Source organism: Janthinobacterium silvisoli (genome assembly GCF_014200725.1).
In the GTDB taxonomy this organism is placed as follows: Bacteria; Pseudomonadota; Gammaproteobacteria; order Burkholderiales; family Burkholderiaceae_D; genus Janthinobacterium.
The window spans coordinates 228,115-284,727 of sequence record NZ_JACHCL010000002.1; the positions used below are offsets into that span (position 1 = coordinate 228,115).

The window sequence follows — 56,613 nt, forward strand, 5'->3', positions numbered from 1 at the left end:
GCCGCTGACCTGGTAGGCGCCGATCGGCAAACGCGTCACTTCGCGCAGGTCGCGGATGATGTCCAGGTAGGCGCCGGCTGGCTTGACCATCAGCGCATCGGCGCCTTCGGCTTCATCGATCAGCGATTCACGGATCGCTTCGCGGCGGTTCATCGGATCCATCTGGTAGGTTTTACGGTCGCCCTTCAGGGTGCTGCCGGCCGCATCGCGGAACGGGCCATACAAGCCCGATGCAAACTTGGTCGAATAGGCCATCACGGGCGTGTCGTGGAAACCGGCCGCATCGAGTGCGCTGCGGATGGCGGCCACCTGGCCATCCATGGCGGCCGATGGCGCGATGATGTCGGCGCCCGCCTGCGCGGCGATCACGGCTTGCTTGCCCAGGTTGAGCACCGTGCTGTCATTGTCGACCGTGTCGCCATGCAGGATGCCGCAATGGCCGTGATCCGTATATTCGCAGAAGCAGGTGTCGGACATGACCACCATTTCGGGCACGGCGTCCTTGATGATGCGCGACATGCGCGCCACCAGGCCGTCCGGGTTCAGCGTGTCGCTGCCGTGGCTATCCTTGTGGTGCGAAATGCCGAAGGTCATGACGGAGCGCAGGCCTGCGCGCGCATAGCGCTCGACTTCCTGCGCCAGCTTCGCTTCAGGGATACGGCGCACGCCGGGCATGGAGGCGATCTCGATAAAGTCGCTGCTGCCTTCATCGACGAAGATCGGCAGGACCAGGTCGCGCGCGTTGATTTCGGTTTCGCGGAACAGCTCGCGCAATTGGGGCGTTGCGCGCAGGCGGCGCATGCGCGAGGTAGGGAAAGTTGCTGACATGGGATGACCGGCTTCAGGTTAAGAACGCCGACAAGTATACGCCCATCGCGGCGCTTTTGCCTGGCGCGGCGTTGAAAATGGCATCGAAGTCAAGAAACGCCGGCAATGTGCAGTTGTGAGGGCCGGCCGCGCCATGCGAGGCCAGCCTGACGCGACCCATCTAACGCAGCAGGCGCAAACGGATGCACAGGCCAGGCGCAGCATCCTCGATCACCAGGCTGCCGCCATGCAGAGCCGCGATGGCGGCCACGATGGACAGGCCCAGGCCATTGCCGGGCAGGTGGCGGCTCTTGTCGAGACGATAAAATCGCTGTGTCAGTTTCGGCAATTCTTCGGCCGGCACGCCGGGCCCGTTGTCGCGCACGGCCAGCCAGCTGCCGTTTTCATCCGTACCGGCCGACACTTCCACCGTCGCACCGGAGCCCGCATATTTGATGGCGTTATCGACCAGGCTGGCCAGCGCGCTGCCCAGCAGATTGCGGTCGCCGCGCGCCGGCACGTCCTGGCCATACATCTGCACCAGCAGCACGCCGCGCTCGTCGGCCGTGGCTTCGTACATTTCCACGATGTCAGCGCCGATCTGGTGTAAATCGATGTCGCTGAAATTCTCGGGCCGCATGCCCGATTCCGCGGCGGCAATCTGCAGCAGCTTGTCGAACACCTGCGTCAATTCATCGATATCGTCGATAGCCGCCTGCGCCGCCAGCGCGTGGCCTTCACGCGTCTGCACCTCGGCAGCGACGCGCAAGGCGCCATCGAGCTTGTTGCGTATGCGCCCCAGCGGCGTGCGCAAGTCGTGCGCAATCGCGTTTGAAACGTGGCGCACGCCTTCCATCAGGTGTTCGATGCGATCCAGCATGCGGTTGATGTCACGGCTCAGCAAACCGAATTCATCGTCGCTGGACACGGGAATGCGCCGGCTCAAATCACCAGCCTCGATTTCGGCCGCCGTAAGGCGGATGCGCCCGATGCGCGCTTCGAGCTGGCGCCGGAACAGCAGCGCACCAGCCACCGCCAGCAACACGGCTGCGCCACCGCCAAAGGCCAGCGAACGCACCACCAGGCTGCGGATCGATTCGCCCTCTTCCATGTCGCGCCCCACGAACAGGCGCGCGCCACCATCGAGGTCGCGGATCAGCAAGCGCGCAGGCACGCGGCGGCCTTCGCGCGTCACCTCGCGGTGCAGCAGCCGGCCCACCGGGCTGGTCGGGTCTGGCCAGGCGGACAGGTTGCCGGAGATGCGCTTGCCATCGGCGCCCACCAGCAGGAAAATTTCGGTGTCGCTATCGGTGCGGTCGGTCAGCAAATGGGCGATTTCAGCGGAAACGGCGGCGCCGCCATCGCCCACATCGTACAGCGAAGCCAGGCGCCCGGACAGCATCACCAGCTTGTGATCCACGCTGCGGTCCAGCACGCCGATGGTGCCGACATAAAACACGCCGCAGACGACCGCGATCGACAGCGCCGTCAGCAAGCCATAGCCCAGCGCCAATCGGGCGGCGATCGAGCGGTGTATATTATGCACTGCCATGACGCCTCCGCGCAGCCTCATTACACTCCATCGAGCACGCCCAGCGTATAGCCCACGCCGCGCACCGTGTGGATCAGCGCAGGCGCGAATTCCTTGTCGATCTTGGTGCGCAGGCGGCTGACCTGCACGTCGATGACGTTGGTCTGCGGGTCAAAATGGTAGTCCCACACGGCTTCGAGCAGCATGGCGCGCGTGACGGATTGTCCCTGGTGGCGCATCAGGTATTCCAATAAACGGAACTCACGCGGCTGCAGCGCGATCTGGCGGTTGGCGCGCGTGACGCGCATGGTGCGCATGTCGAGCACCAGGTCGGCCACTTGCAATTGGGTAGCGTCCGGCACCGGCGCGGCGCGGCGCAGCAGCGCCTCGATGCGCGCCAGCAGTTCAGCGATGGCGAACGGTTTCGACAGATAATCGTCGCCGCCGCTGCGCAGGCCGCGCACGCGCTCGTCGACGCTCGACAGCGCCGACAGCACCAGCACCGGCGTATTGCGGCCCAGGCCGCGCAGGCGCGCGACGATCGCCAGGCCATCGAGCTCGCCAGGCAGCAGGCGGTCCAGTATCAGGGCGTCCCACTCTTCGCCGCAGGCCAGGCGCATGCCGTCGATGCCGTTGTCGCAGGCGGTGACGTCGTGGCCCGCCTCGCGCAAGCCGGCGCAAATATAACGGGATGTATCGGCTTCGTCTTCGATGACCAGGCAGCGCACGGGGTATTCCTTGTAAAAATGGAGTAAATCGGTGAATACGCGCAGCATACGCCAGGCGGCGGCCGCTTACCAGTCCTGCCGTGCGGTGGTAGCGAAATGGCGCTGCAGGAAATCGATAAACGCCGTCACCCTCGCCGACAGGTTCAGCTTTTCCGGATACACGGCAAAGATGTCGGCCGGCGCCAGGCTCCACTCGGGCAGCACGCGCACCAGCCGGCCCGAACGCAGATACGGCGCCACGTCCCACTGCGAGCGCTGCACGATGCCCTGCCCGTCCAGCGCCCAGTCGAGCGCAATCTCGCCATGGTTGGTACTGAGCTTGCCGCGCACCTTGACGCTTTCCTGGGTCCGGCCCTGGTACAAGGTCCAGTGGCCGTAGGCAGCGTCATTTTCACGCAGCACGATGCACTGGTGGCGGGCCAGGTCACGCGGCACGGCAAGCGGAATTTTACCGCGCAAATACTGGGGCGCCGCGCACAGCCAGCGTTCATTGGCCGCGATACGGCGCGCATATAGCCGCGCATCGGGCAGCGCGCCGATGCGGATGCCCACATCGAAGGCCGTGTCAGCCAGGTTGGCGGGCCGGTCGCTGACCTGCAGCTGCACTTCCACCTCGGGATAGTCGCGGACAAACGCAGTAATCGCCGGACCGATATGACGCCGCCCGAAGCCGATGCTGGCATTTACCCGCAACAGGCCGCGCGGTACGGCGCGGCTGGCCGCCACCGTGCTTTCCAGCTCCTCGAGCTCGGCCAGGATGCGCGAGCCTTGGGCAAAATACAGCTCGCCCTCCTGTGTCACGCTCATGCGGCGGGTGCTGCGGTTCAGCAGGCGCACGCCCAGCCGCGCTTCCAGGCTGGCCAGGGTCTTGCTGATCACAGGCGGCGTGACGCCCATTTCGCGCGCTACCGCCGCCATGCTGCCATGCTTGACCAGCATGGCAAAGAAAGCCAGATCTGAAACGGCACTCATTCTTTACCCCAAAGAAAGAATAGGTTTATCTTGGACGCATTATATAGCATTGAAACTATCCTAGAATGCAGCTATACCTACACCGCAGGAGACTCCATGTTCGAGCATTTCACTTCCCACACCCTAGATGTCGATGGCTCGCCCGTACACTATGTGCGCGGCGGTTCCGGCCCCGCCCTGCTGCTCTTGCACGGCCACCCGCAAACCCACGTCATCTGGCACAAGGTGGCAGACCAGCTGGCGCGCCACTTCACGGTGATCGCCGCCGACCTGCGCGGTTATGGCGACAGCGCCAAGCCGGCCGGCTTGCCTGACCACAGCAATTATTCGAAACGCGAAATGGGCAATGAACAAGTGCGGCTGATGCAACTGCTGGGCTTTGAGCATTTCTTGGTAATGGCGCATGACCGTGGCGGCCGGGTCGCCTACCGCATGGCGCTGGACCACCCTGAACGCATCACCCGCCTGGTGGTGCTCGACATCGCCCCTACCCTGGCCATGTATGAAAAAACCGACCGACAGTTCGCCACCAGCTACTTTCACTGGTTTTTCCTGATCCGCCCGGCGCCGTTTCCCGAGCTGCTGGTGAGCGGCAACCCGGACGCCTACCTGCAATACACCATCGGCGAGCGCTCGGCCGGACTGGCGCCGTTCACGCCGGAAGCCTACGCCGAATACCTGCGCTGCCTGCGCGACCCGGCCACCATCCACGGCATATGCGAAGACTACCGGGCCAGCGCCAGCATCGACCTGGAACATGAACGGGCCGACCTGGCCGCCGGCAAGCGCATCACTTGCCCCATGCTGGCCCTGTGGGGCGCCGATGGCGTGGTTGGGCGCTGCTTCGACCCACTGGCCGAATGGCAGTTGCTGGCGGAACAGGTACAGGGGCAGGCCCTGCCCTGTGGCCATTACATCCCCGAAGAGAACCCGGCCGGACTGCTGGCCGCCACCCTGCCCTTCCTGCTGGGCCAAACACAGACGCCTATTAACTGAAAGCCAGCCATGACTTCCCAGCCAGCCACGCTTTACCAGAAACTGGTCGACGCGCACACCGTCGAACACCTCGACGCGGACCACGTGCTGTTGTACGCCGACCTGCATATCATGAACGAATACACCAGCCCGCAAGCTTTCAGCAGCCTGCATGACAAGCAGCGCGCCGTGCTGCGCCCCGCCCAGCAGCTGGCCGTCGTTTCGCACATCATTCCCACGGCACCGCTGGCGGTCGGCCAGCGCGTGATCGGCGACCCTGCGTCCAGCCTGCTGGCGCTCAATCTGCGCCGCAACTGCGAACGCCATGGCATCCGCCTGTTCGACACCAATGACATCGACCAGGGCATAGAACACATCATCGCGCCGGAACAGGGCCTGGTACGTCCCGGCATGGTGATCCTGTGCGGCGACAGCCATACCACCACCTATGGCGCGCTGGGCGCGCTGGGCTTTGGCGTGGGCACTTCCGAAGTCGAACATATCCTGGCCACGCAAACGCTGGTCTACCGGGTGGCGCAGAGCATGCGCATCCGCATCGATGGCCAGCTGGCGCGCGGCACTTCCGTCAAGGACCTGACCTTGTACCTGATCAGCCGCCTGGGCGCCCAGGGCGCGCGCGGTTATGCGGTGGAATTCTGCGGCTCGGCCATAACTGCGCTGTCCGTCGAGGCGCGCATGACCTTGTGTAATATGGCGGTGGAAGCAGGCGCCCGCGCCGCGCTGATCGCACCCGATGCAGCAACCCGCGCCTACCTGCGCAGCCACGCCGCCCCCTTCCAGCACGGTGACTTTCCCGCGCTGTGGGACGAACTGCATAGCGATCTTGACGCCATGTTCGACCTGGAACATGTGTTCGACGCCAGCGAAGTCGCGCCCTATGTCACCTGGGGCACCAGCCCGGACCAGGGCATGCCCGTCAATGCGCGCATACCCGGCCCGGACTCGCAATCGGCCAATACGGACCCGCATGCGCCAGCGATGGCGCGCAAGGCGCTCGCTTACATGGGACTGCAAGCCGGTGAACCCATCATGGGACTGCCGGTCGACCGCGTCTTCATCGGTTCGTGCACGAATAGCCGCATCGAAGATCTGCGCGCTGCTGCCGCCATCGTCGGCACGCACAAGGTCGCCCCCAAGGTGCGCGCCATGGTGGTGCCGGGTTCAGGCGCCGTGCGCCGCCAGGCCGAGGCGGAAGGCCTGGCCGACATCTTCATCGCCGCCGGTTTCGAGTGGCGCCAGCCGGGCTGCTCGATGTGCCTGGCCATGAACGACGATGTGCTATCGCCGCTGGAGCGCTGCGCTTCGACCACCAACCGCAATTTCGAAGGACGGCAAGGCCGCGCCAGCCGCACCCATCTGATGAGTCCTGCGATGGCCGCCGCGGCCGCGATCACGGGCGTCATCAGCGACGTCCGCACACTGGAGCACGCACAATGAGCAAGCCTACTGAAAAACTGACCTCGATCGCCGGCCTGGCGGCGCCGCTACTGATCGATAACCTGGACACCGACCAGATCATGCCCAAGCAATTCCTGCGCACCATCAGCAAGGAAGGACTCGATAAAGGCTTGCTGTACGACTTGCGCTTCGATGGCGACGGCCAGCCGCGCACCGACTGCATCCTGAACCAGCCGGGCTACGAAGCTACGCGCATCCTGATCGCCGGTTCGAATTTCGGTTGTGGTTCCAGCCGCGAACACGCCGTGTGGGGCTTGCAGCAGTTCGGCATCGCCGCCGTGATCGCCCCCAGCTATGGTGAAATCTTCTATGGCAATGCGCTCAATAACCGTTTGCTGCCCATCATGCTGGAGCAAGCGGCCATCGATGCGCTGGTCGCCGCGTTGGCGCAGGCAGAACAAGCTACGCTGGAGATCGACTTGCTGGCGCTGACGATACGCGCGCCGGATGGTTCGCTCACGCCATTCGCGCTGGCGCCGCGCAGCAGGCGCATGCTGGTCGACGGCCTGGACATGGTCGCGCTGACCTTGCAATCACTGCCGCAGATTGAAGTCTTCGAACAGCGCCATGTGGCGGCGCAGCCGTGGATGCGGGTCTTGTAGCTAATTACATTTGCCGCGCAGCTTGGCGATCGCCACGAAGGGTAACGCATACATGCCAACCACGCCGACGGGCCCGATGTTGGTTGGCTGACGCTTCAGGCCATCCGGGTGCAGGCAATCGGGCACTTTCGCTTCACTGAAGGCGGCGGCGAATTTTTCATATTTATCGGCGCGTATCGTCACTTGCTGCATCGCGGGCTGGCCCTCGGCCGCATTGGCCTCTTCCGCCAGCACGGCATGGACGGCGTCGCGTATCATAGGCTGCGTCAGTTGCGGTGCAACTGGCGCGGCCGTGGTTGCAGCCGCAGGCAAAACGGGGACTGGCACGGAAGCGGGCGTCTGTGCACGGGCAAAGCCAGCGGCCAGCAAGGCCAGGCTGCAAACCAGCTTTTTCATCGTTTGACTATCCAGGACCAGGGGAATAATCACTATACCAGCATTCCCGCGCTACGCAAGATGGCGGGCGATCAGCGGATTGGGTACAGGCTCAGGTACAATACGGCCTCGACAATGATAGGCCGCGCCCGAGCACATGGTGTGGATACCCCGAGCCGGCGGCCTTCAGCGTCATCGCTAACCAATTGACGAACCGCAGGCAGTGTGCCGCCGCCGGCGCACTGGCCAAAGACACGCTTATAGCCATGAAATCGACTACCTCTCTCGCACTGGCGCTGGCATTGGCCATCGCTCACGGCGGCGCTTACGCCATCGAAGCTACCGACGCCAAAGATACCAAAGATAGCAAGGACAGCAAACCGATCAAACAAACCGTGCTGTTCGACGAAATCCCCATCGGCAGCTGGGCCACCTCGGCCGAACTGGGCGCCATCACCACCACCGGCAATACCGTGGGTACTTCGGTGACTGGCAAGATCGATGCACGCCAGGAGCTCGACAACTGGAGTAACCAGTATATTTTCAGTGGCTACTTCAAGGAAGACGAAACCACCGATACTGAAGGCCAGAAGATCCGCGAACGCTCGGCCGAACGCTTCTCGGCCTCTGCCAAGGCAGCCTACAAGCTGACGACGGAAAATGAAAAGCTGTTCGTGCTGGCCTCGCACGTCAACGACCGCTTCGGCGCCTATACCAGATACTCTACCCTGGCAGTCGGTCACGGCTCGCGCTGGTACCAGTCGGACGACAAGAGCGTAGACGTGGAAATCGGTCCAGGCTACTTCAACGGCACCTCGGAAACCGGCGAATCGGAACATGGGCTGACGATACGTGGCGCAGCCGCCATGAAATGGAAAATCAGCCAGTCCGCTTTGTTCTCGCAAACGGTCAGCGTCGAACGGGGTACCTCGAACACCCACTCGATTGCCGAAACAGCGCTCAGTACCAAGATCAACGGCACCATGCAGATGAAGGCCGCCTTCAGCGCCCGCAGCGACACGCACGTCCCTGAAGACAAGAAAAACACCGATACACAGACTTCGCTGACGCTGGTGTATTCGTTCTGAGGCAGCAGACACCCATGCTGGTGCGCGCAGGTGGCCTGAGGAATAAGCCGAGGAGTGGGCTGAAAAGCAGCCTGCTGCTGTGCGCCGCGCTGATGCTGAGCGGCTGCGCGGCAGTCACCGTCAGCTCGATCTCGCCCGCCGATTATCTGCAGCAGCGGCGCGGCGACATCCTCACCACCGGCAAACTGAGCGCCTCGGCCAACGAAGTGCTGCGCATTATCGGCAGCGACATCGCCGCCTGCGAGGCCAATGCCGGCTCCTGCCGCGCCGACCTGGCCCGCTCCGAATTGCTCAGCGACGAGCAGCGCCTGGCGACCCTGTCCGAACTATGGCTGGAAAGCGCACTGGCCGAAGAAAAACGCGATGCAAAGAACAATGCCGATGTGCTGGCCGCCTGGCTGGAATCGGCCCGCTATGCCTACGCCTACCTGTTTTACACGGCGCGCTCGCCCGGTGAGCGGGCGTTCGAAGAGCGCCAGACGCAGATCCGCGATTACTATAACTATGCCGTGCAAAAAGCCGTCGGCAACCTGTTCCACCACCGCAGCGAATATCGCCCCGATGGCAAGGTGATCCGGGTGGCGGGCTGGGATATCGACAGCGAATTGTCGGCCCTGCGCCTGCCGCACGACGGCACCCTGCCGGAAGAACTGCTGCCGGCCACCTCATTGAAATTTTCCGGCCTGCGCAATGTCTACCGCCGCGACGGCTTCGGCGCCGACCTGGTGGCCGTCATGCCCAAGCCCGCACCCGCGTCCAGCGCGGAAGTGCCCTACCAGGAAACGCGCTTCCCGGTCGTCACAGCGCTGATCCGCTTCGAAGGCAAGAGCCTCACCGAAGTGCTGGCAACACAGCAGCTGATGATCGTGCTGGCCGACCCCTACCGCAACGCAAGTATCAGCATGGCTGGCCGCGAACTGCCCGTGGCCGCCAACTTCACGGCCGGCTATGGCTTGTGGCTGGCCCGCTCCGGCTTTGGCGTGCAGGCGCTGCGCACCCTGTTTGGCCGCGCCGAAGGCATCGCGCGCCCGCAGGTACACCTGATGCAGCCTTACGATCCGGCCAAGCGCACTATCGTCATGCTGCATGGCCTGGCCAGCAGCCCGGAAGCGTGGATCAATGTGGCCAATGAACTGATGGGTGACGAACAGCTGCGCCGCCGCTACCAAATCTGGCAAGTGTATTACCCCAGCAATGCGCCGCTGGCAGCCAACAACCTGGCCATCCGCCAGGCGCTCGATGCCACGCTGGCCCACTTCGACCCATCGGCCAGGGCGGCTGCCTCGAACGAGATGGTCTTGATCGGCCACAGCATGGGCGGCGTGCTGTCGCGCCTGATGGTCTCGAACGCCAGCACCACCCTGCTTGACGCGATCACCGAAGAATACAATTTGAAGGGCAAGAAGGCGGAAAAAGTGCGTGCCGGCCTGGCGCCCTACCTGGAATTTGGCGCCATGCCACAAGTGAACCGCGCCATCTTCATCGCCGCACCGCACCGCGGCACCTCGTTCGCCAACCACAAGGTGGCGCGCTGGATCGCCAATCTGGTCACCCTGCCGATCACCATGCTGGACCAGTTTTCGGACGCCGTCGGCAGCCTGGCGCAGCTTGACACGGGCAGCAGCGAACCGCTGCGTATCCCCAACAGCATCGATAACCTCAGCGACAAGGACCCATTTGTGCGCCTGGTGGCCGACCTGCCGATCAGCCGACAGGTGCGCTACTACTCCATCATGGGCAACGACACGCCGGACTTACCGCTACTTGAATCGAGCGACGGCGTCGTGCCCTACGCCAGCGCCCACCTGGACGGCGCGCAATCCGAGAAAGTCATCCCCTCCTGGCACAGCGTGCAGGAAAGCCCGCAGGCGATCCTGGAAATACGGCGGATTTTGAGGCTGGCTGACTGAGGGGCCTAGCTGTATCTTGCAGACGATACCTGCACGGCGGCCTGGGTAACGACGCCAAGCTTCTTTAAAAAAGTGCGGGCCTGAGTCGCGGGCCTGAGAAAACGGCCAGGGCTGCGTTGCTTGGGCTTGCCGTACATGCTGCGCCCTACGCGCCTTGCCCTGACCATTTTTCAGGCTCGCTGGGCCCGGGTAGCCTTTATCAAGGACTTGGGCCTATTCGAATTTTGTTGGCTGACATACGTTATAGACGACTAATTCAAGCCGGCTCGCGCCACTGCTCCTTGATCGCCAATATCGCCGGCAATTGCGCGATAAACAGTTCGACCAGTTCCGGGTCGAAGTGCGTGCCGCTGTCGCGGCGCATGGTGGCGATGGTCTCTTCCACGCTCCATGCCGGCTTGTAGGGCCGCTCGCTGGTGAGGGCGTCGAACACGTCGGCGATCGCCACGATCCGCCCTTCATGGGGGATTTCCTCGCCCTTCAAGCCATGCGGATAACCGCTGCCATCCCATTTTTCATGGTGCGTCAGGGCGATGGTGCGGGCCATCTTCAGCAGGCCGTCCGCGTGCTCGCCGATGATGGCGGCGCCGATCTCGGCATGGCTGCGCATGATCTTCCATTCCTCGGCATCGAGCTTGCCCGGCTTTTGCAGGATGGCGTCCGGGATACCGATCTTGCCTACGTCGTGCATGGGCGCCGCAGTCAGCAGATCCTCGGCCTGCGCCGCGCTGTAGCCGGCTGCCAGCGCCAGCTGGCGTGCGTAATAGCTCATGCGGATGACGTGCATGCCCGTCTCGTTATCCTTGTACTCGGCCGCCTGGCCCAGGGTCTGGATCACTTGCAGGCGCGAGCGACGCAATTCCTGGGCGTCGACCAGCGACAGATGCGTGCGCACACGAGCCCGCACGATGGGCGGGCTGACCGGCTTGGTGATGTAGTCGACGGCGCCCGCCTCGAAACCATCTGCCTCGTCTTTCACGTCGCACAGGGCGGTGACGAAAATGACGGGGATGGCGGCCGTCAGCGGTATCGCCTTGAGGCGGCGGCACACGTCATAGCCCGTCATGTCAGGCATCATGATGTCGAGCAGGATCAGTTCAACGGCATTGTTTTGCGCCAGTTCCAGCGCCTTGGCGCCATCCTTGGCATATAGCAGGCGGTAGTCATCCTGCAGAATCTGCCGCAGCACCTGCAGGTTGGTCGCTTCATCGTCGACCAGCAGCAGGGTCGGTTTTTGTTCGGGTAATTTCATCGTCATTATCTTGTTGTTACCATGTTCAATCAGCCAGGGTGTTTTGCACCTGCGCCTGCAGCCACGCCTGCATGTCCTGCAGCACGGCGACGGCACGCGCGAATTCGAAATCATCGACGGCAGTGCTCAGCGCCTGCAACTGGCGCTGCTGGCCATGTGGCGCCAGCAAGGTTGCGATCTGCGTCATCAGGACGTCGTCCAGCTGCCCGCCTTCCAGGCTGGCGATGGCCAGGCGCAGCAAGCCATCGGCGGCTACACGGTCCAGTACTGGCGCATCTGCTTGCGGCGCTTCAAGCATGGACTCGTCGTTTTCTCCGCCTGCCAATTCAGCTTCCAGCGCAAGGAAGGCAGCGGTCAGTTGCTCCAGCAAGCCGCTCACATCGTCCTCGCGCGAGATGGCTTGTTCCAGCCGCGCCAGGATGCTGCCCAGCTGCGGCAGGCACAGGTTGGCGGCGGCGCCTTTTACGCGGTGCAGCAAGTGGCCAGCCACGCTGGTGTCGCCGCGCGCCAGTTCAGCGGCCAGCAGGCTCGCACAGTCGCCATTGGCTTGCACGAAACGCAAGATGGCGCGCCGCAAGGCTTCATGGCTGCCCCACAGGGCGACGCCGCGCGGCCAGTCGATCTGCTCAGACCCTGCCACAGCGCCTGGCGCCGCGCCGGCTGGCATGTGCGGCGCCGGCACGGTGATATCGAGCAGGCGCGCGATTTCCGCCGTCAGCTTGTGCATTTCCAGCGGTTTTGAGGCGAAGCCATTCATGCCGGCCATCTGCGCCGCGCGCCGGTCCTGTTCCAGTACGCTAGCCGTCAGGGCGATAATCGGTGTCGTCTTCAAGCCCTGTTCGCGTTCATGCACGCGTATCAAACGGGTCGCTTCCAGGCCATCCATGCGCGGCATCTGCACATCCATCAGGACGATGTCGAAACTGCCAGTACGGTATTCGCGCACGGCGCTTTCGCCATCGCTGGCAGCGATCACCTGGTGCCCTGCAGCGCCCAGGCTGATCAGCAGCAGTTCGACGTTCTGCGGCACGTCGTCGGCGGCAAGGATGCGCAGCGGCGGCAAGGCCACCACCGGCTGCTCGCTGCGGCGCAAGACAGACTTCCCGGCCACCAGCGGCAGCAGCACGTGGAATACGCTGCCCTCGCCCAAGGTACTTTCGACCGTGATGGAGCCCTTCATGAGCTCGACCAGCTGGCGCGAAATCGTCGTGCCCAGGCCGGTGCCACCGAAGCGCCGGCTCATTGAGGAATCGGCTTGCGTGAACGGGGCGAAGATTTTTTCCAGGCGGTCGGCCGGTATGCCGATGCCTGTGTCGTGCACGGCGATATGCACCAGATCGCCCTGCATGTCGACCGCCACGCGCACATGGCCCGCCTCGGTGAACTTGACGGCGTTGCCGATCAGATTCGTCAGCACTTGCTGGATGCGCCGCGCGTCGCCCAGGAAGAACTGGCCGATGCCGGGATCGTAGTCCACATGCAGCGCCAGGTTGCGCGACTGCGCCGTGATGCGCAGCGATGCGGCCACGTGGTCGACCAGGTCGGGCAGCGAAAAATCCACCAGTTCCAGTTCGGTCGCGCCTTTTTCCAGCTTGGCCGTGTCCAGAATATCGTTCAGCAGTTCCAGCAGCGAGCGGGCCGACTGGCGCACCGTGGTCAGGTGGCGCCGCTGCAGGGTGTCCAGGGCCGTGCCCAACAACACTTCCGTAAAGCCGATGATGGCATTCATCGGCGTGCGGATTTCATGGCTCATATTGGCCAGGAAGCTGGTCTTCGATTCAGCCGCCAGTTCGGCCCGGTCTTTCGCGGCGCGCAGGTTTTCCTGCATGGCGCGCCGGTCGCTGACGTCGGTGGCGAACTTCACCACCTTGAAAGGCTTGCCATCCGTATTGAAGATGGGATTGTACGACGCCTGTATCCACAACTGCTTGCCGCCCTTGCCGATGCGCTTGTATTCGGCGGCGTCGAACTCGCCATTGGCCAGCCGCTGCCAGAACGCCGGGTAGGCAGGCGTGGCGACATAGGCGGCTTCACAGAACAGGCTGTGGTGCTGCCCCAGCACTTCCTCAAGCTCGTAGCCGACCAGTTCCAGGAAATTTTCGTTGGCCGCCAGCACGCGTCCGTGCAAGTCGAATTCGATGACGGCCAGCGCGCGCGAGATGGCCGTGACCTTGCCCTCGTATTCGGCGTTGCGCAATTCACTTTCCGTAATGTCGAGAATCACGCCATCGATCCAGCGCACCATGCCGTCCTTGTCGAGCACCGGGCCGCTGCTTTCGCGCACCCAGCGCTCGCGTCCATCGCGATGCATGATGCGGTAGACGTTTTCAAAGTCGCGCTTTTCACTGGCCGCCTGCAGGCAATTTTCGTTGACACGCTGGCGGTCATCGGGATGCACCAGGTCGAACAGGGTGACCCGGCCGGCGGCAAAGTCTTCCGGCATCCAGCCCGTCAAGCCATACACGGCATCGCTGATGAAGAGCATCTGCCAGTCGGGGGCGAAACTGGAATGGAAGGAGACGCCGGGGATATTGCGGATCAGCGTGCGGTACTGGCGTTCGCTGTCTTGCAGCGCCTGCGCCATGTCGCGCGAGGAGCGCATGTCCGTCACGAAGGCCACGAACAGGGGTCTGCCCGGCATATCGATCTTGCCGATGGCAACCCGTATGGGCAGCATGGTGCCATCACGGTGGCGCCCATCGAGTTCGCGCCCGCTATCGAGGATATGCGATACGCCCGTCGCCAGATAATCGCGCAAAAAACCCTGGTAACGCACAGCGTCGGTATCCTGCAGCAGCACACTGGCGTCGCGTCCGACGATTTCAGCTTCGCGCCAGCCAAACAGGGCTTCGGCGGCCGGATTGAAGGAACGCACCTTGCCGTGGCCATCGATGGTGATCAAGCCATCGGCCGCCGTATCGACAATCGCGCGCAAACGCGATTCGCTGGCACTGGCATGGCGCAATAGCTGGCGGTAGCGCAGCAAGCCATTGGCGGCTGCGACAAAAACAGTCAGGGTGACCGTGATCAGCGCCACGGCCAGCGCCACGAACGAAGCATGGACGGTAAAAGTGTTGTCGCCCATCTCAGGCGTCCCGGCGAAACGCGCCGCCAGCATGCCAGTGTAATGCATGCCCGAAATGGCCAGGCCCATCACCAGGCTGCTCAACAACAAAGTCGTCATCGGATGCAAGCGCTGGCGCCAGGCGTTCAGGCCAAAGCGCACCCACAGCGCCAGCATGGCCATCGCCACCGCCACCAGGATCGACAAGGCAAACAGCCATGGCTGGTAATGCAGGGTCAGCGAAGACTGCATGGCCGCCATGCCGCTGTAATGCATGGAGCCGATGCCCAGGCCCACCAGCACGCCCCCCACCACCAGTTGCCGCCAATTGATCTCTGGCCGCGCCAGCAAATGCAGCGCCACCCAGGACGCCGCCATGCCAGGCAACATCGACAGCAACGTCAGGGTAGGCTCGAAGCTGACGCGGGTGCAGATATCAAAGGCCAGCATGCCGATGAAATGCATGGACCAGATGCCGCCGCCCAGCGCAATGGCGCCCGTGACGATGGCGGTCTGGCGCTGGAAGCCGCGCTCGCTGCTGCGCGCCATGCCGGCAATCTGCAATGCCATGAACGAGGCAAAGATGGCGATCGCGATGGAAAACAGCACCAGTTTGGTGTCGAAGGTACCGTACTGATAAGGCATCGAAGGCGGGGCTTCGCTAAACATGGAACTGAACATAATGTCGTAACGCGTGAGCGTGATGATGAACGTGCCACCAGGCACAGGTGCACTGCACACTTGATTAGCTAAGCGGCAAAGCAGCGAAAATAACAACGGAAAGAATCGACCGGATGATGACTTGGTCATCACGCCCTCGCCCGGCGCGCGGGGTAGGCTTCTTCAGATGGAAAAAGCGGAATGCATACCAACCCTGGCGCGTGCTACTGGCGGCCAGCGTGACAATGATTTTTCAAGCAGCCGTGAGTATAGTTGCTTTACAAAAATATTCATAGGACTTCAGCAAGACCATTGTCCGAAAAATAAGCCTGTACGATCAGGATGCAACAAGCTGTATCTGCGGCACTTGAAGCAGTACCGGGACCAGCCGCATGGCTTTCACGAGCATAAGGCTAACTCCACGCGGGATATTGATGCACGGCAACGCTTCGGCCATATCTCAGGCAGCAGGCCCCAGCATGCGGCGATACCAGGCCAGTTGCTCGCGCGTCAGGTAATTGGCGCCGTCGCCATGCAGGATGATGATTTCAATTTCAGGCGGTATCGAGGCGATCAGTTGCTGGCCAGTCACGGGAATCTTGGGGTAGGCGATACCATCCAGGAAAACCAGGTCTTCGGCCACCGTCACGCACAGGCGCTCCCGATTGGGAGATGGCACCAGAAACAAATCTATCTGCTCGCTTTGACCACCGACCACCACATGCAGCTGGGCACGCAGCAGCTCGGGAAGGACCAGCTCGATATTGTTTTCAAGGCGGGATTGCTGGAAGGCGTGTTTGAGTGGTGTCAAAGGTGGGATAACAGACATGGGCAGCGTTTCGAATGAAACGCCGCAGTGTAGCAGAGGCGCCGCCACGGCACGCCCTGCTATACGGTGCCGGCATGGCTGCCGGCACCGTCACACGATCAATGCTGGCCGATCTTGGTGATTTTCAAGGAATTGGTGCCGCCTACCTTGCCCATCGGCTCGCCCCAGGTCAGCACGATGGTATCGCCCTTTTCGACCACCTTGTGTTCCAATAACAACTCTTCGGCCTGTTTCAAGACCTTGTCGCGGTCGGTGCCGGAACCCAGCTCTACTGTGCTGACGTTGCGGTACAGGGCCAGCTTGCGGCGGGTAGCGATGCTCGGCGTCAGCGCAACGATCGGAATGTCGATGTTGTAGCGGCTCATCCACAGGGCCGTGGAACCCGATTCCGTCAGGGTGGCAATCGCTTTCACGCGCAGATGGTGGGCGGTGAACAGCGCGCCGTAGGCGATCGACTGGTCGATGCGGGTAAAGGTCGAGTTCAGGAAGTCCGCGTCGAGCTTGCAGATATCCCATTTTTCAGCGTCCAGGCAAATCGCCGCCATCGCTTCCACTGTTTCCACCGGATACTTGCCCGAGGCCGTTTCAGCGGAAGTCATGACCGCATCGGTACCATCGAGCACGGCGTTGGCCACGTCGGACACTTCGGCGCGCGTTGGCACGGCGTTGACGATCATCGATTCCATCATTTGCGTGGCGGTAATAGCCAGCTTGTTGGACGCGCGCGCCATCTTGATCATGCGTTTTTGCAAGGCTGGCACGGCCGCATTGCCCACTTCCACGGCCAGGTCGCCGCGAGCGACCATGATGCCGTCGGAGGCATCGAGAATTTCTTGCAGCGCAGGAATCGCTTCGGCGCGCTCGATCTTGGCGATCATCATCGGTTTATGGTCCCACGCTTCGCCGGCGATATTGGCCAGCTGGCGCGCCATGATCATGTCGGTAGCGTTCTTCGGGAACGATACCGCCACGTAATCGGCCTGGAAACTCATTGCCGTTTTCACGTCTTCCATATCCTTGGCCGTCAGCGCCGGCGCCGTCAAGCCGCCGCCCTGGCGGTTGATACCCTTGTTGTTCGACAACTCGCCGCCGATTCTCACCGTCGTGTGGATTTCGCTGCCGACCACTTTATCGACCACCAGCACGATCAGTCCATCGTTCAGCAGCAAGACGTCGGCGGCATGCAAGTCGCGCGGCAATTCCTTGTAATCGAGGCCGCAACGCTCCTGGTTACCCAGCTCGCCGTTTTCGCCCCATTTCGAGTCGAGGATGAACTTGTCGCCGTTTTCCAGGAAAATCTTGCCTTCTTCAAACTTGCCGACGCGAATCTTCGGCCCTTGCAGGTCGGCCATGATGGCCACTTCGCGGCCGCACAGGGCGGCGGCTTCGCGCACCATGCGCGCGCGGTCGATATGGTCTTGTGCCTTGCCGTGCGAAAAGTTCAGGCGTACGACGTCGACGCCGGCCTTGAACATGCGCACCAGGGTGTCGATATCGTTGGAAGCGGGGCCGATGGTGGAAACGATCTTGGTTGCGCGTTGTTGTACTTGCGTGCTCATGGTGTGCTGCTTTCTATTAATAAGTCGTGCTACAAGGGCCGGCCTTGTGGGCCAGCCGTTCTGTTGCGCTGGATCAGCGCTGCTTACATTCAAGCCGGAATTACTTGGCCGCCATCAAGGCAACCGTGGTATCGAGCATGCGGTTCGAGAAGCCCCACTCGTTGTCGTACCACGACGATACTTTCACGAGGCGGCCCGACACCTTGGTCAAAGTCGAATCGAAATTCGACGACGCCGGGTTGTGGTTGAAATCGATGGAAACCAGCGGTTCCGTCTGGTACGTCAGGATGCCGGCCAGCGGGCCTTCGGAGGCTGCTTTCAGCAATGCATTGACTTCCTCGACCGTGGTATCGCGCTTGGCGATAAAGGACAAGTCCACCAGCGATACGTTGATGACCGGCACGCGCACGGCAAAGCCGTCTAGTTTGCCATTGAGTTCCGGCAAGACCAGGCCCACGGCCGCGGCCGCGCCTGTCTTGGTCGGGATCATCGAATGCGTGGCCGAACGGGCGCGGCGCAAGTCTTCATGCATCACGTCCGACAAAACCTGGTCATTGGTATAGGCGTGCACGGTGGTCATCAACCCCGATTCGATGCCGATGGCGTCGTTGAGCGGTTTGACCAGTGGCGCCAGGCAATTGGTGGTGCAGGACGCGTTGGAAATCACGGTGTCCGTGGCTTTCAACACATGCTGGTTCACGCCAAACACGATGGTGGCATCCACATCCTTGCCACCCGGTGCGGAAATAATCACTTTTTTCGCCCCGCCCTTCAAATGGGCCGAAGCTTTTTCCTTGGTCGTGAAGAAACCCGTGCATTCCAGCACCACGTCCACTTTCAGCTCGCCCCATGGAATTTCAGCCGGGTTGCGCTGTGCAAACACGCGGATAACATCGCCATTGACGATCATATTGTCGCCTTCGACCGTGACGGTGCCAGGAAACTTGCCATGCACCGTATCATGGCGCGTCAAGTGTGCATTCGACTTGGCGTCACCCAGGTCATTGATGGCAACGATCTCGATATCCTGCTGCTTGCCGCCTTCATAAAACGCGCGCAAGATATTGCGGCCGATACGGCCATAGCCATTGATGGCAACTTTGATGGTCATGCTGTCTCCTTTTCCGGGGTCAGATCCGTCGGGTCTGACCCCATTCTTAGTTAAACGTAAAAGTATCAACCACTATTGCGCAATCCCGCCGCAATCCCGTTAATCGACAGATGGATGCCCGTGCGTGCCGCCGCATCCTGCTTGCCTTCGCGGAAACGCTGCAGCAATTCCACCTGCACGTGGTTCAGCGGGTCGATGTAGGGGAAACGGTTGCGGATGGAGCGCTGCATCAGCGGGTTAGCTTGCTGCAATTCTTCCTGGCCTGTGATCAGCTTCAAGGCATCCAGGGTGGCCGTGTATTCGGCACGGATACGCGTGAAGATGGCTACGCGCAAGGCTTCATCCTTGACCAGTTCGGCATACTTGCCGGCAATCGCGATATCGCTCTTGGCCAAAACCATGTCCATATTCGACAGCAGGGACGTGAAGAATGGCCAATCCTTGTACATGCCGCGCAGCACTTCCGCTCCATCGGCCGGGTAAGCAGCCAGGTAAGATTGCACGGCGGAACCGAAACCGAACCAGCCCGGCAGCATCAAGCGGCATTGGGCCCAGCTCAAGACCCAGGGAATCGCGCGCAAATCTTCAATCGAAGTCGATTTCTTGCGCGATGCCGGACGGCTGCCGATGTTCAGGGCAGCGATCTCGGCAATCACGGTCGATTCCCAGAAATATTGCTCGAAACCTTCCGTGCCGTACACCAGCGCGCGGTAGGTTTGCAGGGCCGTGCCCGACAATTCTTCCATCGCGGCCAGATGGCCTGCACTGGCCGAGGCGCTCGGCTGCAACTGTGCCTGCGGCAGCAAGGTCGACTGGATGGTGGCAGCGACCAGCACTTCCAGGTTGCGGCGCCCCACTTCCGGGTTGGCATACTTGGCGGTGATGACTTCGCCCTGCTCCGTCAAGCGGATCTGGCCTTGTACGGCGCCCGCTGGCTGGGCCAGGATGGCTTCATAGCTGGGGCCGCCGCCACGGCCGACCGAACCGCCACGGCCATGGAACAGGCGCAGCTTGATCTGGTGCTCCTTGAATACCGACACCAGTTCGATCTCGGCCTTGTACAGCTCCCAGCCGGAAGTGAGGAAACCGCCATCCTTGTTGCTGTCCGAATAACCAAGCATGACTTCTTGCTGGTCCGCGCGCGAAGCGAGCAAGCCACGGTAAAACGGCAAGCCAAAGGCGCGCGCCATGATGGCGGGGCCAGCACGCAAGTCATCGATGGTTTCAAACAGGGGAATGATGTTGACATCGACTTCCAGGCTATCCTGGCGCAGCAGGCCCACTTCTTTCAGCAGCAGCGCCACTTCCAGCAAGTCCGACACGCTGGCCGCCTTGGAAATAATGCAGTTCGGCACGGATTCACGGCCATACAGGCTGTGCGCTTCGCGAATCGCGCGGAAGATATCGAGTTCCGAGGTAGTTTCTTCGGAATATTGCGCATACGGCGACACCAGCAGGCGCGGCGAAGCCAATTCCTTCAGCAGCAAGCTGATGCGCTGCTCTTCATCGAGGTCCGTATAGACCAGTCCAGGCTGCACGCCCGCAAACAGCTCGCCCACCACTCTTTCGTGCACATCGGAATTCTGGCGCAAGTCCAGCGGCGCCAGCGAAAAGCCGAATACCTTCACGGCGCGGCGCAACTGGCGCAAGCGGCCACGCGCCAGCGAACGCAAGCCGCTGCCCACCAGCGACTGATGCACCACGTCCAGATCGGCCAGCAAGTCGGCAGCCGAAGCGTAAGGCGTGACGCCATCTTGCGGTTTGCCCTTGTTGCACAAGACAAAGCGTGCTGCATCCAGGCGCGCATGGATGCCGTGTAAGGCGCGGCGATACGGTTCGTCCGCATGGTGCGGCGAGCTATCGGCCGAGCTTTCGGCCAGCGCGCGCAACGCATCGCTGCCGCCATTGAGTTTTTGCGCCAGCGACAGTTGCGAAGCCAGCTTGCGCAATTCACCGAGGTAAAAGTCGAGCACCTTGTCAGCCTGGCGCGCCAGCGTGCTGCGCAGGATATCGGCCGTGACGAAAGGATTGCCGTCGCGGTCGCCGCCTATCCAGCTGCCCACTTTCATGAAATTGGGCAATTCTGCATCTTCCCAGCGAGCATCGCGCTGGGCCAGCATGGTTTCCAGCGAGGAATACAGCTGCGGCAATTCGCTGAGGATGGTGTGATCGTAGAAAGACAGGCCGTTTTCCACTTCGTCGAGCACGGACAGCTTGGTGGTGCGCAACAAGCGCGTTTGCCACAGGGTCACGATGCCGCGCCCCAGCGCTTCTTCGTTTTGCTGCGCCTCGTCGGGCGTCATTTGCACACGGTCGCGCTCGTTCAACAGGCGCGCAATCGCCATCTGGCAATTCTGGATACTCTTGCGCTGTACTTCCGTCGGATGGGCCGTGAACACCGGGCTGACGAAGGCATCGCTGAAAAACGCTTCCAGCGCATCGGCCTGGCCGGCATCAAACACATTGCCCACTGCATGGCTGAGGCTACCCTGGCGCGGCGGCGAACCAGCGATCAGATGGGCACGCGTACGGCGGATGTGGTGCTGGTCTTCGGCAATATTGGCCAGCAGCGAGAAAAAGCTGAAGGCGCGTATCAGCTGCGTGGTTTCTTCCTGCGACAGCGCTTGCAGCGCGTCCGACAGTTGCGCGCGGGCAGCTTCGTCGTGGTCGCGGCGGAAGCGGATGGCCAATTGGCGCACATGCTCGATACGGTCGAAGGCGGGGTCGCCCAGGTGGCTGCGGATGGCGTCGCCCAGCAGCCGGCCCAGTTGACGGATATCGCTGCTGAGCAGCTCGTCTTTCACTTCATTCATTTGCATCGGTTTTATTCCACGGGCACAGCGCCCATTTGCAGCCATCGCAGCACCGCACAGATTGCGTCACACGCGCTTCCCTTCCCGGAAAACGCCATCCCTGAGTCATCGACATCGTAATGTAGTAAATTTACCTCAATGTTTGGCAATCTCCTTGATTTTCATCAAGACAACCGAGTGAAAAGCAACATTACTGGGCTGGCTATCGGTTCATGACTACAACAATATGAAAATTTACTACGCATCTGTGCGAAAAGCAATCGTCTTTTCACTTTTTGCGTAGGATGGCATGCATGAAACAGATAAGGAAAAGGCGGGAAAAGAGGCGGCGGCGCGTGGCGGCTGTCACGCCATGTCTTGCTTTTGCTGTATGCTGGCGACCTAAACAAAGATGTGATCCACATCTTTACAGCCCTGGAACAGCCATGCGATTGACCGCCTATACCGATTACACCCTGCGCACCCTGATGTATCTGGGCACGCACCGCGACCGGCTCGTGACGATCCAGGACATCGCCGATCTGCACACGATCTCGAAAAATCACTTGATGAAGGTGGTCCACCAGCTGGGTCTGTCTGGCATCGTGGAAACCGTGCGTGGCCGCAACGGCGGCCTGCGCCTGGCGCGCGACCCGACCGAGATCAATATCGGCACCGTGGTGCGCGAGACGGAAAGCGATTTCTACATGGCCGAGTGCTTCAATCCAGACAGCAACACCTGCCCGCTGACGCCGGGCTGCCAGCTGAAATCAGCACTGGGCCAGGCGACGGGGGCTTATCTGGCGGTGCTGGACAAGGTGACGCTGGCGTCGATCCTGGAACCCAAGCCGGGTGCGCTGGCGCCCGGAGTCATTCCTCTGCACATGGAAAAGTAGTCCAAAAAAATGCCCGGGTCAGTACTACACCCGGGCATGTTGAATATCACACCATCAATGCGCAGTCGCGCCAGACGCACCAATGCCCGTCTCCGAGCGCATCTGCTGCGCTTCATAGCCTGCCCGGTCGATACGGGCGCGGGGGCTGCGGTCCAGTATCGAGAACAGCCAGATGCCGGCAAAACCGGCTGTCATCGAGAACAGCGCGGGCGAAGCATAAGGGAATAATGCTTCGCCATGGCCCAGCACGTCGACCCACACGGATTTCGATACCACTGTCAGGCCCACGGCCGTGATCAAGCCCAGGAAACCGCCGATGGTGGCGCCGCGCGTGGTGCAATCCTTCCACAGCACCGACATGAACAGCACGGGGAAGTTGGCCGAGGCGGCAATCGCGAAGGCCAGCGAAACCATGAAGGCGATGTTCTGCTTTTCAAACGCGATACCGAGCACCACGGCAATAATGCCTAGTGCCACGGTGGTCAGGCGCGATACTTTCAATTCATTCGCGCCGGTCGCCTTGCCCTTCTTGAACACGGTGGCGTAAAGATCGTGCGAGACGGCCGAAGCGCCTGACAAGGTCAAGCCAGCAACCACGGCCAGGATGGTGGCAAATGCTACGGCCGACATAAAGCCCAGGAAAACGTTGCCGCCTACAGCCTTGGCCAGGTGCACGGCCGCCATATTGTTGCCGCCCAGCAGTTTGCCGGCCGCATCCTTGAAGTCAGGATTGGTGCTGACCAGCACGATGGCGCCAAAGCCGATGATGAAGGTCAACACGTAGAAATAAGCGATCCAGGTGGTGGCCCAGAACACGGACTTGCGCGCTTCCTTGGCGCTTGGCACAGTAAAGAAACGCATCAGGATATGCGGCAAGCCGGCCGTACCGAACATCAGCGCCATGCCAAACGAGATCGCGGAAATCGGATCTTTGATAAAGCTGCCCGGTCCCATGATGGCTTCCTTGGCGGCATGCACGTCCACCGATTTGGCAAACAATGCTTCCGGGCTGAAATTGAATTGCGCCAGCACGGCAACAGCCATGAACGTGGCGCCGCCCAGCAGCATCACGGCCTTGATGATTTGCACCCAGGTAGTGGCTGTCATGCCGCCAAACAGCACATAAATCATCATCAAGGTGCCGACCAGCACCACGGCGATCCAGTATTCCAGGCCGAACAGCAGCTTGATCAGCTGCCCCGCGCCCACCATTTGCGCGATCAGGTAAAACGCCACCACCACCAGGGTGCCGGACGCTGAAAAAATACGGATGGGCGCTTGCTTGAAGCGGTAGGCGGCCACGTCGGCAAAAGTGTAGCGGCCCAGGTTACGCAGGCGCTCGGCCATCAAAAAGGTAATGATGGGCCAGCCGACCAGGAAACCGATTGCATAGATCAAGCCATCGTAGCCGTTCAGGAACACGGCAGCGGAAATGCCGAGGAAGGATGCGGCCGACATATAGTCGCCGGCAATCGCCAGGCCATTCTGGAAGCCCGTGATACCGCCACCGGCCGTGTAAAAGTCGGAAGCCGACTTGGTCTTGGCGGCCGCCCACTTGGTGATGAACAAGGTAAAGATCACGAAGACGGCGAACATGATGATCGCCGTCCAATTGGTGGGTTGCTGATGTGCCTGGCCCAGGTCGGGGCCCGCTGCCCAGACAGCGCCGCTGGCGGCCAGCAAGGCCGCGATGGGCAGACCGTATTTCACTTGCGGACGGGCGCTCATGCCTGCACCCGTGCCTGGATGGCGCTGGTCAAGTCGTCGAACTGCTTGTTGGCGCGGCGCACATAAATGCCGGTGATCACGACCGTAAAGACGATGACAAACAAGCCGATCGGCATGCCCCAGGTCATCACGCCTTCGCCAGTCCTGGTGGCAAGAAATTCCTTGTTGAAAGCAATCAGCAGGATATAGCCGTAGTACACCAGCAGCATCAGCCCTGTCAGTGCCCAGCCGAAGCGGGAGCGTACCTTGACCAGCTGATGGTAGTTGGGATCTCCCTTGATTTGTTGAACCAGGTCATCGTGCATCGTGTTGTCTCCTGTTATGAAAAAACGTGCTCTTTTGCGAGCTTGGTTTCACATTACAGGGCAAGGCTTACCCGCCCCTTACGCCGGATATTTTTCTCCAACGCAAGGGAGATGCTCGATCTGACCTCAGTTCAACATCAGTTCAAGGCGGACGCAGGGCCGAAAAATTCATAATGCGTTTGCTGTTCCGGCACGCCCAGTTCACGCAAGGAAGCCTTCACGGCACGCATGAAGGGCTGCGGCCCCAGGAAATACGCGTCCACATCGCGCGTGGCTGGCAGCCATGACGCCAGCAGCTCGGACCCCAGCAAGCCCACGGCGTCGGGCGCCACACCTTCATCACCATGTTCGGCGTAGCAATAAAAGCGTTTGAGCTGGGGATGCTGGGATGCCAGCGCGTCGATCTGGGTCCGGAAGGCATGCACGCCGTGGTGGCGCGCCGCGTGGATGAAGTGCACGGTACGCTTGCCGCGCAGGGCCGCCGTCAGCATGCTCAAGGCGGGCGTGATGCCCACGCCGCCGCTGATCAGGACCAGAGGCTTGTCGCTATCGAGCAGCACGAAGTTGCCCGATGGCGGCGTCAGTTGCACCGTGTCACCGGCCTGCACGCTGTCGTGGAAATAGTTCGACACTTTGCCACCCCGCTCGCGCTTGACGCTGATGCGGTAAGTTTCTCCATTGCTGGCGGCCGACAGCGAATACTGGCGGCGCATGGGAACACCATCGACCGTCACCACCACGCCGATATATTGGCCAGGCTTGAAATCGAGCACGGCCTGGCCATCGACGGGCGCCAGCAAAAAGGAGGTGATTTCCGAGCTCTCTTCCACCTTGCTGAGCACCGTAAAATCGCGCGCGCCGCTCCAGCCGCCGGGCGCTGCGGCCTGGGCTGCATAGATGCGCCCTTCTTCGCCGGCCAGGATATCGGCCAGTTGTCCATAGGCCGCACCCCAGGCGTCGATAACGGCGTCGGTAGCGACTTCTGCACCCAGCACTTCGCGGATAGCCTGCAGCAGGCTGGCGCCTACCAGCGGGTAGTGTTCGGCGCGGATTTGCAGGGCCACATGCTTGTTGACGATGGTGGCGACCAGGTCGCCGAGCGCATCGAGCTGGTCGATATGGCGCGCATACATCAGCACGCCATTGGCCAGCGCGCGTTGCTGCTCGCCGCTGTGCTGGTGCGCCTGGTTGAAATACGGCAGCACTTCGGGATGGTCGCGGAACAGGTTCTGGTAGAAATGGCGCGTCAGGGTTTCGCCGCCCTGCTCAAGGATGGGAACGGTAGCGGTGATGATGGCGCGATGTTGTTGGCTAAGCATGGGCAACTCCTGTATGCAAGGGTGACGAAAAGGTGCGGCCCGATGGCCGCCTGCCTCTGTGGACATGCCCAGTGTAAAGGAATCGACTTAAACATGCAAATTATATACATCTTTAAATTCCATGATCGAGCCTGCATATGACTGCAGTAGACAAGTTCAATCCTGTTCAAATTAGGGCTTCGGCTATAATCGGCGCGTACGAAACGATAACGTTTCGAGCCATCTGGGATGATTATTTTGCGGCTTCAAACGTTGATCAAGGGCGCATACGCGCCTGTTATTTCCGGCGTCAAAACTGTGCTGTCCTGCGCCGCGCTAGCCGCAGGCATGGCGGTGCCGGCCATGGCCAAGATGGCCGCCGCGCCCGCGTCGGCACCTGAAGCGCTGCCGGCCAGGCTGGTATGCCATGACGATATCTTCGTGCCCTATGTCATGCTGAACCAGGGCCATATCGAAGGACTCAACGTCGATATATTGCGCGAAGCGGCCACACGCCTGGGCATTTCCATTGAGTTTCGCGTCATGCCCTGGCGCCGCCTGGAAAATGAACTGGCCAAGCCGCAGGGCAGCGTAGATTGCGCGTTCGCCATGAGCCGCACGCCGCAGCGCGAGCAATACCTGGAGTTTGGCAAGGCCCCCTTGCAACCGACCGAATATGCGCTGTTCGTGCGCCAGCCGGAAGGCATGACGGCCAGCGTAACGAAACTGGACGACCTGGCCGGCAAGGTCATCGGCGTGCGCGCAGGTTTTCGCCTGCCCGACGCCATCGCCGCCGGCGCCGCGCAAGGCCGCTGGACCCTGGCCGAAGTCCCCAGCGACACGGCCAATTTCCAGAAACTGGCGCTGCGTCGCGTCGACGCCGTGCTGGCCGACAGCTCGGTGGGCCTGTACACGCTCAAACAATTGAAACTGGCCGATATCCGCAGGCTGGTGCCTCCCTTGACACGCTTCGATACCTATCTCGTCTTCCGCAAGAACGCCGCTTCACCGGCACTGGCCGCCGCCTTCGACCGGGAATTGAAACGCATGCGCCAGGATGGCACTTTCGCGCGCATCAGCGCCGCCTACCTGGGCGTCCCCACACTGGAACAATGATATGAAAACACGTACTCCTTTGCTACGCATCACCATGATACTGGGCGCCCTGCACGCCCTGCTGGGCTGGCTGTTGCTGCCCGCCCTGCCCGTCGGTCCGGCCGGCTGGATCTTCGGCGCGCTGGTCTTGCTGGCCTCGACCATGCTGATGCCAATGACGATCTTTGCGCGCGCCGTCACCAATGATCATCATCTGGCCGACCGCCTGGCGTGGGCCGGTTCGCTGTGCATGGGCTTTTTTTCTTCGCTGTTCGTGCTGACACTGCTGCGTGAAATCGTGCTGATTTATCCGCCGGCGCGCCCACACGCGGAAGCATCTTCGGTCGCCGTGCTGGTACTGGCCCTGCTGGCCACCGTGGTGGGTTTCATCAATGCGCGCCGCGTGGCCCGCGTGCGCGAAATCGATGTGCCGATCGCCGGCTTGCCCAAGGCGCTGCAGGGCTACACCATCGTGCAACTGAGCGACATCCACGTGGGCGCCACCATCAAGCGCGCCTATGTCGACGCTATCGTCGCACGCACAAATGCGCTCAATGCCGACGCCATTGCCATCACGGGCGACGTGGTCGATGGCACGGTGGAGCTGCTGCGCGCGCATACTGCGCCGCTGGGCGAGCTGCGCGCGCGCCACGGCACCTTTTTTGTTACCGGCAACCATGAATACTATTCGGGCGCCGCACCGTGGGTTGCCGAATTTCGCCGCCTGGGCATGCAGGCGCTGATGAATGAACATGTCGTCATCGAACACGATGGCGCTCGCCTGGTAATGGCCGGCGTCACCGATTATAGCGCCGGCCACTTCGACGCCGCGCAAGCGAGCGATCCGCAAGCAGCCATCGCTGGCGCCCCGGCCGGCATTCCCCGCATCCTGCTGGCGCACCAGCCGCGCAGCGCGGAAGCGGCCGAACAGGCGGGCTATGACCTGCAATTATCCGGCCACACCCACGGCGGCCAGTTCTGGCCATGGAATCTGTTCGTGCCGCTGCAGCAGCCGTATGTAGCCGGCTTGCACCGGCGCGGCAAGCTATGGATTTACGTCAGCCGCGGCACCGGCTACTGGGGCCCGCCGAAACGCATCGGCGCACCGGCCGAAATTACACTGCTACGGCTGGTGGCGGCTTGATTAGTCGGGCAGCATCAACGCCGCAAAATCCTGCTTGCGGAACTGTTCGACGATAAAGTCGACAAACACGCGCGTCTTGGCAGGCAGCAGTTTTTTGCTGGGGTAGTACAGCGACAGCGGACCGGAATCGGCGCGCCAGCCTGGCAACAAGCGGATCAGGGCGCCGCTGCGCAAATGGGGCAGCGCGTGCGGCATCGGCAGTAGCGCCACGCCGATACCGTCGATGGCGGCTTGCGCCATCGCTTCCGGATCGTCAAAGATCGCGCGCGGCTGGCATTCAGCCAGGCCTTCGCCGCCGCGCCCATCGCGCAATATCCAGCTGCGCAGCCGTCCACTGCCGGCCGAACGGCGCACCACGCCATCGAGAGGAGCCAGGTCGAGCGGGTGGCCAGGCATGGCCTTGCCCTGCATGAAAGCCGGCGAGGCCGTGGCGACGATGTAGATATGCCCCAGTTCGCGCGCCACCACACCCGGCGTCAATTCGATGCCGCCGCCGATGGCTGCGTCAAAGCCTTCGCCCACCAGGTCCACCGGGCGGTTATCGAGGTGGCAGTCGGGCACCACACCCGGATAACGCTCAACGAAGCCGCCAAGCAGCGGCAATACATAACGGCGGCCAAACGAAGGCGCCATGCTGATCTTTAAGATGCCGGACGGCGGCCCGCCCTCGCCTGCCGCCTCGCTGATCGCGTCATGCAAGGCACCCAGCGGGCCGCCCACCTGGCGCAAAAAACGCTCGCCCCCTTCAGTCAGGGTCAGGCGGCGCGTGCTGCGCTGGAATAAACGCAGCCCCAGGCTGGTTTCGAGGCGCGCCACGTTCTTGCTGACGGCCGCTGGCGTCAAGCCCAGGCGGCGCGCGGCCGCCGAAAAGCTGCCTGTCTCGGCAGAGAGTACGAATGATTGCAAGTGATTGAGTGCGTCCATATGCGTATTCTAACGCGCCCATTTGATACTGATGGTTGAAAGTGATTGTAGCGATTCCTGGCTAGCCGACATGCAATGGCAGGCAGATACTGGCTACCTCATCATTCACCACAGGAATACCACCATGAAGCACGCTAACAACTTCCCACTGCGCCAAGCCGGAAAAATCGCCTTTGTCACGGGAGGCTCGCGCGGCATCGGCGCGGCTATCGTACGCCGCCTGGCCGGCGAAGGCGCCACTGTCGCCTTTACCTACCAGCGCTCGGCCGATGAAGCGCAGGCGCTGGTGCAAGCAATCGAAGCATGCGGCGGCAAGGCGCTGGCCCTGCAAGCCGACGCGGCCGACGCCAGCGCCCTGACGGACGCCATCAGCAAGATAGCAACGCAGTTCGGCCGCCTCGATATCCTGGTCAACAATGCAGGCATTTTCCTGGTCGGCGCCATCGATGATTTTTCGCTGGCCGATTTCGACCGGACGGTGGCGGTCAATGTGCGCGCCGTGTTTGTCGCCATCAAGGCAGCCGTGCCGCATATGGCCGAGGGTGGGCGCATCATCAATATCAGCAGCACCAACGCGCACCGTGCACCGTTCGGTGGCGCGGCGGCCTATGCCATGAGCAAGTCGGCCTTGTCGGGATTGACGCAAGGCCTGTCGCGCGACCTGGGTCCGCGCGGCATCACCATTAATAATGTGGAGCCTGGCCCCACGGCCACCGACATGAACCCGGCCAATGGCGACTTCGCCGCCATGCTGCACGGCTTGATGGCCTTGCCACGCCATGGCAGCGCCGATGAAATCGCCGGCATGGTGGCTTACCTGGCCAGCAGCGAAGCGGCTTTCGTGACGGGTGCAGGATTGAAGATCGATGGCGGCTTTGCAGCGTAAAACCTGATCAGGATCGCGGCGGCCCTTATTTCAAAATTGGCTCCCTGGATTAGTCAGACCAGCTGCTCATCCAGGTGTCGAAACGCGCCACCACGGCCGGTGGGTTCAGGCGCGCCATCGCGCCCTCCACCGCTTCACTGTCAGTGACCTCGAACAGCAGCATGCAATCATCGCGCTGCTCTCCCACGCCAAAAAATCCTTCGCTGTCTAGCTCTTCCAGAGCCGCGATGCAGGCCTCAAACACGCCGCGGCGAAAGGTGGCGAAATCGAGTTGGAACGGCAATCCACGGTGCGCCTGCAACAGCATGCGGTAGGCGCTGTCAAGATAGGCGCCACCATCGCCGAAACACCATTCGCCGGGATTCCACAACATCTCTTCGCCATATTCCGAGGCGGCCAGCGCTTCGCGGCTATTGGCCACCGGACCTATCGTCATGGCGCTATCGTCACTGAGCAGTGCAAATGCATTCAGGTGCTGTGTTGGATGCGCGGTGCGCGCGGCATTGAATGCACGGCGAGCACCGTCGCGCACCAGGTTTTGCAGCAAGCCGAATTCAAATACGGCAGGATCGATGACTCTTGCTTGCGCCAGCATGTAGCCATCGGCCAGCGTGGCGTGGCAATGGGCGGCATACGCCGCTTGTGCCGCAGGTTCGCTGACGTAGTCGCTGCGTCCTTCCTCGCCCCAGGTCATGACAGCGCCGCCGGCCGTCCACACCGTGCTGTCGAATACACGCGCTTCCTGGAAGCGTACTGGCTGCTCGCCATCGTAAAGGTAAAACAAACTGTAATGGCTACGCATGATACTTTCTGCTTCATTCATCGGGATTGCTGCAAGGTCAGCGCAAGACCGCGGGCGCCACCGGCAAGGTGTCGAGTGCGATAAACGCTTCCAGCGCCAGCCGCATATCTTCGAATACCTGCTTGCCGTAGGCCTGTTCCAGGCTGGCATATTGCAAGTCGATCAGATTGCTCATCTGAATCACCAGGCTGGCGCCAGCGTCCGACAATTGCACCTGCAAGCGGCGCTGGTCGCCCGCCACCTTGCTGCGTGCGATCAGGCCCGTGTCTTCCATGCGCGCCAAAATGCCGCTCATGCTAGGGCTGGAAATCTGGCACAGATCGCACAATTCTCGCGGCTCCAGCGTCGGGCTCACGTTGAGCGCACGCAGGATGCGCCATTGCTGTTCTGTCACGCCGAAATGGTTGAGGATGGGCCGGAAATGCTGCAACAGGCTGTCGCGCGCCTTGAGCAGGAGCTGCGGCATATTGGGATAGCGTATCAAAGGCTGCAAGCGGTACTCCATGGCAGAGGTTATGGGCTTGCTTATAATTATACAACTGACAAGAATTTACCCCCGTCCGCATGACATGCAGGCGGACGGGGGAAGGTCAGCCCCTGGCTTTTTGCGCGGGGATGAATTGCTCGCGCACCGCCTTGGCCAACAAGTCCGGCGGCAGCAAGCCCTGTCCCAGCAGGAAGTTGTTGAATGCCAGGCGGTCAAACTTTGCGCCCAGCGCCAGCTCGGTCTCGGCGCGCAATTGCAGGATGCGCGTATAGCCATAGAAATAGCTGCCCGCCTGACCCGGCATATTGAAGGTGTAACGGTCCAGTTCCTGGCGCGCCATCGGTTTCGACAGCATCACTTCGTCCGTCAAAATGCGGCCCGCTTCTTCACGCGTGATCTGGCCCAGGTTCAGCATCGGGTCCAGCATGGCGCGCGCCGCCCGCAGCATGCGGAACTGCAGCGCGATGAACTGGCCTTCGACCGGCTCGTACGGCAGCATCTCCGCTTCCGCATACAAGGCCCAGCCTTCCACGTTGACACTGTTGAAGGCATACAGGCTGCGCGCCTGCGACACGCCGCGCTCCACCATGGCGCTGAACTGCAACTCATGGCCAGGGCGGCCTTCGTGCGCGCTCAGGGTCCAGGCGGCGCCCGAGAAATTGAAGTCGTCATACACTTCACCCTTGCCGCTGGTGGCCGGATTGCTCACGGTGAGCACAAACTGGCCATGTTCGCCCGTATTGCCGATCAGCGGAGGCGGACGCATATGCGGCGCCGGCTGGGCCGCCGATTCGGCTGCCGACGCCAATCGCATGGTCATCGCGCGCTGCGGCAAATCGACCACGCCCTGCTGGCGGATGCGCGCTTCGAGCTGCGTGTTGACGTCCTTGTAGTGCGCTTCGAGCTGATCGTTGGGGATCGAGTCGCTTTTCAGGGCGCGCAGCACCTGGCGATAATCATTGCCGTCAATGCCCTTCAAGGCCAGCCTGGCGGCCACCACCGGAGCCAGTGCCTGCAAGGCTGCGCGCGTTTCCAGGTAAGCCACTTCGGCCCGCTCGATCAGCGCCTGCGGTGCAATGTCGATGCCCACCTGCTTCAGGCGGAATGCGTACAGTTCGGGCGCCATGCGGAAATCCGTGCGCGAGAGCGGCAGCACGGTCTGGCGCTCCCACGCCGCATACTCGTTCAATTGCTGTTCCATGAGCGCCAGCGTTGCTTCGGCGCCCGCGATCTTCATGTCGGCAAACAGCTTGCGGATACCGGCGATATAGGTCGGCACGTTGTCCAGCGACTGCTCCACCTGCAGGCGCACGGGGCCTGCCAGGCCCTGCTGGCCAATTTTCTCCGTGAAGCGCGCCTTGGCCTGCGCCGTGATCGGCGTGCTGCCGGGGAACTGGCCCACATAGCGCTGCAGCAGTTCCAGCGCCTTGGCGCGGCGCGCGGCCGGGCGCTGTTCCTGCAGCAGGCTTTGCATGCTGCCGAACACTAGCTGCGGCACATCGACCCACGGCAAGGTGTATTTGGCGTCCAGCTGCGCGCCCGTGATTTCGTTATCGACGGCATGCGTCAATATCTCCAGATCCTGGCGGATGCGTTCATCCTTTTCGGCGGCCAGCCGCTGCTGCAGCTTGATACGCGCCTGGCGCATGGCGGCCACATAGCGCTCGGTGATCTTCGGACCCAGGTCGGTGGCCAGGCCGTCATACTGCGACAAGCCCGTGTCCGACGCATTCTCGGGCGAGAACTGGGCCTGCGCTTCGAGCACGATGGCGGCATTGCGGTTGCTGGCCTCGACCCAGGCGGTGGAGGCCGCAGGAGTGACAGCGGTGGCGGGAGCGGCAAACGCGGTAGCCAGGGCTACGGCCAGCGTAGCTGCCAGGACGGTCTTGTACAATTTCGGGCGTACGGACATCGGGGCTTTCCTTCCAGGGGTGAACGATGAGCGAAACGGCGAGTATCGGCCAGCACCCTGCGGCTGTCAATCTGGCATGCTCTGACTGCCAGGCAAGAAAGCGCAAGATGCGCTAAGCTGTTCCAGCCCCATTACCTCATAAGGAATAGCATGACCCTGATCGTCGTTGCCACCATCGATGCACTTTCCGACCATATCGACGCCGTGCGCGCCGCCCTTGAAACCGTGGTGCCACCGAGCCGCGCGGAAAAAGAGTGCCTGCGCTATGAATTGCATGTCGACAACAAGATTCCCACCCGATTCATCATGCTGGAAGAATGGGCCGACAAGGCCGCCCTGACCGCCCATGAGGGTACGCCCCACTTCAAGGCGCTGGGCGCCGCCGTCGCTGGCAAAGTCAGCAAGGTAGACGTGGCCGAGTTGAGCAAGCTGAAGTAAAGATTGCCGGAAGACGCTAGCGTGTGGCCTGCCAAGAAAGTTGCCCTCTATAATATGGCAACTTTTTTTTGACGGCCAATTTAACAACAATAATGACTCCATTTTTTTTGCCGAAAGGCGCCGCAGCGGCAGCCGTTTTCAGTCTCTGCATGAATGCCTTCGCACAAACTCCCGCGCCCAATCTGGTGGGCGATTACAACCTGGCCTCGTCGACCACCGTGCCGGCCAGCACCTGGGGTTATTCCAAAGGGCGTATCTCGATCAAGCAGCTTGATGACAGACACTTGCTGATACTGTTCGCCTGTGAATGGAAACGCGAGCCGAAGGCTGTGTGTGGCGACCACTACTTTGCCCAGCAGCGCGACGACGGCCTGTATTTGCAGGACATGAATACGGACGCCCTGCGCCTGTATTTTGATCCAGCCACCCGCAAGCTCACCATCATTTCGCGCGGCTATGACGCCAAAGAAAGTGTGCGGCACGACATTTTCAGCGCTACCAGCGCGCCATTGACCGATACCGCCCTGTTGCGGCGCATGAAGCGAGAGCAAGCCAATGCCAGCGACAAGGAAAACCTGCGCGTCTTCGGGCCCTACCAAAAACGCGATTACCAGAACAACCGCATCGAGTTCCAGCGCCAGTCCATAACGACGCCTTGACAGTCCAGGTACGATGACATCCTCTCCTTTTCGGCGACAACTGCTGCGCCTGCTAGGCACCCTGCTCTGCTCACCGGTGCTGGTGCGGGCCGCCGAGCGCAGCTTGCCTGCTGCCGTGCGCAAGCGCATCGTGGCCACCCTGGCGGCGCCCTTGCCGAGCGTGCTCAATGTGCACCACCTGGCGCTGATACGGCGTTTCAATATCGGCTGGTCGCCGGTGGAAAGCGGCGCGCCCATGCTCAACCCGGCGCAGCCGCTCGGTGATAGTAACGGTGGCGACACTCTGGCGCTGGCCATGCAGATTATCGCCACCAAGGATGCAGCCCTGGCTGCCCAGCGCTTGATGGAAGCGGCGCAACTGCTGCCCCATTTCGTGCAGATGGCAAACCTGAAGCCCGGCAACTACGCCAACGGCAAGACGCCATTTACTTTCACCACGCGGCATCTGACCTTGCTGCGCCAGCAATCGTGGATGCCGCTGGAAATGCTGGGCATGGGGTCAGCCGAGGACTATCTGGCCGAAGGCTATTGGCCCACGCCATCCGTCGATGGCAAGCGGCCCTACGGCAATTTCACGAACTACCCCGTCGAAATGGCGCAAGCGCTGAACTTGCCTGTACGCCAGCAGGCAGACGGTACCTTGACCATCACGTCCAACCTGGAAGCGGAAATGGAAGCGCTGCATGAGCAGACAGAGGCGGCATTGCAAGTGTTTGTATGGCAAGCGGGGTTAATGCGTAATAAGGTGTGAAACGGCAAGCCGCTCTGGGCAAGGTCAGGCGGCTGCCCGCTTTTGCCGTATCAATACTTCCGCAGGGATACCCAGTTCCTCATGCAGGCGCCGTATCATGGGCAGGGTCAGTTGGCGCGTACCGTTGAGAATTTCATACACGCGGTTCAAACGGCCTATCATGGGTTCCAGATCCTTGGGCGCCAGGGATTTTTGTTCCATGCTGAACTTGATCGCATCAATAGGATCAGGAAATTCCATCACGAAATGACGCGTTTCATAAGCGTCGACCAAGGTGGCCAGCACGTCGAGCCGGTCGCCTTCGGGCGTGCCGAATTGCGCATTCATCAGCGATTCGACTTCGCGCAAGGCGGCCCGATAATCATCTTCAGTGCGCAGTGGTTTGATGTACATGATGGTGCCCTAGCTAAATTATCTGCGCAATAATCGCGTCATATTGCCGGTGCGTGCCAATAAACTTGATATACACGATGCCATAGGGGTAATTGATGGATGTGACAAGCCGGTATTTATTACCGGCAATATTGAACACCACTCTACCCTCTTTCAAGATACTCGCCGTACCGAAATCCGCCTTCACCGCAGCCGGATCGGGTAATGACACCCTGAGCACATGACTGTACCAAGCCAGCAGAGGCGCTTTTGAATCCGCATAGATTGCCTGACTATAAAAAGCAAGCAATGTTGGCTTGGCCAGGATACGCATACATTGATACTAGTCCCATCCTGGGACCAAGTCAACCTCAACCACCAAAGTGCCTATATCGACCGCCCGGCTACAGCCAGGATTGATTTATCCAGCGCACTCATCAATCAAGACCGCCTCTATTCAAAAAACTGAACATGCCATTGGCCTTCTTTATCAGCCGCGAAACTTCTGTCCAGCTTGTGACATAAGCACCAGACTTTTTTCTTCTATGAAATTTATCTTCGTCTTTGTCTGACCTGCTTGTTGCGACTTGGCAAAGGATCAGTTCGGGCTTGCCCGGATCTGCCTTCAGTGACAGCCATTCGCCGCCAAACTGCCTGGCCACCTCAAGGTCAAATGGCATCAGCGTCAAGTAAGCTGGCATATAGTATCCGCTCGGGAATTTGCAACGCATGCTGGCATCCTCGCCATTGCTCAAACCGTCGCTCAAAGCACGCTTTATATCCTTGGCTTCCCGCTCACTGCGATATGTCAGGAAGGCCAGATAGTTCATGCCAATATCGACTGTCGTCACCTTCGATGGAACAAAAAACACCACATCCCGTAGCGCAGCACCCTTCAGGCTATCCAGCACTTTCGCCGCATAGATAAAACCACAGGACTCCTGCCCGCCCTGCTCATCAATGATGACTGGGCGCGTGGACACAATCTTCAGTTTGGCTGTCATCGAAGAATGGCGCACCACCTCGCCCAAGCTCATGGTGCCATTTTCCACTCCCACCGGTATCAGCTCTTGCGCCGAGGACTGCATTGCACATAGCAATAACCATAAGGAAATATTCAATCTCAGCAAACCAAAAGACATTTCTTTCCTTCTCAAGATTTCATACGCTGGCAAGTAAAGCCATCAAGCTTGCGGTGCGGCTCCCGGCGCAGACTGCGGGGCCGGGACAGGCACTGGAGCAGGCGCCGCCTGCGGCGCCGGATTCCCATGCGTCTCCTGCCCATCCGCCCCTTCCGGCGGCATCGCCTGCGGCGCGGCCGGTGGAGCTGGCACACCTTCCTGCTGCAAGTCGCCCGGCTCTTCCACTGGCTCTTCCTGTGGCGCCTCGACCGGTTCTACATGGCGCAGCGGCGGTGGTGGCTTGCCGCCGGGGAAGATCGCGTCGCGCGACAGCTTGCCCGATTCCAGCGCTGTCTTGAAGAAGTCGCCCACCAGCAAGACGGCATTGTGGCCGCCCTGGCCCCAATAGTTGCTACGCATGGTGATGCGCGCATCGTTGAAGCCCACCCAGGCGCCACCCACCAGTTCCGGATGCATCATGATGAACCAGCCGTCGGCATTGTTTTGCGTGGTGCCGCTCTTGCCCGCCACGTCGGAGCGGATGCCGAAACGGTTGCGGATGGCCGTGCCCGTGCCGCGGTCGATGACGCCGCGCATCATGTCGGTCAGCATATTGGCCGATTTTTCCGTCATGGCGCGCTTGGGCTTGTCATCGCCGAAACGGGCGATGGTCTTGCCCGTGCGGTCGGTGATGTGCGTGACGACAAACGGCAGGCGCGCCTCGCCCTGGGCGGCGATGCTGGCGTAAGCGTTGACCATTTCCAGCAAGGTCACGGGACTGGTGCCCAGCGCCAGGGATGGCACCTGGGCCAGCTTGCTATCGCGCACGCCTAGGGCGCGCGCCAGTTTGATAATGTCCGGCAAGCCTACATCCTGCATCACTTGCGCAGTGATGGTGTTTTTTGAATACACCAGGCCATCGCGCATGGTCATGTCGCGCCCGGTGGTGCCGCTCATATCGGTTGGCCGCCATTTGCTGCCATCGGCTGCCTTGATATCCATCACGGCGTCGCGGTACACATGGTCGGGGCTGAGTCCCTTTTCGAGCGCCGCGCCATACACGATAGGCTTGAAGGTGGAACCGGGCTGGCGTGCCGCCTGGACCACGTGATCGAATTGTTCATGCGCAAAGTCGCGGCTGCCCACCCAGGCGCGCACGGCGCCGGTAGCAGGGTCCATGGCAACAAAGCCGGCTTGCAGGCGCGTCTTGGATTGATGCAAGGCCGCCATGAAGCTGCGGTCTTTTTTCAATCGGGCCAGCGCCTCGCCAGCTACGGCGCCATCGGCAACGGCCTTGCGGTATTCGGCGGACTCGCGCACCACCGCATCTTCCAGCGCCGGATGCGATTTCCAGAAATACTCAAACGCCGGGCTGCCAGCCTGCATGGCCGTGTACATGCCGGTCGAAGTGGACGACGGCATGCCGGCGCGGCTCCATTCCACATCGGCAATCGCCTGCAAGGCATTGGCCTGGCGCTCGACGGCGTGCTCGGCCGCCTGCTGCAAGCCATAATCGAGCGTGGTGTGCACCACCAGGCCATCGAGTTCCAGGTTGTAGTCGTTTTCATCGGCCCAATCGATCAGCCACTTGCGCACATAGGCCGTGAAATGGCTGTCCGATTGCGCGCGCTCGCTCTGGCGCTCGAAATGCAAACGCAGCGGCCGCTTGATCAGTTGCTGGTAGCGGGCCTCGTCAATCACATCGTATTTGCGCATCTGCCCCAGCACCACGTTGCGGCGCTGCAAGGATCGCTCGGGATTGCCGACCGGATTGTAGTAGTTCGTGCCCTTGAGCATGCCGACCAGGGTAGCGCTTTCCAGGATATCGAGACGGGCAGCGGGCTTGTCAAAATAAGTGCGGGCCGCCATTTCAATGCCGTAGGTGTTGTACAGGAAAGGCACCGTATTCAGATACGCTTCGAGGATATCCGTCTTGCTATAGGTCGCTTCGATCTTCAGCGCCGTGATCAATTCCTTGAGCTTGCGGTTCAGATTGCGCGAACGGCCTATTTCCTCGGGAAACATATTGCGCGCCAACTGCTGGGTGATGGTCGAGCCGCCCTGCGCATCGCCTTTCATGCTGTGCAGCATGGCGCCGGCCGTGCGCTTGAAATCGATGCCGTGGTGTTCGTAAAAGCGGCGGTCTTCCGTGGCAATCAGGGCGCTGACCACATTGGGCGAGATCTGGCTCAGGGTGACTCTTTCCTGCAAGCCCTGATCAAAACGCGCCAACTCCTTGCCATCGGCACTGACCATGGTGCTGGGCGCTGCCGCACGCGCCTGGCGCAGATCGTGGATGCTGGGAGTAAGAGGGATCAGCAGCAGCATGTAGGCGATCAGCAGCGCCAGCAAGGCCAGGCAAGACCACAACCCCAGCAGCAAGACCCGCCGCACGGGCGACAAGGTCAGCAAATGGCCGCGCTTGCGCGCATACAGCGCCAGCGTCCATGCGCTGCCGCGTGCGCCCCACTCCACGGCAACTATGCGCGCGCGTTGAGCCCAGCGGAGTGCCGCTGCCTGAAACTGTTCCATGCTTGAAGCCATGCTTGCTACCTTGTCTGATGCGGATTATCCGTTTCGGCAAGTATACAGGGCAGGCAAGCTGGCAGGATGAAAATCGAAGCTTACTGCTGCTGGGCTTTTTCTAGCATGGCCGGCAATTCCTTGAGCATGGCCTCGCGCGTGCGCAGGCCGGCCGACTGCTGGCCCTTTTGCTCGTCCTGCACCAGGCGCGCAAACACGATGGTGCGCTCACCCTTGGTGGCCCAGCCGACGAACCAGCCATAACCATGCGCTTCATCGAAACTGCCATCCGCCTTGCGCGGGAAAGCGGCGCCCGTCTTGCCGTGCAATTGCCAGCCTCCCGGCAAGTCGTCCAGGCGCGTGAGCTTGCTGGTCATCTCGATCGCCTGTTTGGATACGGGCAAATGGCCAATCACCAGCTTGCGCAAGAAACCCAGTTGCTCCAGCGGCGAAATTTTCAGGGAAGAGCTGATCCAGGAACGCTCCAGGCTATTGTTCTTGCCAGGGTCGCCCGACACATCGGCATTGCCATAGCTGAAAGCCTTGGCGTATTTCTGGAATTTTTCCTGGCCCAGCGCATGCGCTACCTGCTGCGAGTACCAGACCACGGAATACTGCATCCAGCGCGATGGATCGGTATCCTGGCGCCACGGCGCACCACCCCAATCTACATAGCCTTCGCGAAATGGCAGGCTGGGCGTATGTTCATCCTTGAGGAAACCGGCGTCATAGCCCATCAGGCTGATGGCGATCTTGAAGGTGGATGCGGGCGTGACCCGGTCCACGCAATTGCCTTCTTCCAGCAGTACCGAACCGGATTGGGCGTCAACCATGGCCGTGCACAGGGTGGCGGCCTGGGTATGCCCGGCAAACAGCATCGCCGCGGCAAGGCCCGCTGCCGTACGTACTACAGTGGGGAGTAAGCGTGTATATGTCATGGGCAGTTTTGAAAGCGTGTCCATCAAAATGGCAGAATTAAAATTGTAATGGCCTGCGGCCGACAACACCAGCAATGTTGCACTTTTATGGTGCGGGCAAGCCGCAGGCATTTAGCGGGGCGCCTTGCCCGGCGCCGGCACGCGCTCCCTTTTCAAATGCTCCTCTTCCAGCTCGTCCATGCCCAACTTTTCCTCATCGATCAAGACATGTTCGCGCCGTTCGCGCTCGAGTTCTTCCTCCAGCGCTTCATCGATGTCCGTCCGCCCGGTTTTCTCTGCCATGATCCACCTCCCATAAACAAGTGGATAAAGTGTAGTCCCTTTATATGACGAACGGGTGACTGTCAGGCGATCAGTGCGCCGGCTTGCGCCACAGCATCGTGCGGGTGCAGGCTTTCCAGATGCCGTACTTGCACTTGCACGCCCGCATAACGGGGCGCCAGCGCCGCCTGCACGCGCCGCGCCGCGTCTTCCACATACATCAGGTTCTGACCATTCAGGCGTGCAAAGCCCTGCTCGTCAGCCCGCTTGACGGCAGTTTGCAACGGCGTGGCCAGCGCCGCCTCGACCGCATCGATCAAACCGAACAGGCCCAGCGGTCCATCGCCCTGCAAGGCCACCGTCACGGCAGCCACGCTGCGCTGGCTGTGCGGCGTAGCCAGGCTGCCATGCTCGCGCAGCCAGGCCTGGGCTGCCGCACCATCGATGCTGCCCGTGCCAAACTGCGCCGCAAAACCGTCGGCCAGCAATTGCCGCGCCAATGCCGCCGAGCATGGGCAGGTCGATGAATACCCCACTTCCACGTTGACCTCCAGGCTAAAGCCGCGTGGCGACAATTGCGCCTGCAGCCGCACGGGATAGGATTTCCAGCCGGCCAGCCCCGCCGTCAGCAAGGCTGGCTGGCGCCGCAACAACGGAAAGACCAGCGCCAGCCGTGCCCGCGTGGCGCTGCAATCGGCATGGCTATCGACCATGCGCAGCAGCAAATCATGCAGCGCGGCAGCGCCCAGGCTTTGCTTTGCTGCAAACTCATCAAGCAGCAGATACAGCCGCGACATATGGATGCCCTTGACTTTCGGGTCGGGCAAATCGACTTGCACATCGGCCCAGGCGTGCACCTGCTGCACCGTGCTTCCCGCCGCGCCCTCCTCAATCAGTTGTAGCGGCAAGGCGATGCCCTGCATGCCGACCCAGTCCAGCGGCAATTGATTGCCACCATAGCCGCCGGCGGCGACGTCGGGCAGCGGTGTGTTGAGATGATCGCGTTTCATACCTAATTTCCTCGATGGCAAGATGGCCCGATATGATGCAGAAGTCCCATCGCAATTGCAAGTCAATTGCATTAATAATGAATTTAGGCGATTGTTTGCAGCTCCTAAGACTCATATAAGATGTCTTATATATGATTGACATTTCATAATTTAGGCATAGAGTGGTCGGACAGTCTAAAATAGAGATTGGCTGAAGCAGGCGCCAGCGCCCGCACACCACGCATCCAATGCAAGCAAGATAATGATTGTGTTTGGAATAGCAACACCTGGCTCTGCCAGTTGTGACAATGAATGAAGCAAAACGGAAGTAAGGGTAGCAAGTTAACCGCCGGGAACTACCGGGCACCACCGCATACGAGGAAATGAACATGGCAACACAAAAATCAAAAATCATCTATACGCTGACTGACGAAGCGCCATTGCTGGCGACCTATTCCCTGCTGCCTATCATCAAGAAGTTCACCGCACCAGCAGGCGTAGACGTGGTTGCCAGCGATATTTCGGTGGCGTCGCGCGTACTGGCCGAATTTCCTGAATACCTGACGGACGAGCAAAAAGTACCGAATACTTTGGCCGAACTGGGCGCACTGACCCAGAACCCAGACACCAACATCATCAAGCTGCCGAACATCAGCGCTTCCGTTTCGCAACTGATGGCTTGCGTACGCGAACTGCAAAGCCGCGGCTACAAGCTGCCAGACTATCCGGAAGACGCAAAAACCGACGAAGACAAAGCTCTCAAGGCACGTTACGGCAAATGCATCGGCAGCTCGGTCAACCCGGTCCTGCGTGAAGGCAACTCCGATCGCCGCGCGCCAAAAGCGGTGAAAGAGTTTGCACGCAAGCATCCGCATTCGATGGGCGAGTGGAGCCAGGCTTCGCGCACCCACGTTTCGCACATGCACCACGGCGACTTCTACCACGGCGAAAAATCGCTGACCCTGGAAAGCGCGCGCGATGTCAAGATGGAACTGATCACCGCTTCGGGCAAAACCATCGTACTGAAACCGAAGGTCTCGCTGCAAGCCGGCGAAATCATCGACAGCATGTTCATGAGCAAAAAAGCGCTGCTCGAGTTCTATGAAAAAGAACTGGAAGATGCACACAAGACGGGCGTGATGTTCTCGCTGCACGTCAAGGCGACCATGATGAAGGTGTCACACCCTATCGTGTTCGGCCATTGCGTGCGCATTTTCTACAAGGACGCGTTCGCCAAGCACGCTGCGCTGTTCGAAGAACTGGGCGTGAACGTCAACAACGGCATGGTCAATCTGTACGACAAGATTGAAACCCTGCCAGCGTCGCAAAAAGATGAAATCCTGAAAGACCTGCACGCTTGCCACGCCAACCGTCCTGAACTGGCGATGGTCGATTCGGCCAAGGGCATCACCAACTTCCATTCGCCGAACGACATCATCGTCGACGCATCGATGCCAGCCATGATCCGTATCGGCGGCAAGATGTGGGGCGCCGATGGCCGTCCGAAAGATGTCAAGGCAGTCATGCCAGAGAGCACCTTTGCCCGCATCTACCAGGAAATGATCAACTTCTGCAAATGGCATGGCAACTTCGACCCGCGTACCATGGGTACCGTGCCGAACGTGGGCCTGATGGCGCAGCAAGCGGAAGAATACGGTTCGCACGACAAGACGTTTGAAGTGTCGGAAGCCGGCGTTGCCAACATCACCGACCTGGTAACAGGCGAAGTGCTGCTGTCGCAAAACGTGGAAGAAGGCGATATCTGGCGCATGTGCCAAGTCAAGGATGCACCGATCCGCGACTGGGTCAAGCTGGCCGTTACCCGCGCCCGCAACTCCGGCATGCCTGCCGTGTTCTGGCTGGACCCATACCGTCCACACGAAAACGAAGTGATCAAGAAGGTACAAACCTACCTGAAAGACCACGACACCAACGGCCTGGACATCCAGATCATGTCGCAAGTACGCGCCATGCGCTACACCCTGGAACGTGCATGGCGCGGCCTGGACACCATCTCGGTGACCGGCAACATCCTGCGCGACTACCTGACCGACCTGTTCCCGATCATGGAACTGGGCACCAGCGCCAAGATGCTGTCGATCGTGCCGCTGATGGCCGGTGGCGGCATGTACGAAACGGGCGCCGGCGGTTCGGCGCCTAAACACGTCAAGCAACTGGTGGAGGAAAACCATCTGCGCTGGGATTCGCTGGGCGAGTTCCTGGCGCTGGCCGTGTCGCTGGAAGACATGGGCATCAAGACCGGCAACGCGAAAGCCAAGCTGCTGGCCAAGACCCTGGACGAAGCCACCGGCAAGCTGCTGGACAACAACAAGTCGCCATCGCCACGCACCGGTGAACTCGACAACCGCGGCAGCCACTTCTACCTGGCCCTGTACTGGGCACAGGCCCTGGCAGCCCAAACGGACGACGCGGAACTGCAAGCGCACTTCGCGCCATTGGCGAAGGCTTTGTCGGAAAACGAAGCGAAGATCGTTGAAGAGCTGAAAGCGGTACAAGGCCAGGCAACGGATATCGGTGGCTACTACTACCCTGATCCAGCCAAGACCGACGCCGTCATGCGTCCTAGCGCCAGCCTGAACGCAGCGCTGTCGACCATCTAAGGATGAGCCCAGCCGGCGGCAACGCCGGCTCTGCGGCAATCCCTGCAACAAAAACGCCATGACCCACTGTTCCCAGTGGGCCATGGCGCCCTTCCCTGCCAGTTTTATCGCGCGGCAACACCATTCCTCACTCGATCAAAACAGCGCTTGTGTTAGCTGACACACAGAGCACGCGTCTTTTTTTACATTCTTCGCCCGCTTCAAAGGTGCTTTCGCCGCTAGCAAAAGCAGCAATTTTTCATATCGCTAATAATCCAGACATAGATTGACTCAAAGCAATTTGAGTTATCCGAATGATATCTTAAATGTGGAAGGACGCAGGGCAGCGCCAGCAATGCTGCGGCATCCCATCGCGGCCTTGTACCTGGAAACGTCGATTCATGATCCCCCATCATCAGGAGGCCATAATGTTACCGTTGCGCATAAAACTCTCCCGCTTGTCCGCCATCGCTGCGCTGTCCCTGCTGGGCGCCACCGCCACCATCCCCGTCGGCGCCGCCGTGTACAGTACCGGCACCGGTACAGGACCATTCGATGTCACCCTGAAAATCATCGCCAATTGCACTATTTCAGCAGCCCCGCTGGACTTTGGCGAAGCCCAGGGCTTGCTGTCCACACCCCTCAACGTCAACACAACGGTCAGCGTCACCTGCACCAACACCACCCCCTACAACGTGGGCTTGAACGCCGGCACCGGCACCGGCTCCACCATTGCCACCCGCTACATGAGCGCCGCCACCAGCGGCAATACGGGCACCGTGCAATTCAACCTGTACCAGACCTCGGGCGCCACCAACTGGGGCAACACCCAGGGCACCGACACCGTCGCCGGCATCGGTAGCGGCTCGGCGCAAGCGATCACCGTCTACGGCAACGTCCCGGCACAAAACACACCAGCGCCAGACACCTACAAATCGACGATTACGGCAACCGTGTATTTCTAGGCCGCCCGGACAGATCGTGTTCTTAGCCAGCCTGCCATGCGGTGGGCTGCAGCTCCTTGATACGCTGTTCTGTATGGTACACCATGCAGTCGAGATAAATTGCAGCTGCTGCAGCACCGACCCTGGCTCCGCTTTAGCTCCGGCCCGGTTCAATGATCAGATCTAGTTTGCAGCGCTGAATCGACGACGGTATTCTGTCGGGGTAAGACCTACAACCCGCCGGAAACGTGATCGGAAGGTCACCGCTGAACCGAACCCCGAAAGAAATGCTGTCTGATCTATCGATACCTCGCTCTCCTCAAGTAATTCACGCGCTCGATCGATACGCGCATTGAGTAGCCATTGCAACGGGGTGGTACCTGTCTGCTCTTGAAATCGCCGAGCAAAGGTACGAGGGCTCATATTGGCGTGTATCGCAAGACTATCGACAGTGTGCGCGGTGTTCAGATGGTCTCGCAGCCACTCGATCAATGACGTCAAGCTTGTTGGCGAACTGGGGAGTTCCTGGCGAATGAATTGTGCCTGACCGCCGTCCCGGCGCATAGGCGCGACCGTTAGACGGGCAGTGTTCGCAGCAACAGACTGGCCGTAATCGCGTCGCACGAGATGCAGGCACATGTCCAGACCTGCCGACGCGCCGGCCGAGGTCACGATACTACCTTCATCGACGAACAGAACATTTGGTTCGACTTTTATCTGGGGGTAAAGCCTAGCAAGGTCCTCTGCAACACGCCAATGCGTAGCAGCGCGTCTTCCATCGAGCAGACCGCTTGCGGCAAGGGTAAAGACTCCCGTGCAAATAGACGCCAATCTTGTACCGCGATCATAGGCGCTCTGAAGAGCCAAGCTTACAGCCCTTGGAACCTCTCTGAAAGGGTCTTCACTTCCTGGTATGACAATGGTGTCGGCTTGCACAAGGCGATCAAGTCCGTGTCGCACCTGCATATCGAAGCTGGCCGTCCGAATTGTCCGCTTGGGTCCGCACACCGCTACATCGTAGGCTTTGCTTCCGTCAATCTGACGGGCCAAGGCAAAAACCTGATAGGCGATACCAAAGTCCAGCGGTACCACATCATCCAACGCCAGAACCGCGATCCTATGCATGGAAATGGACTCCTTTTCATCAATTTGTAAAACGCAAACGGTGGCAGAAACCAATCGCCTTTTGTCATTCCTGCCACTCACGCATATTGTCTGGCAGGGCTATGCTGTAGTCAAGCCCAACAAAAGGAGAAAAACGATGTCGGATAAACCGAGTAAGAAAATTGAAGACCGCCAACTGCAGATAGGTATGGTGATCTTTCCAGGCTTTACGCTGCAAGACTTGGCAGGGCCACAGACTGCATTTGGCCTTCATGCCAAAACACACATCATCTGGAAAACCATGGACCCTGTTCCGACGGATATGGGGGTCACCCTGAACCCGACGATTACAATGCATGACGTTCCGGACAATTTGGACGTGCTGTTTGTCGCTGGTGGCGCGGGAACCCCGGAGATCATGAAAGACCAAGAATTTCTGGACTTTATTGCTCGGGCCGGAAAGACTGCCACCTATATCACCTCCGCATGCACAGGCTCTGTGCTTCTCGCAATGGCGGGGCTGCTGGAGGGCTACCGCGCCGCTACCTACTGGCCGTTCTACGAACCACTCATAGCCTTGGGTATCGAGCCGAGCTATGAACGGGTCTGCGTCGACAGGAACCGCATCACCGGCGGCGGTGTAACGGCTGGAATTGATTTTGCGCTGCAGGTCATCGCAGAGATCAAAGGGCGCGACGCGGCAGAGTTTACACAACTCGTTCTGGAATACGACCCGCAACCGACAATGAACTCGGGACATCCGCGTAGCGCGCGGCCGGAAATCGTCGAACAAATAAAGGGCTTGTGGGGGCGAACCGAGGAAGCGGTACGAGTGGCGAAGGCGCACATGGAGCGCAGAGCACGGTCGCAAATACCGGCTTCCGTCTAAGCGTCGATATTTACGGCCGCCAGGAGGTGTACCTCGGTGAACGGAGATAACCGAGGCGCCTGCGGGCAACGCAGCTAGTCCCAGTGCTGCGAGATCTATCGCTTGCCGTGCTTGAAACGTGTTCAGTCTGAGCGCCTTGCCGCCACTGGTCGCCGTTTCAGCGTCGGTCGATTTCACCATCATGGCAGCATCGATGTCACCCGTATTCATCAATGTATTTTCTCGGCGGAGTCAACGGCAAGTGCGGATCTGCGTTAACCCGTGCAAGCACGTCATTCCGTGCGCACTGGAGACTCTAAATGAAAAATTTTTTGGCAATCCTCGCAGTAAGCACAGCCTTCGCATCGCAGGCGTTTGCCCAGGCGCCTGCGCCTTCGGCAATGGGAAATCCGGCGGCGCCCGATGCTACTTCGACGCCCAAGTGTAAAGATGGCTCTGCCCCAGTCGACCAGTCTACCCATGGTTGCCGGGGCCATGGCGGCATGATGAGCAATGCAGCGTCGGGGAAGATGGCAACTGGAGCGGCTCCTGCAGCGAGCACTGCTAGCAAGGCAGCATCTGCTCAGGTGGCCCCCGGTGGTGGCGATGGCAAGGTTTGGGTCAACACCTCAAGCAAGGTCTATCATTGCGAAGGTGATAAGTACTATGGGAAGACAAAAAAAGGCGAATACATGGCAGAGGCTGATGCTAAAGCCAAAGGCTTCCATGGTGAGCATGGAAAGGCTTGCGGAAAATAATCCTGCAATGATCGGATTATCTCCGGTCCCCAGTCTGGCAGCCCAACCTCTCGTCAGCCCGCTCACGCGGGCTTTTTTGCATCTAGCGGCGCCGAAATATTGGCCACCCTTATTGCAGCTCCATATGTTAAAGAATAATAAAGCCCGACACAATCGTCCATTAAAAATCAATGATTTATCCGTATTACCTTCGTATCGACGAGCGAAATAAAGTTTGACACAAAGGATGACTTTCACGCTGGCGGCTAGTTTCTTGCAACAATAAAGTTTGATGCCTCCAACGCAACAAACTGTACGCCAACTAGCTAGCCAGCCTGCCAGGCGGTGGGCTGCAGTTCCCTGATGCGCTGTTCTGTATGGTGCACCATACAGTCGAGATAAATCGCATTGGCGGCAGAGCCACCCTGATACAAGCGTTGCACTGCCGTACAGTCCGCATTCCGGAACTCCACCCATTTGCGCTGCGCCAGAATGAGCAGTTTCTTGGTGGCCGGGCCATTGTCCCCAAACGTATCGAGCTGCTTCAGCATCGTTTGATAAACACGGTTCAGCTCCTTGTCTTTCGTCTCAAAGTTCTGTCGGGCGCACGCATTTATTTCCATCGTGCTGTTTTGCGTATCACAGGGGTTGGGGCTCTGTGCGAAAGCGGCGGGCGGAGGCGAGCGCCCAGCCAAAGGCGGTGAACCGGTGCGCGAGCAACGCGTGGTCAGCTATGACGGCAGCGCGCTGGCCGCCGCGCGTCGCCTGCACAGCAGCCTTATCAAGGACGGCGCTACCGCCACTATCCCGGTCGGCGACAAATCCGTCGAGTTGGGCACAGGTGCCGCAGTACCGCTAGGAGACGGTAGTGCAGACGATCCGCTCTATGCCCAGGCTGCGGCCATTGTACCTGTCGAGCAGCGCGCATCGGTGTCACTGTTGCAGCGCCATCTGCGGCGCGGTTATAACCGCGCGGCGAGCCTGTTGGAGACCATGGAGGCACCTAGCGTGATGAGCGCAATCACATCAAACGTCAATCGCAGCGTTAAATTTACGCCCAGTTGAAATTCTTGCGTCGACTGAGATGGCGTTACCGCGCGATAAACATGACCACTGGAAAGGCAATGCGCGGCAACAGCCAAAGATGGGCATGTGCGCGGGACTGTATAGCTTTCCGATTGGCAATTTCGGCCTCATCAAGTTGCGAATTTATGGTGCCAATACGCTCAGCAAGTAGAGCCTCTTCTCCGTCAGACAGGGGGTTGTCCTGCTGAAATCCTGCTGCAATTGAAGTATTGGTTCCGTGAATCGCCCCTCGGGCAAAAAATAGTCGAGTTATGCGATCAGGATTGATTTCACGAAGTTCAAGCTCATGAATGCGACGCAAAAGGTCATTTCGAAGCTCATCATTCCGCATTATGCCTCTAGGAATAGCTCGAGCGCCTTGGTATCCACGTAGGTAGTTACGAACCTCACTTAGAAGATAGAAGGAATTTTGCGAAAGGGAGGCATTAAGGTCTTCCGCATCACGCCAACGATCTAGGCTTTGGCCATGTCGTTGCCAGGCCGGAATAGCAATTGCCAAAAGTATTGCGGCAATTGCACCGACAAACTGCGCCCAACCCGACAAATTTGGATGGGCTTCCATCCATTTAAGAGTTTGGTTGATATCAAAGTACATATGAAATGAACTGAAAAAGCAGAGTGCAAAGTAGCGAGCAATGTAGAAAGCGCCTGCCACCAGTGCAAGTTTTAACGTTCTCCTTTGCCACACTTGCATGCTCACCCCTAATCTTTTTGAGAATTGTAGCACTAATAGCAATTTCTTTAAATGGAACATCGATACCGCAGAGTAAGAGACAGACTCTGAGCCCAACATGATGATGCGGCCAGGGATTGTTACTCATAACTACAGGACTATGTAAAAAGGAAAATATGAAAATTATTATCGAAGCAGCGCCGATTGTGCGCGAAGCAGATGACAGCTACTACCACCCTGCCCTGGCAAGCCTGCCTGACATCAATGAAAGTGCCGACGCATTCACTACTTGACTGGCGGAATGTGGCATGCAAGTGGCCAGCGTCTGAGAATGGCAGCAGGGTCAGTTCTGCAATTCTGACACAACCTCATCCATAAGAAATCCAAGCCGAGGAAAAGCACGTCCCGGCCCGTATCGCCAGCAAGGGCTGTTCGGGCCCAGCGGGTCTGAAAAATGGTCAGGGCAAGGCGCGCGGGCGCAGACAGTACGCATGTACGGCAAGCCCAAGCAACGCAGCCATGGCCATTTTCTCAGGCCCGCGATTCAGGCCCGCACTTCAATCAGCAAAATCACACAGGCATAAAAAAAGCCGACCACATAATGTGTCGGCTTTCATATAATTACAGCGCATTCTTGGTGGGAAGTGCAAGTTTCGAACTTGCGACCCCTGCAGTGTGAATGCAGTGCTCTACCCCTGAGCTAACCTCCCTAAGCGGATCGAATTATCGCATAGGTGTTACGCCGTCTGCAAGGGCTGGCGGCGGGAAATTTTCCTTGGCGCTATTTTTCTCAGGCGGCTACCGCTGGCGTGCTGACAGCGGTCCAGATGCATTGGCCTTTGACGGCTTTGTCCAGGCCGGCGATGGTGGTTTCGTGGGCGGCGAGTTCGTCGGCGCTGGCGGGCTGGAAGATGATATCGGCCAGGGGCACGATTTCCAGTACGGCGCCGTCGGCGGCCACTTCCACTTCTTCATCCATGCTGAGGCTGTTCTGGCCGCGCGTCATGGCCAGGTAAACGTCGGCCAGCAATTCGGAGTCCAGCAGCGCGCCGTGCAGCTTGCGGTGGGCGTTGGAGACGCCGTAGCGGTCGCACAGGGCGTCGAGCGAGTTGCGCTTGCCGGGGTGCATTTCTTTCGCTTGCACCAGGGTGTCGATCACGCCATGCACATGCTCGTGGATCGGTGGCAGGTTCAGGCGCTTGAATTCGGCGTTCAGGAAGCCGATATCGAAGGGCGCGTTGTGGATGATCAGTTCGGCGTCGGCGATGTAGGCGCGAAATTCTTCGACGATTTCGGCGAATTTCGGTTTGTCGCTCAAGAATTCGGTGGTCAATCCATGGACGGCAAGAGCGCCCTCTTCCGAATCGCGCTCGGGATTGATGTAGTAATGAAAGTTGTTCCCGGTCAGCATGCGGTTGTTCAACTCGACCGCGCCGATCTCCAGGATGCGGTCGCCCGTGCGTGGGTTCAGGCCGGTGGTTTCAGTATCGAGAACAATTTGACGCATGGCAGACTCATTCGTAAAAGCAAAAAGCGAAGGACACAGTATAACAAAGCTGTGCCCTTCGCTTCTATGTTGCAACTACTATTTAAATCACGATCTGACGGTTTCCACGCCCATATTGGCCAGTTGATCGGCCCGCTCATTGCCCGGATGGCCGTTGTGGCCGCGCACCCAGCGCCATTCCATTTGATGCACGGCCTGGGCCGCGTCCAGCGCTTGCCACAGGTCGACGTTTTTCACGGGCGCCTTGGCGGCGGTTTTCCAGCCGCGCGCCTTCCAGCCGTGTATCCACTCGCTGATGCCCTTTTGCACGTATTGGCTATCGGTGTACATCACCACCTGGCAAGGGCGCTTGAGCGCCGTCAATGCCTCGATCACGGCCTTCAATTCCATGCGGTTATTGGTCGTGTTCAACTCGCCGCCATAGATTTCTTTCTTGGCGCCATCGGCAACCATCAGCGCGCCCCAGCCGCCGGTGCCGGGATTGCCCTTGCATGCGCCATCGGCGTAAATTTCAACCTTATCCATCTTGCTGTTCCCGCCTTTTATTGGTGACCGGTGCGCCTGCGGAGGCCGTCGCCGGTTTTTTGGTCCACGCCGGACCGATCAATCGCATCCCTTTGACGCGCTTGATCGCCTGCACTATATACACTGCGCCCAGATATGGCCACCAGCGCGCGCCGGCCTTGTCCATGAAGGCGTTGCGGCGCAGCCATTTTTCCGTCCTGCAAGCAGGCGCATAACAGCCGAAATGGCTGCGGCTCACGCCCATGTTCAGCAATTTTAACCAGTCTTTCATGCGCGGCATGGAAATCAGCTCGCCGGCCTTGGGCAAATAATGGCGGCCCGTGATGCGGCCCAGGCCCTGGCGCGCACCCCACAAGCTGGCCGGATTAAAGCCGCAGACGATCAGCCGCCCTTCCGGGATCAGCACGCGCTCGACTTCGCGCAAGACCTGGTGTGGCTCGGCAGCAAATTCCAGTACATGCGGCAGCACCACCAGGTCGAGGCTTTGCGATTCGAACGGCAACTCGTCGAAAGCGGCCACCAGCTTGACCCGGCTGTCCTGAGCCGGTTGCGGTGGCAAGCGGGAATCGAGCAGCCATTTGTTCGGCATGCGGCTGGCGGCCAGCGCGTCGAACTGCGGCAAACCGATCTGCACGGCATTAAAACCAAAGATATCGGCCGTCAGGCTATCGAGGCATTGCTGTTCCCACGCGCGCACGTACAGACCGGCCGGTGTTTGTAACCAGCCATCAAGCGCTATAATGGATTTTTCGGATGCCACACTGTCCATTCAGTTTTCTCTCTTGCCTATGATCCACTCCCCAGAACAAACCTTATCACCTGCTTTATCGGTACTTGCCGTGCCCGCCTTTGCCGACAACTACCTATGGCTGATCCATGACGGCACGCATGCCGCCGTGGTCGACCCGGGCGATGCGATGGTCATCCTCGATGCGCTCAAAGCCCATCAGTTGACATTGTGCGCCATTTTACTGACTCATCACCACGCCGACCACACCGGAGGCGTTCCTGAATTGTTGCAGCATTTCGCCGTGCCCGTCTTCGGCCCGCGCAATGAGGCTATCACAGCCATCACGGAACCCCTGGCCGAAGGCGATGTCGCCTACGTGCGCGAGCTGGGCTTGCAACTGACCGTGATCGACGTGCCCGGCCACACCAAGGGCCATATCGCCTATGTGCGCCAGCGCGACGAGCGCAGCGGCGCGCCCTGGCTTTTTTCAGGCGACACCCTGTTTGCTGGCGGCTGCGGCCGCCTGTTCGAAGGCACGCCAGGTCAAATGGCCGAGTCGCTGGGCAAGCTGGCCGCCCTGCCCGACGATACCGAGGTATTTTGCGCCCATGAGTACACCTTGTCCAATCTGCGCTTTGCCAGCGCCGTCGAGCCAGGCAATCTTGCCTTGCAAGAGCGTGTAGCCATCGACACGGAAAAGCGCCAGCAAGGCCTCTCTACCGTACCATCGACCATCGCGCTGGAAAAAGCCACCAATCCATTCCTACGCTACAAGGAACCAGCCATCCTGGCCAGCCTGAAGGTGGAAGGCAAGCTGGCGGCCGATGCATCGCCTGTAGAAGCCTTTGCAGCCTTGCGTATGTGGAAGAACAATTTTTAAGTTTCTGATTTCACAGTAAAAATCCCGGTGGCGCCGCAAGGCACGACCGGGATTTTTTATGGCCTGAATACTGAAACTTAGATTTCTTCGTACAGCGGCAAAGTCAGAAATTCAGCAAATTCCTCCGAGGTCGACATTTCCTCGAAAATCTGGCCGGCGCGCACGTAGGTCGGGCCATTGCCACCGGGGGCGTCGCGCTGGACTTTGGCCAGCTCTTCGGGAATCATGGTGCGCACCATCTCGGCGGTGACCTTGCGGCCGTCTTCCAGCACGCCCTTGCTTGAGCGTATCCATTGCCACACTTGCGAGCGGCTGATCTCGGCCGTGGCGGCGTCTTCCATCAGATTATGGATGGGGACGCAACCGTTGCCGGCCAGCCAGCTGCCCAGGTAATGGATACCGACGTTGATGTTGTAACGCAAGCCCGCTTCCGTGATCGGTGCTTCCGGCTGGAAATTCAACAGGTCGGCCGCCTTTACCTCGATGTCGGGGCGCTGCTTGCCGATCTGGTTAGGTTTGTCGCCCAGCACCTTGGTAAATTCTCCCATGGCCAGCTCGACCAGGCCAGGATGGGCGACCCAGCCGCCGTCGTAACCATCGGTGGCGTCGCGCGCCTTGTCGTTGCGCACGCCGCCCATGGCAATATCATTCTTTTCAGGGTCATTCTTGATCGGGATCAAGGCTGCCATGCCGCCGATGGCTGGTGCGCCACGCTTGTGGCAGGTTTTCAGCAGCAGCAAGGCGTAGGCGCGCATGAAGGGCGCCGTCATGGTGACCTTGGCGCGATCGGCCAGGCAGAAATCCTTGTCCAGCTTGAATTTCTTGATGCAGGAAAAGATGTAATCCCAGCGGCCCGCATTCAGGCCCGAGCTGTGCTCACGTAATTCGTAGAGGATTTCATCCATCTCAAACGCCGCCAGGATGGTTTCAATCAAGACCGTGGCCTTGATCGTGCCTTGCGGCAAGCCCAACTCTTTTTGCGTCATGACGAAAATATCGTTCCACAGACGCGCTTCCAGGTGCGATTCCATCTTTGGCAAATAGAAATACGGGCCGGCGCCGCGCGCCAATTGTTCCTTGGCGTTATGAAACATAAATAGGGCGAAGTCAAAAATGCCGCCGGAAATACGCTTGCCATCGACCAGCACGTGTTTTTCATCGAGATGCCAGCCACGCGGACGCACGACCAGGGTCGCGATCTTGTCGTTCAGCTTATAGGATTTGCCGTTCTGTTCCAGCGAAATCGTCTTGCGCACGGCATCGAACATATTGATCTGGCCCGTGATCTGGTTGTCCCAGTTGGGCGTGTTCGAGTCTTCGAAGTCCGTCATATAGCTGTCGGCGCCCGAATTGAAGGCATTGATGACCATCTTGCGCTCGACCGGGCCCGTAATTTCCACGCGGCGGCATTCCAGGGCTTTCGGTATCGGTGCAATCTTCCAGTCACCGTCGCGGATATGCGCCGTTTCAGGCAGAAAATCGGGACGCTCGCCCGCATCGAGGCGCTTGGCGCGCTCCACGCGCACGGCCAGCAATTCCTGGCGGCGCGGTTCGAACGCTCGCGTCAGCTTGGCGACCAGCGCCAGCGCTTCCGGCGTCAATATCTGTGCATAGCCAGGCTTGATCTCACCGCTAATTTGCATGCCGTCGGGAAGGACGATGGGGGTCTGCGTCATGATGCTCTCCGTTATGAATAAAATGAATCGAAAAATAATCTGAAAAGTAATCTGCTAATCGCACTATAGGCGGAAATAATGCGCGGGCACGGCTGAGGATCGCAAGGAAATACACCGTTCAGCACCGCTTTTGTTTTATAGTAATGCACTATAAGGCATGGAAACGAGATTAAAAATCACTTCATCCATGCGTTTTTATCACAAGTGAGGACAGTACAGGCCATGGGGCAGTTCAGGCAAATCTCTACCTTCGTGGAAGTCGTTGCCAAAGGCAGTCTGTCGGCGGCCGCACGCGCAGAAGGTATCGCGCCGGCGATGATAGGCCGCCGCCTCGATGCGCTGGAAGAGCGGCTCGGCGTCAAGCTCTTGCAGCGCACCACGCGCAAGCTGGCGCTGACGAATGAAGGCGCGGCCTTCCTGGAAGATTGCCAGCGCATCCTGAGCGAACTGGAAGAGGCGGAATCGGCCGTGGCCGTGCGCAGCGTGCAGGCGCGCGGACATTTGCTCATTTCCGCGCCGGCCGGCTTTGGCCGCCATCATGTGGCGCCGCTGCTGCCCTCTTTCCTGGCCGAGCACCGCGACTTGACGGTGTCGCTGAACCTGAATGACCGGCTGGTCGACTTGATCGGCGAAGGCATCGACGTGGCCATCCGCATCGCCAGCCTGTCCGATTCCTCTCTGGTCAGCACCAAGCTGGCCGATAACCACCGCGTGCTGGTGGCCTCCCCCGCCTATCTGAAACGCGCCGGCACGCCACTGACCCTGGCCGACCTGGCCAGGCATAATTGCCTGGCGATCAGCAGCGAAGGCAGCCAGCGGGGCTGGACCTTCCGCGAAAACGGCAAGAACGTGACCTTGAAAGTGACGGGAAATATGGTGTGCAACGATGGCGAAGTGCTGCACGACTGGGCCTTGGCCGGCAAGGGACTGGCCTGGCGCTCGATGTGGGAAGTGGGTGCCGAGATCGCTTCAGGAAAACTGGTCACGGTGCTGGACCAGTACGCCGCGCCGGGCAACGATATCTACGCCGTGTTCGCACAGCGCCGCCACCTGCCCTTGCGCATCCGCGCCTTCGTCGAATTCCTGCGCCATAGCTATGCGCAAGCTGACTATTGGCAGGACCGGGTAAGGTAAGCCGAGCTGCACAAGCTCGCCTGCAGTGCGAGTCCAGCCGTAAAACGACTGCTCCACGAAAATGCGGGCGAAAAAAAATCCCCGGAGACCGAGGATTTCTTTATTTCGTTTGATCCAGCGTATTACAGTGGCTGAATGTTCGAAGCTTGCTTGCCTTTAGGGCCAGCGGTCACTTCAAAAGAAACGCGTTGGTTCTCTTGCAGGGACTTGAAGCCGTTCGACTGGATAGCCGAGAAGTGAGCGAACAGATCTTCGCCGCCTTCGTCAGGGGTAATAAAGCCGAAACCCTTCGAATCATTGAACCATTTTACGATGCCAGTTGCCATTACAATTTCCTATTTCAGTTAAGTTGGGCTTGCGCCCGTTATATCGTTTGAAGCAAGAAAGAAATGACAGACAAACTGCACTACTACCTCGAATCCAACGATGGCCAATTATACCAACAAAACTGAGAAAAACCATTTTTTCGCAAAATAAACTTGCGAACACTACTTTAATAGCCGTATCTCTGTCTTGCGGCGCCCTGTACCAGCGGCATGGAGACACTATATCTCAATCCGTCGCGCGCACGCTTTGCGTTATATCAAATGTATTAATTTGACCACGCCACACCGCAAGCGAGATCAAACGGCACGCATTCCAGCGGATAAGTCAGGCCTGATAAGTAGGCGCGGCCGCATCGCGCGCCGCCCACTGCAGCAAGTCGCTCACCTGGGCACTCAGTGCAGGCCATTCTGCCAGCACGTCGCCCGGCTCGTTGAGCAGGCCACGCACCAGCTGCTCCAGGCGCCGGCACTCCTGGCCCAGCGCGGCAAAGCCGAAGGTAGAGGCCGAGCCGGCCACCGCGTGCAAGGCGCGGTGCAGCGCCGTCAGTGGTTCCAGCCGC

53 protein-coding genes and 1 tRNA gene (2 of these 54 cut by a window edge) are annotated in these 56,613 nt (G+C 60.0%); 19 read left to right on the top strand and 35 right to left on the bottom strand.

The annotated features are described in order from the left end of the window. The 4 genes from hemB to HDE75_RS11210 all read right to left on the bottom strand — a co-directional run. Positions 1 to 828: the 5' portion of a porphobilinogen synthase gene (gene hemB, locus HDE75_RS11195; RefSeq protein ID WP_183677670.1), read on the bottom strand. It extends 147 nt beyond the left edge of the window; 828 of the gene's 975 nt are visible here — the first part of the coding sequence; it begins with the start codon at positions 826 to 828; its stop codon lies off the left edge, out of view. Positions 829 to 988: 160 nt separating this feature from the next. Continuing rightward, the gene (locus HDE75_RS11200) at positions 989 to 2,359 is read right to left on the bottom strand and encodes a sensor histidine kinase (RefSeq protein ID WP_183677668.1); all 1,371 of its coding nucleotides are present in this window, start codon (positions 2,357 to 2,359) and stop codon (positions 989 to 991) included. Positions 2,360 to 2,379: 20 nt separating this feature from the next. Continuing rightward, entirely contained in the window at positions 2,380 to 3,114 is a 735-nt protein-coding gene (locus HDE75_RS11205) for a winged helix-turn-helix domain-containing protein (RefSeq protein ID WP_221291845.1), read from the bottom strand. An 18-nt stretch (positions 3,115 to 3,132) separates the two neighbouring features. Beyond that, positions 3,133 to 4,038, bottom strand: a complete 906-nt coding sequence (locus HDE75_RS11210) for a LysR family transcriptional regulator (protein WP_183677666.1) — start codon at positions 4,036 to 4,038, stop codon at positions 3,133 to 3,135. A gap of 96 nt (positions 4,039 to 4,134) precedes the next feature. On the opposite strand from HDE75_RS11210, the gene HDE75_RS11215 reads away from it, so the two are divergent. Genes HDE75_RS11215 through leuD form a run of 3 tightly spaced genes read left to right on the top strand, consistent with a single transcriptional unit; the run spans position 4,135 to position 7,094 of the window. Then, entirely contained in the window at positions 4,135 to 5,034 is a 900-nt protein-coding gene (locus HDE75_RS11215; RefSeq protein ID WP_183677664.1) for an alpha/beta fold hydrolase, read from the top strand. Between the two features lie 9 nt (positions 5,035 to 5,043). Continuing rightward, positions 5,044 to 6,471, top strand: a complete 1,428-nt coding sequence (gene leuC, locus HDE75_RS11220; RefSeq protein ID WP_183677662.1) for a 3-isopropylmalate dehydratase large subunit — start codon at positions 5,044 to 5,046, stop codon at positions 6,469 to 6,471. Beyond that, positions 6,468 to 7,094 carry a 3-isopropylmalate dehydratase small subunit gene (gene leuD, locus HDE75_RS11225; RefSeq protein WP_183677659.1) on the top strand — a complete coding sequence of 209 codons (627 nt, stop codon included), beginning with the start codon at positions 6,468 to 6,470 and terminating at the stop codon, positions 7,092 to 7,094. Before leuC ends, leuD begins: the two co-directional genes overlap by 4 nt. Here the strand turns inward: leuD and HDE75_RS11230 are convergent, their stop codons facing one another. Beyond that, complete coding sequence (locus HDE75_RS11230; protein ID WP_183677657.1) at positions 7,095 to 7,490, bottom strand: hypothetical protein; 396 nt, start codon at positions 7,488 to 7,490, stop codon at positions 7,095 to 7,097. A 245-nt stretch (positions 7,491 to 7,735) separates the two neighbouring features. Here HDE75_RS11230 and HDE75_RS11235 point away from each other — a divergent pair, with 245 nt between their 5' ends. Together HDE75_RS11235 and HDE75_RS11240 are read left to right on the top strand one after the other, a co-directional pair. After that, positions 7,736 to 8,557 (top strand): DUF481 domain-containing protein, encoded by an 822-nt coding sequence (locus tag HDE75_RS11235; RefSeq protein WP_183677655.1) that lies wholly within the window; start codon positions 7,736 to 7,738, stop codon positions 8,555 to 8,557. A gap of 14 nt (positions 8,558 to 8,571) precedes the next feature. Next, positions 8,572 to 10,467 (top strand): esterase/lipase family protein, encoded by a 1,896-nt coding sequence (locus HDE75_RS11240; protein WP_221291846.1) that lies wholly within the window; start codon positions 8,572 to 8,574, stop codon positions 10,465 to 10,467. Between the two features lie 256 nt (positions 10,468 to 10,723). On the opposite strand, the gene HDE75_RS11245 is transcribed toward HDE75_RS11240, so the two are convergent. The 6 genes from HDE75_RS11245 to ppc form a co-directional block, all read right to left on the bottom strand. Next, complete coding sequence (locus HDE75_RS11245) at positions 10,724 to 11,719, bottom strand: response regulator (protein ID WP_221291847.1); 996 nt, start codon at positions 11,717 to 11,719, stop codon at positions 10,724 to 10,726. A gap of 25 nt (positions 11,720 to 11,744) precedes the next feature. After that, a complete protein-coding gene (locus HDE75_RS11250) occupies positions 11,745 to 15,452 on the bottom strand; it encodes a PAS domain S-box protein (RefSeq protein ID WP_260173953.1) in 3,708 nt (1,235 codons plus the stop codon). A gap of 451 nt (positions 15,453 to 15,903) precedes the next feature. Continuing rightward, positions 15,904 to 16,272, bottom strand: a complete 369-nt coding sequence (locus HDE75_RS11255; RefSeq protein ID WP_183677651.1) for a hypothetical protein — start codon at positions 16,270 to 16,272, stop codon at positions 15,904 to 15,906. Positions 16,273 to 16,370: 98 nt separating this feature from the next. Next, positions 16,371 to 17,831: a pyruvate kinase gene (gene pyk, locus HDE75_RS11260; RefSeq protein WP_183677650.1), complete on the bottom strand. Its 1,461-nt coding sequence runs from the start codon at positions 17,829 to 17,831 to the stop codon at positions 16,371 to 16,373. A gap of 100 nt (positions 17,832 to 17,931) precedes the next feature. Next, complete coding sequence (gap, locus tag HDE75_RS11265) at positions 17,932 to 18,942, bottom strand: type I glyceraldehyde-3-phosphate dehydrogenase (protein WP_183677648.1); 1,011 nt, start codon at positions 18,940 to 18,942, stop codon at positions 17,932 to 17,934. Between the two features lie 65 nt (positions 18,943 to 19,007). Next, entirely contained in the window at positions 19,008 to 21,761 is a 2,754-nt protein-coding gene (gene ppc / locus HDE75_RS11270) for a phosphoenolpyruvate carboxylase (protein WP_221291848.1), read from the bottom strand. A gap of 419 nt (positions 21,762 to 22,180) precedes the next feature. Between ppc and HDE75_RS11275 the strand changes: the two genes are divergently transcribed. Further along, positions 22,181 to 22,630 carry an RrF2 family transcriptional regulator gene (locus HDE75_RS11275; protein WP_183677646.1) on the top strand — a complete coding sequence of 150 codons (450 nt, stop codon included), beginning with the start codon at positions 22,181 to 22,183 and terminating at the stop codon, positions 22,628 to 22,630. Between the two features lie 54 nt (positions 22,631 to 22,684). Here the strand turns inward: HDE75_RS11275 and HDE75_RS11280 are convergent, their stop codons facing one another. The 3 genes from HDE75_RS11280 to hmpA form a co-directional block, all read right to left on the bottom strand. Next, positions 22,685 to 24,358 carry a cation acetate symporter gene (locus HDE75_RS11280; RefSeq protein WP_183677644.1) on the bottom strand — a complete coding sequence of 558 codons (1,674 nt, stop codon included), beginning with the start codon at positions 24,356 to 24,358 and terminating at the stop codon, positions 22,685 to 22,687. Further along, positions 24,355 to 24,663, bottom strand: a complete 309-nt coding sequence (locus tag HDE75_RS11285; protein ID WP_183677642.1) for a DUF485 domain-containing protein — start codon at positions 24,661 to 24,663, stop codon at positions 24,355 to 24,357. The genes HDE75_RS11280 and HDE75_RS11285 overlap by 4 nt, the downstream gene beginning before the upstream one ends. Before the next feature lie 137 nt (positions 24,664 to 24,800). Beyond that, the gene (gene hmpA, locus HDE75_RS11290; protein WP_183677640.1) at positions 24,801 to 25,982 is read right to left on the bottom strand and encodes an NO-inducible flavohemoprotein; all 1,182 of its coding nucleotides are present in this window, start codon (positions 25,980 to 25,982) and stop codon (positions 24,801 to 24,803) included. A gap of 252 nt (positions 25,983 to 26,234) precedes the next feature. Between hmpA and HDE75_RS11295 the strand changes: the two genes are divergently transcribed. Both HDE75_RS11295 and HDE75_RS11300 read left to right on the top strand, forming a co-directional pair. Then, positions 26,235 to 27,077 (top strand): substrate-binding periplasmic protein, encoded by an 843-nt coding sequence (locus tag HDE75_RS11295; protein ID WP_183677638.1) that lies wholly within the window; start codon positions 26,235 to 26,237, stop codon positions 27,075 to 27,077. A gap of 1 nt (position 27,078) precedes the next feature. Next, the gene (locus HDE75_RS11300) at positions 27,079 to 28,200 is read left to right on the top strand and encodes a metallophosphoesterase (RefSeq protein ID WP_183677637.1); all 1,122 of its coding nucleotides are present in this window, start codon (positions 27,079 to 27,081) and stop codon (positions 28,198 to 28,200) included. On the opposite strand, the gene HDE75_RS11305 is transcribed toward HDE75_RS11300, so the two are convergent. Further along, positions 28,201 to 29,124: a LysR family transcriptional regulator gene (locus HDE75_RS11305; protein WP_183677635.1), complete on the bottom strand. Its 924-nt coding sequence runs from the start codon at positions 29,122 to 29,124 to the stop codon at positions 28,201 to 28,203. A gap of 124 nt (positions 29,125 to 29,248) precedes the next feature. Here HDE75_RS11305 and HDE75_RS11310 point away from each other — a divergent pair, with 124 nt between their 5' ends. Further along, positions 29,249 to 30,010 carry an SDR family oxidoreductase gene (locus tag HDE75_RS11310; RefSeq protein WP_183677633.1) on the top strand — a complete coding sequence of 254 codons (762 nt, stop codon included), beginning with the start codon at positions 29,249 to 29,251 and terminating at the stop codon, positions 30,008 to 30,010. 49 nt (positions 30,011 to 30,059) lie between these two features. Here HDE75_RS11310 and HDE75_RS11315 read toward each other — a convergent pair whose 3' ends face one another. The 3 genes from HDE75_RS11315 to HDE75_RS11325 form a co-directional block, all read right to left on the bottom strand. Beyond that, entirely contained in the window at positions 30,060 to 30,812 is a 753-nt protein-coding gene (locus tag HDE75_RS11315; RefSeq protein WP_183677631.1) for a DUF4303 domain-containing protein, read from the bottom strand. 37 nt (positions 30,813 to 30,849) lie between these two features. Further along, positions 30,850 to 31,305, bottom strand: a complete 456-nt coding sequence (gene hpaR / locus HDE75_RS11320) for a homoprotocatechuate degradation operon regulator HpaR (RefSeq protein WP_260173957.1) — start codon at positions 31,303 to 31,305, stop codon at positions 30,850 to 30,852. A 97-nt stretch (positions 31,306 to 31,402) separates the two neighbouring features. Then, positions 31,403 to 33,211 (bottom strand): DUF885 domain-containing protein, encoded by a 1,809-nt coding sequence (locus HDE75_RS11325; RefSeq protein ID WP_183677629.1) that lies wholly within the window; start codon positions 33,209 to 33,211, stop codon positions 31,403 to 31,405. A 150-nt stretch (positions 33,212 to 33,361) separates the two neighbouring features. On the opposite strand from HDE75_RS11325, the gene HDE75_RS11330 reads away from it, so the two are divergent. The 3 genes from HDE75_RS11330 to HDE75_RS11340 all read left to right on the top strand — a co-directional run bounded on the left by HDE75_RS11330 (position 33,362) and on the right by HDE75_RS11340 (position 35,059). Beyond that, complete coding sequence (locus tag HDE75_RS11330) at positions 33,362 to 33,649, top strand: putative quinol monooxygenase (RefSeq protein ID WP_183677627.1); 288 nt, start codon at positions 33,362 to 33,364, stop codon at positions 33,647 to 33,649. Between the two features lie 149 nt (positions 33,650 to 33,798). Continuing rightward, positions 33,799 to 34,308 (top strand): hypothetical protein, encoded by a 510-nt coding sequence (locus HDE75_RS11335; protein WP_183677625.1) that lies wholly within the window; start codon positions 33,799 to 33,801, stop codon positions 34,306 to 34,308. Between the two features lie 13 nt (positions 34,309 to 34,321). Then, positions 34,322 to 35,059 carry a hypothetical protein gene (locus HDE75_RS11340; protein WP_183677623.1) on the top strand — a complete coding sequence of 246 codons (738 nt, stop codon included), beginning with the start codon at positions 34,322 to 34,324 and terminating at the stop codon, positions 35,057 to 35,059. A 24-nt stretch (positions 35,060 to 35,083) separates the two neighbouring features. Here HDE75_RS11340 and HDE75_RS11345 read toward each other — a convergent pair whose 3' ends face one another. The 7 genes from HDE75_RS11345 to folE2 all read right to left on the bottom strand — a co-directional run bounded on the left by HDE75_RS11345 (position 35,084) and on the right by folE2 (position 41,284). Continuing rightward, positions 35,084 to 35,452, bottom strand: a complete 369-nt coding sequence (locus HDE75_RS11345; RefSeq protein ID WP_183677622.1) for a helix-turn-helix domain-containing protein — start codon at positions 35,450 to 35,452, stop codon at positions 35,084 to 35,086. Positions 35,453 to 35,465: 13 nt separating this feature from the next. Then, positions 35,466 to 35,765 (bottom strand): type II toxin-antitoxin system HigB family toxin, encoded by a 300-nt coding sequence (locus HDE75_RS11350; RefSeq protein WP_183677620.1) that lies wholly within the window; start codon positions 35,763 to 35,765, stop codon positions 35,466 to 35,468. Between the two features lie 103 nt (positions 35,766 to 35,868). Beyond that, positions 35,869 to 36,573 carry a hypothetical protein gene (locus HDE75_RS11355; RefSeq protein WP_183677618.1) on the bottom strand — a complete coding sequence of 235 codons (705 nt, stop codon included), beginning with the start codon at positions 36,571 to 36,573 and terminating at the stop codon, positions 35,869 to 35,871. Between the two features lie 42 nt (positions 36,574 to 36,615). Continuing rightward, positions 36,616 to 39,096 (bottom strand): penicillin-binding protein 1A, encoded by a 2,481-nt coding sequence (locus HDE75_RS11360; protein ID WP_183677616.1) that lies wholly within the window; start codon positions 39,094 to 39,096, stop codon positions 36,616 to 36,618. Between the two features lie 80 nt (positions 39,097 to 39,176). Then, positions 39,177 to 39,953 carry a class D beta-lactamase gene (gene blaOXA, locus HDE75_RS11365; RefSeq protein ID WP_183678120.1) on the bottom strand — a complete coding sequence of 259 codons (777 nt, stop codon included), beginning with the start codon at positions 39,951 to 39,953 and terminating at the stop codon, positions 39,177 to 39,179. A gap of 171 nt (positions 39,954 to 40,124) precedes the next feature. Beyond that, the gene (locus tag HDE75_RS11370; protein WP_183677615.1) at positions 40,125 to 40,295 is read right to left on the bottom strand and encodes a hypothetical protein; all 171 of its coding nucleotides are present in this window, start codon (positions 40,293 to 40,295) and stop codon (positions 40,125 to 40,127) included. 62 nt (positions 40,296 to 40,357) lie between these two features. After that, positions 40,358 to 41,284, bottom strand: coding sequence for a GTP cyclohydrolase FolE2 (folE2, locus tag HDE75_RS11375; RefSeq protein WP_183677614.1), 927 nt, complete (start codon positions 41,282 to 41,284; stop codon positions 40,358 to 40,360). A gap of 368 nt (positions 41,285 to 41,652) precedes the next feature. Here folE2 and HDE75_RS11380 point away from each other — a divergent pair, with 368 nt between their 5' ends. Further along, a complete protein-coding gene (locus HDE75_RS11380) occupies positions 41,653 to 43,884 on the top strand; it encodes an NADP-dependent isocitrate dehydrogenase (protein ID WP_183677612.1) in 2,232 nt (743 codons plus the stop codon). Positions 43,885 to 44,291: 407 nt separating this feature from the next. Further along, complete coding sequence (locus tag HDE75_RS11385; protein ID WP_183677610.1) at positions 44,292 to 44,828, top strand: Csu type fimbrial protein; 537 nt, start codon at positions 44,292 to 44,294, stop codon at positions 44,826 to 44,828. A gap of 162 nt (positions 44,829 to 44,990) precedes the next feature. On the opposite strand, the gene HDE75_RS11390 is transcribed toward HDE75_RS11385, so the two are convergent. Continuing rightward, positions 44,991 to 45,932 (bottom strand): GlxA family transcriptional regulator, encoded by a 942-nt coding sequence (locus HDE75_RS11390; protein ID WP_183677609.1) that lies wholly within the window; start codon positions 45,930 to 45,932, stop codon positions 44,991 to 44,993. Here HDE75_RS11390 and HDE75_RS11395 point away from each other — a divergent pair. Beyond that, a complete protein-coding gene (locus tag HDE75_RS11395) occupies positions 45,931 to 46,800 on the top strand; it encodes a DJ-1/PfpI family protein (protein WP_260173966.1) in 870 nt (289 codons plus the stop codon). The genes HDE75_RS11390 and HDE75_RS11395 overlap by 2 nt on opposite strands. 299 nt (positions 46,801 to 47,099) lie before the next feature. After that, entirely contained in the window at positions 47,100 to 47,537 is a 438-nt protein-coding gene (locus HDE75_RS11400) for a hypothetical protein (protein WP_183677608.1), read from the top strand. Positions 47,538 to 47,842: 305 nt separating this feature from the next. On the opposite strand, the gene HDE75_RS11405 is transcribed toward HDE75_RS11400, so the two are convergent. Next, a complete protein-coding gene (locus tag HDE75_RS11405; protein WP_260173968.1) occupies positions 47,843 to 48,211 on the bottom strand; it encodes a lysozyme inhibitor LprI family protein in 369 nt (122 codons plus the stop codon). A 13-nt stretch (positions 48,212 to 48,224) separates the two neighbouring features. On the opposite strand from HDE75_RS11405, the gene HDE75_RS26750 reads away from it, so the two are divergent. Next, positions 48,225 to 48,581 (top strand): DNA translocase FtsK, encoded by a 357-nt coding sequence (locus tag HDE75_RS26750; RefSeq protein WP_311735102.1) that lies wholly within the window; start codon positions 48,225 to 48,227, stop codon positions 48,579 to 48,581. Positions 48,582 to 48,606: 25 nt separating this feature from the next. Here the strand turns inward: HDE75_RS26750 and HDE75_RS11415 are convergent, their stop codons facing one another. From HDE75_RS11415 to HDE75_RS11435, 5 genes are all read right to left on the bottom strand, one after another. After that, entirely contained in the window at positions 48,607 to 49,296 is a 690-nt protein-coding gene (locus HDE75_RS11415) for a hypothetical protein (protein ID WP_183677603.1), read from the bottom strand. A gap of 614 nt (positions 49,297 to 49,910) precedes the next feature. Further along, positions 49,911 to 49,985: transfer RNA gene (locus tag HDE75_RS11420), tRNA-Val, on the bottom strand. An 80-nt stretch (positions 49,986 to 50,065) separates the two neighbouring features. After that, positions 50,066 to 50,782, bottom strand: coding sequence for a DNA polymerase III subunit epsilon (dnaQ, locus tag HDE75_RS11425; protein WP_183677601.1), 717 nt, complete (start codon positions 50,780 to 50,782; stop codon positions 50,066 to 50,068). 87 nt (positions 50,783 to 50,869) lie between these two features. Beyond that, positions 50,870 to 51,307 (bottom strand): ribonuclease HI, encoded by a 438-nt coding sequence (gene rnhA / locus HDE75_RS11430; RefSeq protein ID WP_183677599.1) that lies wholly within the window; start codon positions 51,305 to 51,307, stop codon positions 50,870 to 50,872. Beyond that, on the bottom strand, positions 51,300 to 52,076 hold the full coding sequence (locus HDE75_RS11435) for a class I SAM-dependent methyltransferase (RefSeq protein WP_183677597.1): 777 nt from the start codon (positions 52,074 to 52,076) through the stop codon (positions 51,300 to 51,302). Before HDE75_RS11435 ends, rnhA begins: the two co-directional genes overlap by 8 nt. A 19-nt stretch (positions 52,077 to 52,095) precedes the next feature. On the opposite strand from HDE75_RS11435, the gene gloB reads away from it, so the two are divergent. Continuing rightward, positions 52,096 to 52,917: a hydroxyacylglutathione hydrolase gene (gene gloB / locus HDE75_RS11440; RefSeq protein ID WP_183677595.1), complete on the top strand. Its 822-nt coding sequence runs from the start codon at positions 52,096 to 52,098 to the stop codon at positions 52,915 to 52,917. 77 nt (positions 52,918 to 52,994) lie between these two features. Here gloB and aceB read toward each other — a convergent pair whose 3' ends face one another. Next, complete coding sequence (gene aceB / locus HDE75_RS11445; protein WP_183677593.1) at positions 52,995 to 54,593, bottom strand: malate synthase A; 1,599 nt, start codon at positions 54,591 to 54,593, stop codon at positions 52,995 to 52,997. 222 nt (positions 54,594 to 54,815) lie between these two features. Here aceB and HDE75_RS11450 point away from each other — a divergent pair, with 222 nt between their 5' ends. Next, on the top strand, positions 54,816 to 55,727 hold the full coding sequence (locus tag HDE75_RS11450) for a LysR family transcriptional regulator (protein WP_183677591.1): 912 nt from the start codon (positions 54,816 to 54,818) through the stop codon (positions 55,725 to 55,727). Between the two features lie 122 nt (positions 55,728 to 55,849). On the opposite strand, the gene HDE75_RS11455 is transcribed toward HDE75_RS11450, so the two are convergent. Both HDE75_RS11455 and HDE75_RS11460 read right to left on the bottom strand, forming a co-directional pair. After that, positions 55,850 to 56,053, bottom strand: a complete 204-nt coding sequence (locus HDE75_RS11455; protein WP_183677589.1) for a cold-shock protein — start codon at positions 56,051 to 56,053, stop codon at positions 55,850 to 55,852. 325 nt (positions 56,054 to 56,378) lie between these two features. Next, a protein-coding gene (locus HDE75_RS11460) for an Hpt domain-containing protein (RefSeq protein ID WP_183677588.1) crosses the window boundary here: on the bottom strand, positions 56,379 to 56,613 show its 3' portion. It continues 128 nt past the right edge of the window; only the last 235 of its 363 coding nucleotides appear in the window; its start codon lies off the right edge, out of view; the stop codon is at positions 56,379 to 56,381.

Excerpts from the sequence above, each read along its gene's own strand:
- HDE75_RS11200 (WP_183677668.1), bottom strand. The coding sequence starts at position 2,359 with ATGGCAGTGCATAATATACACCGCTCGATCGCCGCCCGATTGGCGCTG.
- HDE75_RS11205 (WP_221291845.1), bottom strand. The coding sequence starts at position 3,114 with ATGCTGCGCGTATTCACCGATTTACTCCATTTTTACAAGGAATACCCC.
- HDE75_RS11210 (WP_183677666.1), bottom strand. The coding sequence starts at position 4,038 with ATGAGTGCCGTTTCAGATCTGGCTTTCTTTGCCATGCTGGTCAAGCAT.
- HDE75_RS11215 (WP_183677664.1), top strand. The coding sequence starts at position 4,135 with ATGTTCGAGCATTTCACTTCCCACACCCTAGATGTCGATGGCTCGCCC.
- leuC (WP_183677662.1), top strand. The coding sequence starts at position 5,044 with ATGACTTCCCAGCCAGCCACGCTTTACCAGAAACTGGTCGACGCGCAC.
- leuD (WP_183677659.1), top strand. The coding sequence starts at position 6,468 with ATGAGCAAGCCTACTGAAAAACTGACCTCGATCGCCGGCCTGGCGGCG.
- HDE75_RS11230 (WP_183677657.1), bottom strand. The coding sequence starts at position 7,490 with ATGAAAAAGCTGGTTTGCAGCCTGGCCTTGCTGGCCGCTGGCTTTGCC.
- HDE75_RS11235 (WP_183677655.1), top strand. The coding sequence starts at position 7,736 with ATGAAATCGACTACCTCTCTCGCACTGGCGCTGGCATTGGCCATCGCT.
- HDE75_RS11240 (WP_221291846.1), top strand. The coding sequence starts at position 8,572 with ATGCTGGTGCGCGCAGGTGGCCTGAGGAATAAGCCGAGGAGTGGGCTG.
- HDE75_RS11245 (WP_221291847.1), bottom strand. The coding sequence starts at position 11,719 with ATGAAATTACCCGAACAAAAACCGACCCTGCTGCTGGTCGACGATGAA.
- HDE75_RS11250 (WP_260173953.1), bottom strand. The coding sequence starts at position 15,452 with ATGTTTAGCGAAGCCCCGCCTTCGATGCCTTATCAGTACGGTACCTTC.
- HDE75_RS11255 (WP_183677651.1), bottom strand. The coding sequence starts at position 16,272 with ATGTCTGTTATCCCACCTTTGACACCACTCAAACACGCCTTCCAGCAA.
- pyk (WP_183677650.1), bottom strand. The coding sequence starts at position 17,831 with ATGAGCACGCAAGTACAACAACGCGCAACCAAGATCGTTTCCACCATC.
- gap (WP_183677648.1), bottom strand. The coding sequence starts at position 18,942 with ATGACCATCAAAGTTGCCATCAATGGCTATGGCCGTATCGGCCGCAAT.
- ppc (WP_221291848.1), bottom strand. The coding sequence starts at position 21,761 with ATGCAAATGAATGAAGTGAAAGACGAGCTGCTCAGCAGCGATATCCGT.
- HDE75_RS11275 (WP_183677646.1), top strand. The coding sequence starts at position 22,181 with ATGCGATTGACCGCCTATACCGATTACACCCTGCGCACCCTGATGTAT.
- HDE75_RS11280 (WP_183677644.1), bottom strand. The coding sequence starts at position 24,358 with ATGAGCGCCCGTCCGCAAGTGAAATACGGTCTGCCCATCGCGGCCTTG.
- HDE75_RS11285 (WP_183677642.1), bottom strand. The coding sequence starts at position 24,663 with ATGCACGATGACCTGGTTCAACAAATCAAGGGAGATCCCAACTACCAT.
- hmpA (WP_183677640.1), bottom strand. The coding sequence starts at position 25,982 with ATGCTTAGCCAACAACATCGCGCCATCATCACCGCTACCGTTCCCATC.
- HDE75_RS11300 (WP_183677637.1), top strand. The coding sequence starts at position 27,079 with ATGAAAACACGTACTCCTTTGCTACGCATCACCATGATACTGGGCGCC.
- HDE75_RS11305 (WP_183677635.1), bottom strand. The coding sequence starts at position 29,124 with ATGGACGCACTCAATCACTTGCAATCATTCGTACTCTCTGCCGAGACA.
- HDE75_RS11310 (WP_183677633.1), top strand. The coding sequence starts at position 29,249 with ATGAAGCACGCTAACAACTTCCCACTGCGCCAAGCCGGAAAAATCGCC.
- HDE75_RS11315 (WP_183677631.1), bottom strand. The coding sequence starts at position 30,812 with ATGCGTAGCCATTACAGTTTGTTTTACCTTTACGATGGCGAGCAGCCA.
- HDE75_RS11325 (WP_183677629.1), bottom strand. The coding sequence starts at position 33,211 with ATGTCCGTACGCCCGAAATTGTACAAGACCGTCCTGGCAGCTACGCTG.
- HDE75_RS11330 (WP_183677627.1), top strand. The coding sequence starts at position 33,362 with ATGACCCTGATCGTCGTTGCCACCATCGATGCACTTTCCGACCATATC.
- HDE75_RS11335 (WP_183677625.1), top strand. The coding sequence starts at position 33,799 with ATGAATGCCTTCGCACAAACTCCCGCGCCCAATCTGGTGGGCGATTAC.
- HDE75_RS11340 (WP_183677623.1), top strand. The coding sequence starts at position 34,322 with ATGACATCCTCTCCTTTTCGGCGACAACTGCTGCGCCTGCTAGGCACC.
- HDE75_RS11345 (WP_183677622.1), bottom strand. The coding sequence starts at position 35,452 with ATGTACATCAAACCACTGCGCACTGAAGATGATTATCGGGCCGCCTTG.
- HDE75_RS11350 (WP_183677620.1), bottom strand. The coding sequence starts at position 35,765 with ATGCGTATCCTGGCCAAGCCAACATTGCTTGCTTTTTATAGTCAGGCA.
- HDE75_RS11355 (WP_183677618.1), bottom strand. The coding sequence starts at position 36,573 with ATGTCTTTTGGTTTGCTGAGATTGAATATTTCCTTATGGTTATTGCTA.
- HDE75_RS11360 (WP_183677616.1), bottom strand. The coding sequence starts at position 39,096 with ATGGCTTCAAGCATGGAACAGTTTCAGGCAGCGGCACTCCGCTGGGCT.
- blaOXA (WP_183678120.1), bottom strand. The coding sequence starts at position 39,953 with ATGCTGTTTGCCGGGCATACCCAGGCCGCCACCCTGTGCACGGCCATG.
- HDE75_RS11370 (WP_183677615.1), bottom strand. The coding sequence starts at position 40,295 with ATGGCAGAGAAAACCGGGCGGACGGACATCGATGAAGCGCTGGAGGAA.
- folE2 (WP_183677614.1), bottom strand. The coding sequence starts at position 41,284 with ATGAAACGCGATCATCTCAACACACCGCTGCCCGACGTCGCCGCCGGC.
- HDE75_RS11380 (WP_183677612.1), top strand. The coding sequence starts at position 41,653 with ATGGCAACACAAAAATCAAAAATCATCTATACGCTGACTGACGAAGCG.
- HDE75_RS11385 (WP_183677610.1), top strand. The coding sequence starts at position 44,292 with ATGTTACCGTTGCGCATAAAACTCTCCCGCTTGTCCGCCATCGCTGCG.
- HDE75_RS11395 (WP_260173966.1), top strand. The coding sequence starts at position 45,931 with ATGGAAATGGACTCCTTTTCATCAATTTGTAAAACGCAAACGGTGGCA.
- HDE75_RS11390 (WP_183677609.1), bottom strand. The coding sequence starts at position 45,932 with ATGCATAGGATCGCGGTTCTGGCGTTGGATGATGTGGTACCGCTGGAC.
- HDE75_RS11400 (WP_183677608.1), top strand. The coding sequence starts at position 47,100 with ATGAAAAATTTTTTGGCAATCCTCGCAGTAAGCACAGCCTTCGCATCG.
- HDE75_RS11415 (WP_183677603.1), bottom strand. The coding sequence starts at position 49,296 with ATGCAAGTGTGGCAAAGGAGAACGTTAAAACTTGCACTGGTGGCAGGC.
- dnaQ (WP_183677601.1), bottom strand. The coding sequence starts at position 50,782 with ATGCGTCAAATTGTTCTCGATACTGAAACCACCGGCCTGAACCCACGC.
- rnhA (WP_183677599.1), bottom strand. The coding sequence starts at position 51,307 with ATGGATAAGGTTGAAATTTACGCCGATGGCGCATGCAAGGGCAATCCC.
- HDE75_RS11435 (WP_183677597.1), bottom strand. The coding sequence starts at position 52,076 with ATGGACAGTGTGGCATCCGAAAAATCCATTATAGCGCTTGATGGCTGG.
- gloB (WP_183677595.1), top strand. The coding sequence starts at position 52,096 with ATGATCCACTCCCCAGAACAAACCTTATCACCTGCTTTATCGGTACTT.
- aceB (WP_183677593.1), bottom strand. The coding sequence starts at position 54,593 with ATGACGCAGACCCCCATCGTCCTTCCCGACGGCATGCAAATTAGCGGT.
- HDE75_RS11450 (WP_183677591.1), top strand. The coding sequence starts at position 54,816 with ATGGGGCAGTTCAGGCAAATCTCTACCTTCGTGGAAGTCGTTGCCAAA.
- HDE75_RS11455 (WP_183677589.1), bottom strand. The coding sequence starts at position 56,053 with ATGGCAACTGGCATCGTAAAATGGTTCAATGATTCGAAGGGTTTCGGC.